Here is a 44,399-nt window from a genome sequence, read left to right on the forward strand (position 1 = left end):
CACCCTGCCAGTTCTCATCGTGCTTCCCCCCGACGATGTCTACTTCATGGAGGAGGTGACGCGGCTGAGCTTGGGCTTCCTCGACGCTGGCGAACTGCTCGAGCTCGATTCGGGAACCCACTGGGTCGCCCAGGAGCAGCCGGAGCGAATCGGCGAGATTCTCGCCGGGTTCTTCGGTCGCTCTCGCTAGCCCACCCGGGTTCGAGTCCCGCTCCAAGCGCTAGGCGTCCGCTTCCCGAAAGTCCGCCGGGATCGGACAGTTTCGGCAGACCCGGTCGTCGCAGAGCCGGCAGAGCGTGCGGCGTTCCAGGTCCGTCGTGTCCATGGACGCCAGCATCTTGTGCAGGAGCGACGCGAGGGTCTCCTGCTCGGTACTCGTTAGCGGCGCCAGCAGCGGCCGGATCGCCGCGAGGCGCCCCTTGAGGATCTCCTCCCGCCGCGCGCGGCCTCGCTTCGTGACGTAGAGCGCCACCTCGCGCTTGTCGCGCCCGTCGCGACGCTCGACCAACCCGTCTGCGACCAGCCGGTCGACGAGCCGCACGGTCCCGGAATGGGTGAGGCGCAGAATCTGTCGCAGTTGATCGTTGGACGGCCCCAGGTCGTAGCCGATGACGACCAGTGCGGCGGGAGTCTCGCCGGCGTGGTTCAGGATCTCGCGAGCGCCGTCCTCGATCCGATTGGCCAGGGCGAGCCCCACGACGCCCAACAGGTTCGCGGTGCGGTTGACCATGGGACGAAGGTACGGGCGGTGTGCTCGATTATCGACTTGAAATATATGTGCGCGACGCACATAATGGGAGAAAGTCGAACGGAGAGCACACAGGACCCGATTCGAGCGGCCCCCATCCCCCCTCGACTCACCCGCGCCCGCCAGAGGAGAAGCCACGATGCTCGACCAACTGAGAACCAGCGCCGACGACTGGGACGCGAACAGCCCCCCCGAGCTCGAGTTCCTGTTCGAAGCGCGGGTCAAGCTCCACCTCCCGCCGCTGGACGTGGGGGCCATGCCCGATGGCCAGCGCACGATCTTTCTGATCCAGGGCGGCACCTTCGAGGGGCCGCTCCTGCGTGGACGCGTCGTACCGGATGCTGGCGCGGATTGGATCCGGATCCGCCCGGACGGCGCCGGGTTGCTGGACGTGCGTTTCTGTCTCGAAACGCACGACAACGCGCTGCTCTATCTGCATTGGCAGGGGCGCTACTGGGCGGCGCCCGAGGATGCCGAGTACGCGCTGGATGTCGAGAAGCCGGACGATCCGGCCGGTGCCTGGCGCTACTACTTCCGGGCGGCACCGCTGTTCGAAACCGGCGATCCGCGCTACGCGTGGCTCAACGACATCATTGCCGTCACGAAGTCGCGAACCGGCGACGGCGGCCCGATCCACCGCGTCTTCGCCGTGAAGTGAGGGGAACGCGGGTGCTCAGCGATGGCGCGAGCGCAGCGAGGCGAGGAGGCCGGTCGCGAGCGCTCCGCAGGCGAAGAGTGCGGCGCGTGTCGGCTCCGGCACGAACACGAGGGTCAACCTCGTGATGAAGTAGCCGTCGGGGATTCCCAGGCTTCCTCGCGCGATCCGGGTCGCCGACACGAGCTGTACGGCTCCGGCGCCGTTCGCCGTGCGACTGTCGAAGCCCTGAGCGGTGATGTTTCCGACCGCGCCGTTCTCTGTGGAGACGTTCGAGAGTTGCACGACGCCGGTCCGCCACGCGTCGAAGATGGGTGTCACGGTGGGGAGAGGGGTGAAGGGAATGGACCCGCCCAGGCCGAGGCCGCGCGTTCCCGCGATCGTGAGAGGGTTGTCACGGAAGGTGGCGCCGCCGGGTGAGAGGAAGGTGCGGAGCCGGCCGGGGACGGCCATCGGTCCTCCGAGCACCATCATGCTCTCGGCGAAGTTCGCTGCACCGATGCCGAAGAGCTCGAGCCGAACCGCTGCGAAGCTGGGCGTGGTCGCGCTGGTGGATCCGGTGAAGCCCGTGACGCCCGTGAATCCGTTGATCTCGTTCACGGGCGTTCGCGAGGATTCCCCGGTTCCGCTTCCCACCACGGAGATCACCGGGTCTCCGAAACCCGCGAAAATGGTCTGGGACCGTTCGCCGATCGCGATCGTGCCGTCGAAGGGGAGCAGGTCGGCGGACGCCAGACTTGCTGCGAGGGTCGTTGCGAGCCATGTGAGGGACAGGGTGGGGCGCATCCAAGCATGCTACCGGCTGTCACAAAAATGTGAAGTCCGAGTCGAGTTCCGACCTGGCCCGGTGGCTCCATCTGCGAGATGCGGTTCCTCAGAGAGGCCTGATTTGACTCGGGATTGTTTCGAGGCCAAGGTGTGCGGCGCGCGCGAAAACGCAGCGGTCCGTCCCGCCTGACGCGCGGGTACGGCAACGCGTGGAGGTAGGGATGAGGCCCTCGAAGTGGAAGTCTGCTGGATGCTTGGGGTTGTTGGTCTCCATGTCTCTGTTGGGTGGTTGCGCGACTCCTCAACCCCTCTTCCTGTCGACGCCCGCGCCCGTGGATGGCTTCGACCGGTGTCACCCGGAACGATTTCAGCCGACCGCGGAGTCGCGCACCTTCGAGCTCGAGCTTCCCGTCCGCAGTGATCGCGCTCGGGAGCTCGTTCATGACCACCTCTCGCTCTACAGCCTGGGCTGGGTGCGCGAGAGTCGCGGGCGGGTCATCGCGACCCGAGGTGCGGAGGTCCAGGGCCTGGTGGGGTTCGCGCGCAGTGCGAATCCCGCCGAGGAGGATGGCCTTCCTCAGCTGATCACGACGCAGCGCGATTTCGCCACGACCATCTCGTTCGAGTTCGAGGAACGCGCGTCTTCCACGCTGGTCCGCACCGAGAGCGATCCGACCTCGTTGGCGAACGCGAGTGCAGAGCTGTCCTACGGGGAAGCGATGCTGAAACGAATCTCGTGCGCCGTCGCGCTGATGCGAGAGCTCGAGGGTGCGCCGAGTGCCGGGGCTGGCTCCGACGGCGCTGAGGTCCCGGCCGGTACCCCCGTGCTCCTCTACTTCGGTGAGACCGTGCGGTCGAACGCAGCGAAGGCGGGCGATGCGGTCACGCTTCGCGTCGCCCAGGACGTCTACGCCGATGGCAAAGTCGTCATCGAGAAGGGCGCGCGGGCCCTGGGGGCGGTCCGGACCGCCGCCGAGTCGAAGGCGTTTCGAGGCGACGGCAGCCTGGGCCTGTCGATCGACTCGGTCGAGACGGCCGACGGCGGGACCGTCTCCGTGCGCTGGAAGGTCGACGAGAGCCTGGACCGGAGCCAGGGGCGGTTCGCGGCGTCGGGTCTGTTCGGAGGCGAGGGGGGCGGCCCCGGGCTACTGGGGCTCCTCACTGCGGCCAGTATCAGTGGCGCCGAGGTAGTGATCCCCATCGCGACCCCCGTGTGGGCGACGGTCGTCGCGCCCTGATCGGAGGGCGTGTGCGTCGGTTGCCTGGCCGTCGCTAGGAAGCGCTTTGCCTTCGAAGGGTCCGGACGCCGCCGAGTCTGGCGAGCGCAAAGGCCGCGAGGACCACCGCGAACGGCGCGAGACTCGGAACCGGGGTGCCGGCGATCGGCGGGTCGGGGCAGCCGCCCGGGGTGAGTGACGCCTGCAGGCGGCTGTCGGCGGTCGCGCGACCGAGCCCCGAGGCCTGGCCGGTGACGTCGAGCCGGATCGTGTCGCCGATCCGGACCTCCACGTTGGGCTGAATGTCTTCGTCCCGGAACCAGCCGCGATCGCCGAGGGTGGTGGCGCGCTCGATCGTCTGGCTCCAAATCGTGGAAGCGCGAATCACGCGCATGATGTGCGCGGCGCCGTCGTAGGTGGTGTCGACGCCATCATCGCGGACGTAGATCTTCGAACAGAAGTAGACATCGACCGGGTCGCCGACCTGCTCGCCCGGACCGGGCTGGATCACCGCTCCGTAGTCCAGGATGAACCGCGCTCTCCGCGTGAGGTTGGAGGGGGTGAAGGCCCAGGCTCCGGCGCGGAGCAGGGTGCCCTGGTTCTCCTTCTCGTAGCCGATGATTCCATCGGCCGAGGCGAAGACGTCCATCGGCAGCGGGCAGCTCGTGCCCGAGAAGACGCCGGGGAGGATCACCCACTGGCATTGGTCGATGGAGGTCTGGAAGGTGGCCGCGGTTCCCAGCGCAGGAACGCCAAGGAACAGGAGGGCCGCCGCCATGAACGCCCTGAGGATCGATCGCATTGGGGGACTCCGGGCGCTCGCCGCCGTCGGCGCGGACGATACCGACGCGCCGTGTCTATGCGCCAGGCTCGATCGGCGGGGACCTGCGCCGACTACGCCCGAACGCGCGCTCGGCGCTGGCGCCAGGTCAAGCCGAGGAGGCCGACCCACACGAGCGAAGCCACGCCCGGTTCCGGGACCACCTGCCGGACGTCGAGCACCTCGATGTTCATCATCAGGCGCCGCGCGGTGTCGATGTCGGGGCCGGCGATGAAGCGGAAGAGGTCGTCGGGCCGGCAGACCGCCGAACTCGTGCACTGGAGCTCGGAAAGGACGGCCGCTGCCGTCCACTCGAGGTCGAGGTTGTCGGCCGTGCGCGCGTAGAAGTTGGGCGCCGTATCTGCCGCTGCGAGCAGGTCGAGCTCGGCCGTCGTCCAATCCACGAAGCCGCCCTTCAGGATGGTGAAGTCGATGACGGTCATCGGTGCGCTGGCCGGGTCCGACTCTGCGACGTCGCTCAGCCTCACCGAGAAGACATCGTCGTTGAAGTAGTCGGCAACGGAGACCGCGAGGTTCCGGCGGATCGCGGACTCGGTGCTCCGAAAATCGCTGACGCGGAGGTTCTCCAGGCTCAGCCGGACATCCGCGGCCGCGGGAAGATTCTGGGCCAAGGCGACCACGGGCCCGAGGAGTGCGCAGAGCGCGACGGCAATGGAGAGGAGGGGGCGACCGGCTCGCAGCATGCAGGGGACCTCGTGACGTGACCTTCGGGGCGCACGAGATCCCATCGCGCGTTGCGCGAGCGTTCCCGGCCCTCCGGAGTGGCGCCCCGGGCTCGAATGTGGCGGGATCTTGCGGGCCCCCCGCACCAGCGCTGAAGGGTCGACCGCCTTCCGTCGCTCGGCCGGGTGTGTCCTTCGAGGCACACGTCGGCCGCGGTGCGAGTCGGGGTGGGGCCGCCGGACGACCTCTCCATCCGGCCCCGAACGCCTCAGGCGAGCGCGTCTTCCGGGCCGACGGCGTCGAAGCCTGTCGCGGGTCGCCACCAGGAACGCGCCGACCGCGATGTCGATCGCCGCGCAGAAGGCGGGGTACCAGGCGAAGACGCCCGGGTTCACGAAGAAGAGGTCGTGGCCGAGGTCGTAGAGTCCGTGACTCGCCCAGGCGACCCCCGCCAGCACCTTCACCTGGGGGAACCCGCCGCGCCAGCACAAGAGGCCCAGCGCGACGTAGGGCAGACCGGCCAGGAACTCGAGCCCGATCGCCCGCCCGTCCGCGGCGAGGGCCCCGAAGCCCATGTAGAAGAGTGGGAGCGCGACGAGGGAGAGCGACCAGAGGAGGGCTTCGATCCGGTAGCGACGCGCCAGGGGGACGCTCACCGCGACGAACGCGAAACCGACCGCCGCGCCCACCACGTCAGGCCACACGGCGCAGCACCTCCTGCTCGAGGCCGACACCGAAGAGCTTCTCGAGACGGGCCTTCGCCCGGAACGCGCGATGCAGGAGGCGGTGCTTCCCCATCACGCCCTCCTGGAACGCGGGTCGCGTCTCGATGCGCTCGAACCAGGCGAACACCTCGGGGAAGCAGGCCTCGAAGGGATAGCCGCACTCGGTGAGCCGCATCGCCTTCATCGCCCAGAGCACGTCCGCCATGGTGAGGTCGGCGCCCGCCAGGAAGGGGCGCCCGTCGCCGAGCTGCGTATCGAGGTCGCGAAACGCGTTGTTCAAGTTCTCGAGGTGCTCGGCGTAGACCGCCTCGGGGAAGCCGCCCTTGGCGCTCTGCCGGTCGTAGCCCTCGTAGAAGTCGATCAGGTTCTCGCCGTCGTGCTGCTCGCGCAGCAGTTGCTTGAGGTTCTGTTCTTCCTTCGCGTTCAAGCGACCGAGGCTGCCGAGGCCCCAGCGGAAAGTCACGAAGCGGATCGAGCGGTGGAGTTCCTTGCCGAGCCGGGTGAGGCGGGACGCTTCTTGTGCGATCTCCGTCTCTCCCGGGGGCACGAGTGGCGCGCCTCCGAAGGCCTCGTCGAGATACCCGATGATGTCCATCGACTCCAGATGCAGCTGTCCTTCGTGAACGAGTGCGGGAACGACGAGGTCGGGGTGGATCGCGGCGTAGGCGGGGGTCATGTGATCCTTGCGAACCAGCGAAACGCGTCGGCTGACCCAGCGGCCGGGCTCGCCTCGGATCGCGCTCGGGGAACCATCGTCGAAACGAACCTCGCGGCCACGGTGGAGTCCCTTTTCACGAAGGGCGAAGCGGACCCGCTGGGCGCAGGGAGCGCCGTCGAAGTGGAAGAGGTGGAGGCCCTCGAGGGTGTCGACGAGGGGGCTGGCGGGGTGGGGGACGTGGGCCATGGGCATCCTTTCGGGAAGGGCGTGTTGCGGGCGGTGTGCCGAGCATAAATATGTACTAATGGTATAATAATGACAACCCGCGGGCGTTCTCTGTCCCGCGCACCGGAGTCCACCCACCATGCCGCGCGGTCGCCCCCGCCAGTTCGACGAAGACACAGCCCTCACCGCGGCGATGCACCTCTTCTGGGAGAAGGGGCTGTCCGCGACCTCGCTCGACGACCTCGAGGCGGCGATGGGGATGAAGCGGCCCAGCATCTATCTCGCCTTCGGTGACAAGGAGGCGCTGTACCGGACGGCCCTCGAGCGGTTCTGCGGTCAGCTCACCGCAGGGGTCGACGAGGTTCTGGAGGGCTCGCAACCCCTCCGGCCCGCGCTCGTGGCGTTCTACGACCGGGCGATCGACGTCTACACCGCCACCGAACCTTCGATGGGTTGCCTGATGGTCTGCACGGCGCCCGCCGAAGCGCTGGTGCGTCCGGAGGTGGGTTCCGACCTGGCCGCGCTCCTGGCCCGCCTGGACCGTGCCTTTGCGCGCCGCCTGCGTCGCGCGATGGAAGAGAGGGAGCTTCCCCCCGACATCGCGCCGGAACTCACCGCACAGCTGCTCCAGGCCACCCTGCAAACCGTTGCGCTGCGAGCGCGCGCCGGGGCGTCGAAGCGGTCGTTGCGAAAGCTCACCCGGCACGCGGTCGAGCGGCTGACCCGGTCGTGATCTGAGGTGTTCAGGATATCGAACAGGTGACACGTAGGGGTGTGGATTGGGTGGATGGCCTTCCGGGTCGTTCGCAGAGACATGATAGTGTGGCGCCAATCTCCAAGAACGTGCGCGCCACGTCATCGCCGAGGTCCCTCGTGAAGCTGTTGGTTTCCGTCGCATTCCTGGTTGGGGTCGGTCTGTCGGTTTTGGGGAGCTCCGCGGACTCGCGGGAGCTCGATGAGTTCAACTCGGGCGCGAGCGGTTCCGGGACCTTCTTCAGCTCGGGCTCCATGATCGGAGGCGAGCGGGATCACCGCCTGGCCACCGCGGGGACGACGGTGCAATACAGCGCACTCGGATCGAGCGGAGTCGTCTTGAACTTCGGCCCTGCTGACAACGTTCTCTACCAGATGGTCTACGACGGAGATGACGGCGATCCGACGGGCGCAGTGGCCGGTCTCGGGGGATCGGACTTGACCGACGGCGGGACGGCCGACCGTTTCGTGGTCGAGGTGGTCGATGTCGTGGGTAGCGTGAACGTCGTGGTCGCGGCGGGAGAACAGACGAACCCGGTGGCTTCGGGGTTGATCACGGTCAGCGCCCCGGGTCGCTATGAGTTTCTATTCGACGACGTCGTCGGTGGCACTGGAGTCGATCTCACGAACGTGGGGGTGGTGCTGCTCGTTCTCTCGGGTCTGGATGCCTTGGAGACGATCACCATCGATCGATTCGCGACGGAAGGCGCCCCTCCAATCGACAGCTTTCTCGAGGAGTTCCCGTTGGTGATGGGTGGGAGCACCATCCAAGACACGGCGGACGCCGTGGGCGGTCAGCGGGACATCTGTGACTTCGGTGGGGCGCCCAACGCTCAGTATCTGGTGGAAAGGGGGGGCTTCGAGGTACTCCCGCCGCCGAACTCGGTGACGCTCGACCTCCAGTACGATCGTGACGACGACGTCTGTGCGTTGACACCTCAGCTGCAGATCGATCCGACGGGTGGTGGCGTGCGAGACCAGGTGGTCTTCGAGGTGGGGGCGGCGAGCCTGGGGGTCCTTTCGGCGCGCTTCCGGCTGGGTCCAGCGTCCGACGAATGGGTGGATACGCCGAGCCTAGTGATCACGGGGCCAGGAAAGTACCGCGTGCCCTTCGCCGATCTGACGCGCGGGGCGGGAATTCCCTCCGGAAATCTGGATTTCAGCGATCTCCGGTGGGTCCGAGGAAGAGTGACTGTCGCTGCATCGGGGTTCATCGATCTCGACGCGATCAAGATCGAACCCGCCCCTCCGCTCGACGACTTTACGGTGTCGGCCGTCGTCTCTGACTTCTCGATCCTCGATGACCCGTTCGTCGAGGGCGGCGAGCGCGATTTTTCGAGCCTCCCGGTTGGGTGGGACGTCGAGATCGCCGAGGGAATGCTGCAGCTCGCGAACAACGCGGGTGCGACCGGCGGGGTCACGGTCACCTACGACGGCGATGATGGAACGACGTCAACCAGCTTTGGGCTCGACGTCGACGTCACGCGCAATGGCGCCCACGACCGTTTCGGCGTGACCGTGCAATCGGTGGTCGGAAACCCAACGGTGAACGTCCTCCTCTGGGACGATCAGCTCGTCTCTGGTTCTGCTGGGGCGCCTTGTCCGAATCCCGGAGTCTGCGAGATCGCGTTCTCTGGCTATCCGTCGGCGCTGGATCTGGAGACTGTGGCGCAGATGAGCCTCAACGTCGTCTTGCCACCCGGGGCTTCGATCTCCCTCGGCGAGCTCGGCACCGTGCTGCCGGAGCCTACGGGCGCATTGCCGCTGTCAAGCGGTCTCGCTGCGCTGTGGGCGAGTCCGCGACGCCGAGGCGGGAGGAAGGCGTAGCGGCGCGGCGCCTCGGCGTGCGAGGAGCTATCGGGTCGCCGCGAGTCTGCGGAACACGCGAGCGCCCTCCGCGTCGCTCGGGTAGATCAACTCGACCCGCAGTTCGCTCAGGGTGACCTCGCGGGCCGTCTCGAAGCGAAGGGCGGCACTGTAGGTCGAGACGACGTCTGCTCCGATGCGGATGCGGGGCATGATCAGGGGGGCTTCGTCCCGCGGATCGAATGCGGGGCGCGGAACGTCTTCGAGCCAGGCGAACGCGCGATCGACGAGTTCCACCAGGCGAGGATCGCCAGAGCGCTCGGCACCGCGGCGCCGTCGCTCCGCGTTGACCCAGGCAATCTCTTCCCAGTTCTCGATGGCCGCCCTGCCAGGGGGTCCATAGAACTGGTCGATCAACTCCTCGGGTGTGCGTTCCAGCGCCCCCGGGAGCAAGCGTTCGTAAGTGGCATTGCACAGGCGTACGCGGCCGGTCTCTTCGATCACGGCGGCCGGGTAGGGCGCGTGGCCTTCGACCAGCGTTCGCAGGTCATCGAGGATCGGGAGGATCGAGGCGTCGTCGAGCGGTCGTTCGGCGTAGGCGCGAGGCAGCCCGGCGGATGCGAGCAGGTCGTTGCACTCGCGGACCGAGAGTCTCAGGGATTCGGCGATCCGCAGGATGACGTCGCGGCCGGGGCGCGAACGGCCAGTCTCGATGAACGAGACATGGCGCGGTGTGGTGCCGGCCCGCGTGGCGAGCTCGAGCTGGCTGACGCCGCGGGCGCGACGCCAATGGCGGAGCTGGGTGCCGAAGTCGCTCGGAGTCGCGGTCCGGCTCGGCATCCCGCCAAGCTAGCGCAGGGGCGTGTCCGCGACGCTTCCCGGATAGGGAAAGGGCGCCGCTTCCCTGCCCGGGAATCGTGCGGACGCGGCGCGTCGGGAACGATCTTCGAGCGCACCGCGCTTCGAAGAAGGAGTACCCGGATGGTCGAGCAGCCCCAGGATCTGATCACCGACGAGACGGTCTCGACCTTTCTCGCCGGCCCCCCGGCCGAGATGGCGGACTTCGCGTTTCTGCTCGGGGAGTGGGAGCACGAAGCGATCCGCTACGACGCCCAGGGAAGCGTGCAGCGAACCCATCGCGGGCGCTGGCGCGCACGCACCATCGCCTCGGGGCGCATCGTGCTGGACGAGGTGATCTCTCTGCGTGCGGACGGAACGGAGATCGCCAGCATGGCCACGCTGCGGACCTTCTGTCCGACCCCCTCCCGTTGGGAGATGACGTTCTTGACCGCACACCAGCCCGCGCTTCCCATCTCGTTCGGCGGGGCGCGCGTTGGCGACGAGCTTCACCTCGAGGTGCGGGTGGCAGGTGCGCCGGAGGCACCGTGCCTCGCGAAGGTTCGCTTCTTCGACATCCAGCCCGACCGGTTTCGCTGGGAGCAATCGATGCGCAGCGGCGAAGACGCGTACGAAAAGTCGGTGGAGATCTCGGCATCGCGCACGTCTGAGGTCTGGCGCCTCCCAGGCTGAGTTCCAGGTCGGCTCGAGGCAAGCAGCGTCGCCGTGCCGGAGGCCGGGGCGGCTCAGATGTCGGCACCGCGGAAGGCGGGGGACCGGGCCCGGAACGCGGCAGCTCGGGGAGAACCCACCGGCCCGGCCGCGCTGCGAACGGCCTCCACCAGATCGGCGGCCGAGAACGGCTTCGAAACGAAACGGTAGTCGGCCGGGATGTCGCGGCGGGCCATCACGTCGTCGCGATCGAATCCGCTCATCAGTACGATCGGGAGCGTCGGGGTTCGCTGACGCAGCGCTTCGGCCACCTCGCAGCCGTTCTGCTCGGGCATGGTGAGATCGAGCAAGGCCGCGTCGATGACCGGCTCGCTGCTCGCGAGCTCGAGCGCGATGCGTCCGCTGCTCGCTTCGAGCACACGGAAGCCCGCGCGTTCGAGGAGACGGCGCGCGACCCTGCGGACGCTGGGTTCGTCGTCGACCAGGAGGACGGTGCCCGTTGCGCTGGGGATCGCGCGCGTAGCGGTCGCGGGCGCCTCGGCCAGACCTGGGGTGTAGGGCAACAGGAAGCGAACGCGCGTGCCTCGTCCGGGGGCCGTGGAGACGGCCAGGGCGGCATGGTGCCGTTCGGCGATGCCCTCCACCGCCGCCAGGCCGAGCCCGCTGCCCCCTTGTTTCGTGCTGAAGAAGGGCTCGAAGATCTGGCCCTGGATGACGTCGTCCATCCCAGGGCCGTTGTCTCGCACCTCGAGGTACGCGTAGTCGCCGGGCGCGTGAGCGCTCCCGAAGCGCATGGCTTGGAGCGCGCCATCGTTCACGGGTTCGATGCCCCAGTCGACGTCGATCGTTCCCCCTCCGCTCCGGCAGGCATCGACGGCGTTCTGCACGAGGTTGATCAGCACCTGATCGAGCTGGGCGCCGTCGGCCTCGACCGTCAGTGCGTGCGGGGTGCCCCGTTCGCGGATCTGGACGCCAGTCGGAAGCGACGAGCGGAGCACGCGCGCCACTTCACGGACACGGGTTCCGAGGTCGATCCGCGCCACCTCGGGTTCGGCCTGGCCCGCGTATGCCAACAGCTGGTGCGTCAGGCGGGACGCATGTTCGGTGGCCGCGCGCGCGTCCTCCAGCGTCGCTCCGACCGATGCGGGGAGGTCGGTCTCGTGGGTGGCGAGCTCGAGGTTGCCGCCGATGGCGGTGAGGAGGTTGTTGAAGTCGTGCGCGATGCCGCCGGCCATGAGCCCCAGCGATTCGCGCCGCTGGGCCGCTTGCATGGCTTGCTGCATGGCGAGCCGCTGCTCGTTGGCCGCGGTGGCCTCGCGGAGAGCCTGAGCGGCAGCTTGTTCCCGCTCTTCCGCGCGGCGTCGGAGCGCGTTCTGCCGCATCACCGAGTTTCGCCGCGTCACGAACACGGCGACACTGGCGAGGAGCCCGGTCCCGAAGCGCACCGTCCACTCGCTCCAGGCCCCTTCGAGCGGCCAGAGGAGGGCCAGGGGAGCGAGCCAAGCGGTGGCGAGTACGGCGAGCGCCCCCATGAACCAGCCGGGGCGCAAGAAGCCATACCCTGCGGCGAACGCCGCAAGGGTCATGTACACGCCGTGACTCGGGTCTCCGAGGATCCAGAGTTCGCGCGCGTTCACGAGTGAGACGAGCGCGACCAGGCACAGCAACCAAGGGTGAGCGGCTCGTTCGGAGACGCCCTGGTGGGCTTGCACGCGCCAGCACACGAGCAGCACGAGCGCCGCGATCCCGTGCGCGACCTGCTGTTCGCCCGCGTACTCCTCGGGGCGCCCGAGCCAGGGTCCCACCAGGGCGACGGTCAGGTAGAGCGAGCCGAGTGCCAGGAACGCGGGAGCGACCAGTTCGGCCGCGACCTGATCGAGGATACGCAGATCGCGGTCTACGCCAGTCGCCTCTTCGCGATCGCGATGCATGGGCGACAGTCTAGGGGGAGCACCTGGTGGGTGCGCAAGATGGGGCGGGTCCGAGTGGGGCGGTTCCGTCCCACCCGCAGTGGATGGGCTCGGGCCACTGGGGAACGGGCGAGCTCTGCGCTCACGCCGCGACGCGTCGCGCGAAGCCGTGGATGTCGCGGACCGTGGCCGCGTAGACGTCGGGCATCGCAGCTGGCGCGAGGCAGTCGCCCGCGTGGCAGGTGCCGTTGACGGTCCGGCCCACGGCGGGAACGCCGGCGGCGACCAGCTTGCGGTAGTAGACGAGGCCTTCGTCGCGCAAGGGGTCGAGCTCGTTCACCGAGATGGTGTGGGGGGGCAGCCCCTGCAGGTCGCGTGGCGTGGCGTGGTAGGGCCAGGCGAGAGGGTTCGTGGCGTTCTTGCCGTCCGGGTCGTAGACCTTCGCGAGCGCGCCCATCGTCGTGCAGCTCAGGAAGTAGCCGTCGTTCTCGACGAGGGAAGGGAGTTCCGGCGGCGGCTGTCCGTAGCCTCCGAAGATGTAGGGGCATTGGGCGTAGATGCCGGCGATCTGGTCGATCCAGCCCTCGCGGTTCGCCTTGAGCCCCGTCGCGATCGAGAGATTGCCGCCTCCGGATTCGCCGGACACCACAAGGTGCGAGATGCCGAGTTCCGCGCGGTGCTCGTGCACCCACTGAACAGCGCTCGCGCAGTCGTTCAAGCCAGCGGGGAAGGGGTGGTCACCGAGCGAACCCCCGCCGTTGCGGAACTCGACGCCGACCACGACCAGCCCCGTGGATGCGAGCTCGTCTCGCCAGCGCGCAGCATAGGCGCTCTCAGCGGTGAGGATCACCATGCCGCCGCCGTGGATATGCACGACGCAGGGCAGGGGGCCGGCGGCGTTCGCGGGCCGATGCACGTAGAGCGGGATCGAATGGTCGTCGACACCGCGGATCGTCTCGGTCTCGACCGATACGCCGGTGATGTCGGGTACGTCTCCGAGCAGAGCGCTGAACGACTGCATGTGTTGGGGCTCGGCTGCCCGGCAATACTCGAGCAGCTCTGGGTAGGACGAGTCTGCGCTCACCGGTACCGGCGGCGGTTCGCCGCCAATGCCGACTTGCGCCAACGCAGCCAACATGCGCGGGTCGGCCCGCGGGTCGTTCTCGAGTAGGAGGTTCGGGTCGCCGAGACGACCGGGCAGAGCAGGGCGCGAAGACGTCATGGCTTCGTCGTACACCGGAACCGGCCCGCGTGGCAAGCGTTGCGAAACGCTGGACGGGGAGGGTACCTAGCGGGCGACGCCACCCAGCACGACGCCGACCAGCGCATCGAGCTGTGGCTTGCGCTCGATCGTGACGATCGGGCGATCGGCCAGCTGGCTGCGCAGCAGGCCGAGCAGGATCGCCTGCAAGCTGTGGGCGGTGGCCGTCACGTCGAGATCCGCGCGGAGCTCGCCGCGCGCGATGCCCTGCCGCAGGATGCGCGCCAGGGTACGACGGGTGGTTTCGAGAGCGGCCTGGGTGGCGCCGGCGTCGGTGGCGAGGTCCGATTGCGCGGCCTCGGAGATCACGACCTGGGCCGCGGTGACGCGCCAGCTGTCGGCGAGGCCTTCGCGAAGCCAGCGTTCGATCGCGCCGCAGGCCGTCTCGCAGGAAGCGACGCTGTCTTCGAGCCACGCTCGCCAATCGTCGATCATGTAGGCGTGCAGAGCCGTGAGCAGCGCCCCTTTGCTCGGAAACTGCTTGTAGAGCCCGGCGCGTGAGATCCCGGCCTGCTCGGCGATCGACACCATGCGCGCGTGCGCGTACCCCTCCTTTGCGAAACAGGCGGCGGCCGTGCGCAGAATCGTCTCGCGCGAAGAGCCCGGCTCGACGCCGGCGGTCGATGTCACCGGTGCGCGTCTCACGTGCGCAGCGGTCGGCGCTGGATCATCTGAAACTCGAACCCGCGACTGATCCGCGCGATCTGGACTTCCGGCGGTTCCTGCCAGGGGTCGCTCTGCGGGTCGATCACGACCTCCCAGGCGAAGCGTGCGTCGCCGGCGTCGATGGCGTGCACCTGGGCCCGCGGATTCACCATCCCGGCGATCGCCTGCAACGCCGGATGCGGTTCCGCGGAAAGGCTTCCGAACGGGGAATGAGCGTCGGCTTCTTCGAGGGCTGGGCAATCCCGGATCGAGACGCGGGCCCGATCGTTCGCGACCACTTCGACCCGAAAGTCCAGGTAGGTGCGCGGCTGGAAATGCGGATGGAGTTGAAAGATGGTGGCGACCGTCGCGATGTCGTCCTTCGGCGGGAGGAGGCGCTTCAGGCGGTGCGCGGCCATACCTGCCGCGCCCGTCCAGGCCTTTCGACCGAGGTCGCGTGCCGCCTCCTCGCCGTGGCGCTGTTCCACGTTGAGAAGCAGGGACCGGCTGAGCAGGTGGGCCTGGACTGCAGCTTCCTGGCAGACGATCAGCAGGGCGCGGTGCGAGAGGTCCTCGAGCTGGAATCCCGGGTCGAAGGCACCGCTGTAGTCCGGGAGTCCGCCGGGCTCGCGTTCGGTGTCGGGAAGCGCGATGGGGACCGCTGCGATCCGGGTCTCCCGCATGCGCGGCAGGTTGGGATGCTGCTCGTAGGGCGTCGGGTCCTGGTCGTCGATGAACACGGTCCAGTGGCAGTGGGGCCAGCGCGGTCCGGGATGCGCGACGCGTGGCGGCCGGTACACCGGGCGCATCTTCATCAAGGGGTGCGTGGCGGCGGCGGTCGCGTCGAAGGTGGGGTCCTCGATGTCGTGACACATGGTCTTGACGCGCTTGTCGCCGAAGGGCTCCACGTCCATCAAGGCACCACAGTGCGCGAGCCAGAACGCGCCGGACTGCGGGGAGTCGACCCGAAACTGGAAGTCCATGAATTGATGGGGGGAGCCGATCTCGAGCTGGAGCCCCTTGAAGACGGTCGTGACGTCGTCGCCCTCGAACCCCAAGGCCCGCTGCATGCGCTGCGAATAGATCGGGCTGGCGCCCATCCACTCGTCGATCGAGAGCTGGGTCTGTGCGGCCTCCCCGACGAGTCGGGTCGCGAGGGGGAGGGCGACCCGGTCCTGCAGGTGGCCGATCAACAGGTACTCGCGACCGAGGTGACAGAGCTCCTGGCGGGACAGGTCGGCGAGCGCGTGGTGGGGCGCGTAGGGCACGGGTCCTCCAGGAGGCGCTGCGGTGGCGCGCCGGAGGACGGCAAGGTAGACGAAAATCGTTGATTCTGTCTACTTCGGGGCGAGGCGCAGCCAGCGGGGGGACGGCGGGACGCGTCCATTCCGAGCGGCGGACTCGGGAGCAGGAGCCGCGTGGGACTCCTGCTCCCGGGGACTCGTGGCCGCTAGGCCGTCTGGACCTCGCCTTCCTTGATCTGCACGTAGGTGCCATCGAAGAGGGTGAGGTCGAAGCCTTCGAAGGCCTCGTTGAAGGTGCGGCTGTAGTCGGCCAGCACGCCCAGCGCCTGGCGCTCGCCGATGAAGTTGCCGCGGCCGTCGCTGCGGTAGTGCATCCCGGCGCCGTCGCGGGCGTGGGTGATGTTGGTGACGAGCTTGTTGAGCTCGCCGCCCACCGTCAGCGGGGGGCCCGAGTAGGGCTCCAGGGAGGTCCCGTCCCGACTCGGCATGACCGGATTCGGGATCACGAAGTCCTCGTTGAAGACGCCCTTCAGGATCGTGGCGGCAGCGGCCACGAAGGTCGAGTGACCGCCCGGATACGCCGGGTGGGCCGGCGAACCTTCCGGGTAGCCCATCGGGAGGAGTCCGTCGTTCCGGGTGTGGCCGGTGTCGTTGGCCGCGATGATCCGCGCGAGCCCATCCGAGTCCATGATCTCCTGGTGCACGCCGTAGTCGCGCAGGCCCCGGAGCTGGACGTTGATGCGCGCCGCGAAGGCCTCCGGGCGCAGTCGTCGGTGGGCGAGCCACTTCTGGTACCAGGCGCCGGTGAGACCGAGCCGCGGGCCGTGCGTCACGAGGTGCGTGATGTCGGCCGGGCCGAAGTTGACGAAGCCCTGCTGCGTCGTCGACATCGACCGCAGGTACGGGTTGTTGACCGAAAGCGCGTCGTCGCCGTAGCCCAGCAGGATCATCGCGGCGTAGAGCCCCGACTGTACCGGGAAGTCGACGTGGACGAACTCCGCGAGGGCCCGCATCGTCGACAGGTACGTCTTGGCACCGCCGAAGGTGGTGCCGACGCGGGGTGCTGCGCCGCGCTGGATGCGCTTGTACTCGTAGAAGTCCTTCATGAAGTCGTTGGCGCTGCCCGCGACCGGGGCGTCGTAGCGACCGTCGACCTCGAGCCGCCCGAAGAAGAACGGCTGCAGGAGGAACTGGCTCACGAAGGGGCCGACCTCGGCGCCCGGCAGCGTCCCGCGGAAGAGCGTGGCCGGCGTCACCGGACTCCCGTCCGCCGTGAAGATGTCGGACCGCGAGAAGGCGTTGAGGTCCGCGGCCGCGGCAGCGATCGTCGGATCGCTCTCGTAGTCCGCGAACGGAATGTCGCGGGTCAGCGCGTACCAGTAGAGCTCACCCATCTCGGCCGCGGTCTCGGCGCTCGTGAACGTGGGAGCCGGGAGCATCCGCATGTCGTTGCCGTCGATGCCAAACATCTCGTAGGCGTAGGCCGCCTGCGGGCTGACGAGTCGAATGCGGTTCGGGTCGTTCGGTCGCCCGACGCGGATCTGCTCGAAGTGGCCGGGATACCCGGATTCGAGCGCGCGCAGGAACGAGCGGTAGCTGGCGCGACCCACCTCGCCCATGCTGTTGTGGCGCAGCGTCTTCGAGAAGCTGGCGCGGTAGTCGTGATAGAGACCCTCGTCACCATTGACCGGCTGCACGTCCGGGCCGTTGTCGAGGATCTTGTACGCGTCCGCGGCGTCGAGGCGCAGCTGGAACGCCTTTTCGCGCCGCACCGCGCGGCTATCGCCGAAGACCGGGTGGGTTCCGTAGGTGTAGGCCTCCGCTCGGCCGGGCAGCATGGTCGCCGTGCCGGCGGCAGCGGCGATGCCAGCCCCCACCCGCACGAAATCGCGACGGCTCAGGCCCTCTTCGAGCCCCCCGTCCAGGTCCAGATCGATCGCGTCTTCGAGCGTCCGCTTGTCTCGCGCCACGTGAGCTCCTTCGAGCGAAGACGCAGTTCTCCCGATGCGTCTCGCCGGTCGTGAATGGTGTGGATCTCCCTCTGAGGGCCGGGAGCGGTGAGCTGGGCCCACCGCTTCGCTGGTGAGTGAGTGGTGATCGGCCCGGAATTCGTGACAGCGGAATTTTCGAGCGAAACGGCCCCTCGTCGCGTTTCATCGACCGCTGCGCGGGCGTTGCGCCTGCGTTTCCGCTCGGCGGAGCGGGCCGAGGCTCGGCGACCGGCGGCGCCGAGAGCGGCCAGGGAGATGCGGCGACGCATCAGGTGCCGGCAACTAGGGCATCAATCCGGGCGTGCCCACGGCCGATACGGAGGGAACCCCTCGGAGGACCGGTCGGCCGGTGTACGTCCTGCTCAGCGGAGCGAAATGCAACCTCGGCGACTTCTGGATCGTCGAGCGGGCCGTCGCGCTCTTGCGCGCACTGCGCCCCGACCGCGCACTCGAGGTGGTGCCGGGTTGGGAGCCCCTGGATGAGAAATCCGAGGCGCTCCAGTCCGCGCGCGCAGTCCTGATTCCGGGCGGACCAGGCTACCAGCCGGGCTTCCATCCCGAGGTCTACCCGCTGGTGCCCGACCTGCAGCGCCTGCCGTGCCCGGTCGTTCCGATCGGGGTTGGTTGGAAAGGGCGCGGTGGCCGGGATCGCGACGTCGCGGCCGTTCGTTTCTCCGACGCCTCCCTGGCGGCACTGCGGTGGATGGACGAACGGACCGAAGCGCTCGGGTGTCGCGACCCGCTGACCGAGCAGCTGCTCCACCGCCACGGCTTCGCGAACGTGGAGATGGTGGGCTGCCCGGTGTGGTACGACCTCGCGCATCTCGGCGAGAGCGTGGATGGCGAGGCTCCAATCGAGCGCATCGTCTTCACGCCGCCCGAATCGCCGCTCCTGGCGGATCAGGCGGTGGCGGTGGCAGAACGCGTGGCACGCCTCTGGCCCGATGCCGAGCGGATCGCGGCCTTCCACCGCGGACTCGCCACGACCGGGCCGTGGATCGGGGAGGCGGACATCGCGCATCACACGGGGCTATCGCAGCGGCTGGCGTCCCTCGGCTATCGATCGATCGACGTGACCGGGTCGCCGGAGAAGGCGCGCTTCTACGCCGACTGCTCCCTCCACGTGGGCTACCGGCTCCATGCCCACCTCGACTTCGCGAGCCGCCGACAGCGCACGCTGCTGCTCGAAGAGGACGGACGCGGGGCGGGCGCTTCATTGGGGCTCGCGCTCGAGGGGATTCCCGCGTTCCTCCCGCGTACCTGGTGGCGGCGCGTTCACCGGGCCGATCCGGGCGTGCCCGATCGGATCGAGGCCCGGCTGCACCGCGAACGCGATACCGGGTTCGCTGCGTATACCACCTTGGGGCCGACCCTCGATGTGCACTTCGAGACGATGCGCCGTTTCCTGCTGCGGCTGCCCTGAGCCCGGAACCCCGGGCTTCGGGTGAGATTCGCGCGGCGCGGTCAGATCGAGAGCATCAGGTCGACCTCGGCCAGCTGCACTACGCGTCCGCGCTGGTTCACCAGCTGCAGTCCGTAGGTGAGGACACCGCGGACGGGTTGGCTGCGCGTCTTGCGCAGGCGCTCGGGCCGGAAGCGCACCTCGAGGGTGTCGCCCCAGTAGATCGGGGCGACGCTGCGCCAGCGGTCGCCGAGGTGCCCCGCGGTCATCTCGCCGCCGGCCATGGGCAGGCGCAAGAATTCGCGCAGCCAGCTCCCGAACGCGAGGCAGAAGGCCAGCATGGGGGGCACGGTGCGGGCCCCGAAGCGGCTGGTCGCGGCGAAGGGCGCGTCGAGGTAGAGGGGGTGGAGGTCGCCGCTGAAGTTGCAGAACCCGACCACGTCGCTCTCGGTGATCGTGCGCACGCGGGCCCGGCCGCGCGGACCGTGGGCGAAGACGGCCTCGGCCCCGAGGCGGGTGTCGCCGTCGAGAGGCGGCGCGGCCTCGACGCGCCAGGGGGCAGGAGCGACCGGCGGGTCCTCGCGTGACACCAGGAGGTGTCCGCGCGTCACCTGGCGTCCATCCTGGGTCGCCACTTCGAAGCCCGTGGGCGTCCCGGACCGGGGATCGGCCAATCCGTCCGCCGCGATCGGGTCGGCGGTGCAGAAGTGCAGGGTGTCGTCGAAATGGACGACGTCCTCGAAGCGAACCGCCAACGCCGACGGCACCGCGTCGGCTGCGTCGCAGCCCAGCGCTGCGGGCCGGTAGAGGGTGAGCGCGCCGAGGGCCCAGCTCGCGCTCAAGAGCCCGTGCGCGAAGCCGCGTCCGGCCGGCGTCTGGGCCCCGAGGTGGTGGTCGAGATGGATGCGCGCGTAGTCGCCGGTCAGCGCGGCGAACTGAGCCACCGCGTCTCGGGTCACTGTGCGCTGCCCGAAGGCGTCGTCGGGCGGCGCTTCCGCCTGGGGAGGAGTCAACGCGTCAGCCTTCGTCCGCCGGCTTCCACCCCTGCTCGCGCCAACCGCATTCCTGGGTTCGCGCGTCGGTCCGCTGGCACTCCCATACATGGTTCGTCTCGAGAGACGAGCACTGCCGCATCGACACGCTGATCGCGACCGCGAGCAGGGCCAGGGCGAGGAGGGGAAGCAGGAAACGGACCACGGAGACCTTGGGGAGCGCGCCGGAGTGGGCGCCGGGGGATCCCCAGGGTACGCCAAGCCCGCGCCCGGCTGGGCCCCGAGTGAGACGGGCTCTCTTGTCGGGCGCCGCCTGGCGATCTCAAGCCCTGGGGGCGTCGGGCCGTTCCGCAGAAGGAAGGAGGCGCAGATGGGCGAAACCACCCGGTGGAGGGGGCTCGAGGGCAGCCGCGCGGCGGGGTTCTGGGCGCTCTGGTTCCTGTCGAGCTGCGCCTTCGCCTCCGCGATGGCCGAGGTCTACAACTACGCCTCGATCTGGGGCGGCCGCGGCGACGTCTTCTTCGACTACTTCATCCCGATTCCGGTCGCGACCGGAACCCTGCACTGGCCGTCTCTCCTGATCGCCGGCGCGTTGGCGGCGGGGACCGTGGGCGCGACGGCGCGCGGCTTCCGAACCCGGCTCCTTCTCCTCGGCGCGGTGTTCGGGGTCGGGGTCGCGATGCTCGGCGGCCCGGATCGACCCATCGAGTACCTCTGGGCGATCATCAGTCCGCGCATGACCCGCATCTACTCGCTGAACCACAACCCACTTGCGCTCTTCGTGATCAGCGATGCGGTTCTCGCCATGATCTTCAGCTTCACGGTGTGTCGCTGGTTCGTGCCGGCTCGCGTTCGCGCCGGGGCGACCACGCCGACGGTGCCTCCTGCGTAGGGACGCATCCTCGCTGCCCGCTGCGTGAGCAGCGTGCAGATGCGCCGGCGGCCGATCGTGCCGCCTCGGGGCGGGTTGCGCCGATGCGAGCACGCCTCCCCTGGCATGAACCCTGCACTCCATAGGTGCGAAGCCCACCGAGAAGCGAGGGGGGAGGGAGCCATGGGTCGAGTCTGTGCTTGGTGTCGAACGGCGCTACGGGGAGTGACGCACTCTCACGAGGCCGTCAGTCACGCGCTCTGCGCCGGTTGCCTGGACGACTTGCGCGCGGCATTGCCGCTCTCGGGGGTGCGCTTGGACGAGTCGGGGCCGGCCGGTCTCGGCGAACTCGGATCCGACCCGGGTCTCGTGCGCATCGAGTCCGGCACCTCGTAGATCTCGATGTAGACCTCGCCCCGCACGCGGCGGTGCTGGGCCAGCGCGTCACCGGCGATGAGTTCTCTTGCCGAGTTCTCACGGAAATCCATCGCGGCGACGAGGCGCCAGTGCGGTCGCCGCGCGAAGTACCAGCGGAAGAGATCCTTGTGGGACTCCTGGCGCTGCAGCCAGGAGTTGCGGATGCCGCGACCGATCCACACCACGTAGCGAGGCGGATGCGATTCGGCCTCGGCGATGAAATCGCGTTGCATCTGCTGGGCGTAGGCATGCTCTTCCATCAACGGGTAGGCGTACATGAACCCGGTCGACGCCCGGCGCTGGGCATAGAAGTAGAGCTGAGGCTCGGAGCCCAGCACGAGGATCCGGTCCTCGGGTTCCGAGTGCTCGCGTAGGAAGTCCGCAATGCCGAGGGATTCCGCGAACGGGTTCCCGGTGCCATAGGTCGTCCGCACCACGGCTTCCGGGGACAGGGTGAACAGGTAGGCGTGCTGTCCCCAGACGGCATGGGCGAGGGCAGCGACCCCGAGCCCGACGGCCGCCAGGCGCGGCCAGGGCGCGGGGCGCGGGAACCGGTGGACGACGGCTTGTAGCGCCATTCCGGCTGCCAACGCGACGGCGGGGAGCACCAACACGAAGTAGTGGGGGCGGAACAAGAAGCCCGGGGCGATCGCGATCGCCGAGAACACGGCGAAGCTCGCGAGGCGCGGCCAGGCGGTGCGCTGGGTGCGGTCGAGGAGAGGGGCCACGCTCCAGCCCGCGATCGCGAGCGCCACGATGCCAGGGGCCGCCCGGAGGATCGGCGTCGCACTGAACTGCAGATATCCCAGGCCGGTTTCGAACGGTACCCGTGACGCGTAGGCCTGCGCGTAGGAGAAGGTCCAGAACCAGAAGGCGTCGGCAGCGCCGGCCCACGCGTAGCTGGCGAGCGTCAACAGATAGGGCACGACGCTGCCCGCGCCGTACGCCAGGAGTAAGCGGAAGCCAGGGGCGAGGCCGACGCGCGCGATGTGGAGACCGATCCACACCCCACCCAGCGCCAGGAAGGCAACGCCGTGCTGCTTCACCAGGAAGCCGGTCCCGGTCAGGAGTCCGGCGCCGACGATCCAGCGCAGGTCGTTGCGGTCCAGTCCGTGCACCAGCGCGCAGAGGCCCGCGATCGCCCAGGGCAGCACGAAGTGTTCGGCATTGGCGAACAAGCCTTGCACGGGCTGCAGCAGGGAGAGCACCGCGAAGCAGGCGGCGGCGCCGAGGCCCGCGATGGGGCCCGAGAGCTGTCGGCCCAACCAGAAGAGGGCGCCGATCACGGCGGCATTCGCGATCAGCAGTCCGGCGTGGATGGCCGAGACGCTCTCTCCGAAGACCCCGAAGATGCCCGCGTAGGTGGCGTAGATCCCGGGCAGTTTCATGTTGTAGAACGCGACGTACGGGAGCTGTCCATCGAGCAGGAGTTGAGCTCCGTAGGCGTACTCGCCCTCGTCCCGTTCGAGGGGAACGGACAGCAGTCGCCAGCGCGTAGCGGCGGCGGCCAGCAGGATCCCCAACAGGCCGAGGCGCTCCCCCAGGCGACTGGGTCCGGCCCGAGTCGGTGCTGCGGGCGGAGCCGTCGGGGGTGTTGCCGGGCTGCTGGCCGGGCTCTGGGAGTCGTCGCCCACCCAGGGATCTTCGAGGGATTCGGCGCGCTTCGCCAGCGGCGCGCGGCCGGCGCGGCGCACTAGGATCGCGGGCGGAGGCCCCGGTGGAGCGCACGCCCGAGCCCGAGCTGATGGAGGACCTGGATCAAGCCGCTGCCTATGCGGCGGCGGATTTCGCGTCCGTGAACGCCGATTTCGTGGCCCGCTTTCGCTCGCTCGCTCCCGGCCTCACGGCGGGCCGCGTGATCGATCTGGGCTGCGGGCCCGGCGACATCCTGGAGCGCTTGTGCACGGCCCTCCCGGGGCTGGAAGCCGTGGGCCTGGATGGGTCTGCGGCCATGCTCGCCCACGCCCATCGCGCGTTCGAGGCTGCGGGCCTCGCGGAGCGGGTGCGTTGGGTCGAAGGACGGCTGCCCGAGGCGCTTCCGGCCGAGCGCTTCGATGCCGTCCTCTCGAACAGTCTGCTCCATCATCTCCCCGATCCAGCCGTCCTGTGGGATGCCGTCGGGGCGTTGGCGGCGAGCGGCGCGTGGGTGCAGGTCGTCGATCTCCTGCGTCCCACGGCCGCCAGCGACGTGGATCGTCTGGTCGAGACCTATGCCGCCGACGAACCGCCGGTCTTGCAGCGGGATTTCCACGCCTCGCTTCATGCCGCCTTTTCGGTGGACGAGGTCTGGGCGCAGCTCCAGCGGGCCGGTTTCGCTGGGGACCTGGCACTCGAGGTCATCAGCGATCGACACTGGGCCGTGACCGGTCGACTGTCCTAGGCGCGGGTGCGGCGCTTCGCGCGTCGCTCCGCCAAACTGGGCCCATGCCCGCGGCCGCGAAGCGTCGTTGCGATTGGTGCGGCGACGATCCGCTCTATCGCGCGTACCACGACGAAGAGTGGGGCGTACCGGTGCACGAGGACCGGACGCTCTTCGAGTTTCTCCTGCTCGAAGGGGCGCAGGCCGGGCTCTCGTGGATCACGATCCTTCGCAAGCGGGAGGGCTACCGGAAGGCCTTCGCGGACTTCGACCCGGTGAAGGTCGCGCGCTTCCGTCCCGAACGGCTGGCGCGTTTGCTCGAGAACCCCGACATCGTGCGCAACCGCCTGAAGGTGCACGGTGCGGTCAAGAACGCGCGGGCCTTTCTCGCGGTGCAGAAGGAGTTCGGCAGTTTCGACGCCTACCTGTGGTCGTTCGTCGACGGCGTGCCGGTCCAGAACCGCTGGCGCAAGAACGGCCAGGTGCCGGCGCGCACGCCCCTGTCCGACGCGATCAGCAAGGACCTGAAGCGCCGCGGTTTCACCTTCGTCGGGTCGACGATCGTCTACGCCTACCTGCAGGCCGTCGGCGTCCTGAACGACCACCTCACGGGCTGCTTCCGCCACGCCCCCTTGGCCCGCAAGCGCTAGGGGCTAGGCCGCGTCGACCCGCATCGGGTGGGCCTCGCGGTTGACGACCTCGTCCCAGTGTTCGAGCAGCCACGCGTAGGTGGTGCGAACGCCGTCCTCGAGGGAGACCCGATGGCGCCAGCCCAGGCCGTGGAGTTTGCTCACGTCGAGCCGCTTCCGGGGCATGCCGTCGGGCTTGCTCGTGTCGAAGCGCAGGTCGGCCTCGGGGTGGACCGTATCCCGAAGCATCTCGGCGAGCGCCCGGATCTCGATGTCCTCACCCGTGCCGATGTTCACGTGCTCCTCGTCCTCGTAGTCGCGCATCAACACGAGGCAGGCGTCGGCGAGGTCGTCGACGTGCATGAACTCGCGCCGCGGCGTGCCGCTGCCCCAGATCGTGACCTCCCGGTCGCCGCGCAGCTTCGCTTCGTGAAAGCGTCGCATCAGGGCGGGCAGGACGTGGGCCGCCTCGAGGTCGAAGTTGTCGCCGGGCCCGTAGAGATTCGTGGGCATGCCCGAGATGAAGTTGCAGCCGTACTGCTTCTTGTAGGCCGAGCAGAGCTTGATCCCCGCGATCTTCGCGATCGCGTAGGCCTCGTTCGTGGGTTCGAGGGGGCCGGCGAGGAGGTTGCCCTCGTCGATGGGCTGGGGCGATTCCCGGGGATAGATGCAGGAGCTTCCCAGGTAGAGCAGCTTCTTCACCGAGAAGAGATGCGCGGCGTGCACGACGGTCGCGTGAATCATCAAGTTGTCGTAGATGAAGTTCGCGGGTCGCTTCGAGTTCGGCAGGATGCCGCCGACCGTACCGGCCACGAGGTAGACGTACTCGGGGCGGTTGGCGCGGAACCAGTAGTTCACGGCGGCCTGGTCGCGGAGGTCGAGCTGGTCGCGGGTGGCCCTGAGTACGCGCGTGAAGCCTTCGGCTTCGAGGCGGCGCATGATCGCAGATCCCACCAGGCCGCGGTGTCCCGCCACGAACACCGGCGCATCGAGCGGCAGCGGCTCCCCCATGGCCCAGAACGTAGTCGAGTCGCCCGGCGTCGCCCATGTGGGACGCGACGGCGAGGCCGCGTCGTGGCGCGCTAGCCCTCGCTTCCGACACCGCTGCAAGCGCCGCCGATCCGATCGAACTCGGCGGGCGAGAGCCAGCCGGGCCAGCTCGCCAGCGTGCGGTAGGTCTCGCAGCGCTCGTTCTGGGATTCGAAACGCGGGTCGCCTTCCATCCGCGCGAGCACTGATTGGCTGCTGACCGTCGCGCGAGACACGCGAATGCCTCCGTCCTGCGCGGTGTCGAGCACGAGGTAGCGACCGTCGCCCCAGTCGGGCCACTCCGGCAATTCCCCCTGGCGGCCCTGACCCGGATCGCCGGTCGCCGCGAACTGGGTCCAGTACGAGGTCATCGCCGCGGACAGTGCTTCCGCCTGGGGACGTCGCTCGTCCGAGAAGATGTACTGGGTGAAGTCACCGAGGCTCAGGCGGCCGAACACGAAGGGCACTTCCATGGCACGCGCTGCGCCGACGATGGTCCCGATGTCGAGCCACGCGAGGTCGGGCTGCTCGTCCCAGTCGAAGCGGTAGCCATAGACGCTCGCCCCTTGAGCCGCGCGCATCGTGGTCGCGGGTTCGTCGACGCCGCGCGCCTTCCACATGAGCGAGAGGTACTCGGCGTCGCGCAGGTAGCGCGCCTCGTCCCCCGAGCCGAAGGGCAGGCCGAGCAGCTGCCAGACACTCGCCGAGCTGTAGAGCAGGAACAGGTTGTGTTCGTCTCGGTTGCCCCCGATCAAGATGGGGACCTGGTGGTAGTTGCCCGCCGCGAGCACGCGCAGCGGGTCGGCCTTCGGTAGCACGTGGCCGTCGCGGAAGAGCTGGGGGTGGTCGTAGATGCGCCCCTGGGTCTCGCCGCGGTACGCCTCGAGCAGCTGGGCCGTTGTGGCGCTCCGCAGGACCTCGCGGGTCTGGGCGTCACTCAAGGCGCGCACCCGCTTCCGCGCATCTTCCTCGTTGCTCGCATTGCCGGCGAGCACGAGCAGCTGCGCCACGACTTCCGAGGAGCTCCGCCGGTGGCCCGGCTTGGGGTCGTCCACCAGGTTGCGCGCGGTGTCGAGGGGAGTCGTGTGGAGACTGCCACTCTGCAGGATCGCGCGATGGAAGAGTCCCTCGGCACGGGGCGAGAGCAGCAGGGAGTAGATGTTGGTGGCCCCGCTCGACTCGCCGAAGATGGTGACGCGGTCCGGGTCGCCCCCGAAGTTCGCGATGTTCGCCTGGACCCAATCGAGCGCCGCGATGATGTCGAGGGTGCCGAAGTTTCCGGAGCGGTCGTCGGTGCTGGAACCGCTCTCGTGCAGCGCCGGGTGCGAGAACCAGCCCAGGGCGCCAAGTCGGTACTGCAGCGTCACGACGACCACGTCGCGGCTCAGCGCGAGCGTGCCGCCGTCGTGGGTCGCGGCCGAGCCGATCGTGTTGTTGCCACCGTGGATCCACACCATGACGGGCAGGCGCGCGGCGCCTTGGGGGACCGCTTCCGCACCGAAGTGGGGCGCGTAGACGTTCAGGCTGAGGCAGTCCTCGTTGCCGGTGACTTCGCCCGTACCCGACGCCGCGCTCGTCACGCCCACGGGGCGCGCGAACTGGGCGCAGGCGGGGCCGTGCGCGAGCGCGGCCCGGACTTTCGTCCAACGCTCGGGCGGGCGCGGGGCGCGCCACCGCAGGGCGTCCGTCGGCGGCGAGGCATACGGGATCCCGAGCCACGCGTGGGCGCCGCGCAGCGGCGAGAAGCCGACGACCTCGCCCTGGTCGATCACCCGCAGCGAAGACAGGTCGAGCCCGAGCGTGGGCTGATACTCGACCTTCGTTCCTTCCCGCGTGGCCCAGAAACCAAGGACCGCGAGAGCGAGGATTACGACTGCTGCGAAATCACCACGCATGCTTCAGGGGGACTCGAGAAAACGTCGGGGGCTCGTTGGGGTCGGGCGCTGGGCTGTGCGCGGACCCGCGGGGAGGTTCCCAGCGGCGAGACGCGGCCACGACGGGGAGGGTCGGAGACCGGAAGCCGGGAACCCAATAGAGAGATAGGAACGAAACGCGAACAGAATACCCCGTGGGCCCAAGGGCGGTAAAGGATCCGAGCCCGTGCAGCCAGGTAGGTCCCCGTTCGGGGGGTCCTCGTTTCAGGGGGTTGGCCGAGACCGGCAGCGGAGTGGCAAGTGAGCGGCAGCCGAGCGCGCGACGCACGGATCGATGCGGGTGCGCATCGCAGGGAAGGGTTCGCGTGCATGCGGTGATCCGCGGGTTCGGTCAGTCGGACTTTCCGATTCGCGGATGTCGCGCGATCCCCTGCGCAGAAAGGGTATTCTGGATCGCGAGCCCTCCGGGGCCGGGATGACGGATCGGCTTGACCAGAGCGGTGGCCGGAATCTAGTTTGCACAGCCGCACCGCAAGGGGAGAGCGATGATCACCCGTCTTCTCCGGGGACGGATCCCGAACGCCCGGTCGATTCTTACGGTCCGCCGCGATCCGTCCCGCCGTCCGTCCGTCACTGCGAGCCGCGTACCCGCTGCTTGGCTCGTGGCCGTGTCGGTGTGTTTGTTCGCGGCTCCGGCAGCCACACAAGACGCGGAGCGGCGTGACGCCTCTTCGCTGGCGGTGTCCCCGGTGCTGGTCGAGTCCACGCGGGTGCGAACGCGCGCCAATGGCGAGGGCGTCGAAGCCCAGAAGCAGATCGACGCGCTCGCAGAAGAAGCCGACGAGTTGCTTGCCCGATACAACACCGCCGTCGAGCAGCTGGCTTCATTGCGCGAGTACAACGATCGCATGCAGTCCTTCGTCGACGACCAGGACGCCCAGGTCGCGAAGCTGCGCGGCGAGCTCGAGCAGGTCGACGCCGTCGGCCGCAGCGTGACGCCGCTGATGCTGCGCATGATCGCGGCGCTCGAATCGTTCGTGGCACTCGATGTCCCATTCCTGATCCGGGAGCGCACCGAGCGGATCGAGCGGTTGCGCCGCATGATGGTGCGCGCCGACGTGACGCTGTCGGAGAAGTACCGGCGGATCATGGAGGCCTACCAGATCGAGACGGAGTACGGCCGGACGATCGAGGCCTACCGCGGACCGCTGTCCCCGAACGGTCACGGTGCCACCGTCGACTTCCTGCGCTTCGGCCGCATCGCGCTCCTCTACCTGAGCCTCGATGGCGAAGAGGTCGGAATGTGGGACGCGCAAGCCCGAGACTGGCGCCCGCTCGACCCGTCGTACCGCACTGACATCCGCAACGGTCTGCGCGTCGCGCGCAAGCAGATCGCGCCCGATCTGATCTCGTTGCCGCTCGTCCAACCCGGGCCGGGCGGTCCGAAGGTTGGTGGCTGATGCAGAGGTGGCGCATCCAGCATCCCGCCTGGCTGACTCTCGCCGTCGTGATGGCGTGCTCGGTCGCGTTCGCGCAGGAGGCCGACGAGCCGGCAGAGGCGGCCGTGGACACGGCCACTGCGGGAAACGATCCCGGGTCTGCGGAGGCTGGGACGGCCGCCGAGGCCGAAGAGAAGGCCGCGCCGGAAGAAGACCGGGGTCCGCTCGACGAGGGGCTGTCCGATCGCGTGAAGGCGCGCGTCGCCCGCGAGTCGCAGGAAGACCGTGAGCGAAGGACCGTCTTCCAGCAGCAGCGAGACGAGCTCGCGGGCAACGTGAAACGCCTCGAGGGGCAGGTGCGCGCTGCCGAAGCGCGGGGCGTGTCGCTCGACGAGCGCTATGCCGCCAACGAGATCGAGATCGAGACCCTCGGAGAGCGACTCACCGAACGCCTCGGGCAGATGGGCGAACTCTTCGGCGTCGTACGCCTGGTGTCGACGGATCTGAGCGCCGGGACCTGGCAGTCGCTGACGAGTCTGGGGCTCGAGGCGCGCAACAAGACCCTCGATCGCCTCGGTCGGAGTTCGGACCTGCCTTCGACGCAGGACCTCGAGCGGCTGTGGTACGCGCTTCAGCTCGAGCTCACCGAACAGGCGAAGGTCTCTGCCTACGAAGTGCCGGTGATCCTCGAAGAGGACAAGAAGGAAAAGAAGGTGCTCCGCACCGAGAACCGGCAGGTGATTCGCGCCGGTCCCTTCACGGCGATCTCCGACGGCGACTACGTCCAGTGGGCGCCCGAGCATCAGATGGTGCGGACCCTCGCACGCCCTCCGCCGCCCCAGTACGCGAACACCGCGGAGCGCTTCGGTCGCGCTCCCGGTGAGATCGGTCGCCTGGCGGTGGATCCGAGCCGCGGAGCGCTCCTCGTCGCGCTGACGGCCACGCCGAGCCTTTGGGAGCGCGTCCAGCAGGGCGGTGCCGTCGGCTACACGATCATCGGTCTCGGGATCGCTGCGTTCCTGCTCGGGGTGGTTCGCCTGGTGGTGCTCACGCTCACTCAACGACGCATCGACGCCCAGCGCAAGCGCTCCGAGTCGAGCCAGGAGAACCCGCTCGGTCGGGTGCTCGGCGTCTACGAGGAGTACCACGATGCGGATCCCGAGTTTCTCGAGCTGAAGCTCGACGAGGCGCTGCTGCGGGAACGCAGCGGCGTCGAGCGGTTTCTATGGCTGGTGCAGACAGTCTCCATCGTTGCCCCGCTCCTCGGGCTGCTGGGCACGGTCACGGGCATGATCCAGACCTTCCAGGCCATCACGCTGTTCGGTGCCGGCGACCCGAAGATCATGGCGGGTGGTATCTCCGAGGCGCTGATCACCACCACGCTGGGGCTGGTGACGGCCATTCCGCTGGTGTTGCTCTACGCGCTGATCTCGAACCGCGCGAAGAGCATCAATGACCAGTTGGACGAATACGGCGCGGGGTTGGTGGCCGACCGGCTCGAGCGAGGGCTCGAATGACCCGGTACGTGTTCTCGACCGCGATGGCGCTGCTCGTCACGTTTGCGCTCTTCTGGACGATGCAGGCTTTGATCACCGTTGGCTACAAGCTCCTCGATGGCGGGGAGCAGCTCAGCGTCGAGTTCGTGCGGCTGCGTCGGGACACCACGCCGCAGGCCACGAAGCGTCCACCGCCGAAACGGGAGAAGCCGAAGCAAGCGCCGCCGCCGCCCCAGATCCGCGCCTCGCGGTCGAACCTGGACCCGGGCGAAGGGGTTGCTCAGATTGCGCCCGACATCGACGCCTCGGCCGGCGTCGAGGCGGCGATTGCGGGCGGCGGCAGCGACCGCGGCGCCGTGCCTCTGGTGCAGCCCGAGCCCGAGTATCCGATCGCGCTCGAGCAGCGCGGGATCACGGGCTGGGTGACCGTCGAGTTCTGGGTGACGAAGACCGGCTCGGTTCGCGACCCGGTGATCATCGCCGCGCGTCCGAAGCGGGTGTTCAACCAGGCGGCACTCAAGGGCGTCCGACGCTGGAAGTACAACCCGAAGATCGTGAACGGCGAGCCCATCGAGACGAAGGAGCGGTTCACCTTGGAGTTCCGACCGTGAGGCGGCTCTTCGCCGGAGTGTGTGTCGTGCTCGCGATGGGTCTCGCGCTACCCGCCATCGCCCAGGAGGCGGAAGGGGAAGGCGACGAGCCGCAGAAGCGTCGCGGTTGGCGACGCCAGGCCGAGCCCGAAGACGGTGCCCAGCAAAAGGCGCTGCGCCCCCACCCGAAGGTCTACGAGCGCCACGCGAAGGCCCTCGAGCTCATCTTCGAGGAGAAGTGGGACGAAGCTCAGGCTCAGCTCGACAAGCTGTTTCTGCGTCGGTACAGCGCCTATGACGTCGCGACGGTCCAGGCCGACTACGGCTTGATCGCGAACGGCCGTGGCGATCGTCCCGAGGCCCGACGGCGCTTTCAGCTGGCGATCGACGCGGGCGGGTTCCCGCCCAGCAACGCGGCGGACATGCGCTTCAAGATCGCGGGCCTGTGGATGCAGGACGAGGAATGGTCGAAGGCGGCCGAGACTCTGGAAGCCTGGTTCGACGAGACGCCCGACGAGCCCAACGCGAGTTCCTACTACCTGTTGGGTCTCTGCTACTACCAGGACCGCGCCTACGAGAAAGCGCTCGAACCGGTCGAGACCGCGGCGACGCTCACCGACGAGCCGAAGGAGGCGTGGCTGCAGCTGCTCCTGGCGCTTCACCTGATCGAGAAGCGCTACGAGGCCGCGATTCCTGTGCTGCAGGCGCTGGTGTCCGAGTACCCGAAGCAGAGCTACTGGAAGAGCCTGTCGACGGTACACGGTGCGCTCGGTAGCTACGAGAAGGCGCTCGTACCCCTGCAGCTCGCCTATGAGGACGGTCAGGTGGAGGCCGGACCCGATCTGCTTCGCATGGCGCAGCTGATGATGTTCGTCGGGCTGCCTTATCGCGCGGCCGAGGCGCTGCAGACCGCTCTCGATGCGGGCGCGGTAGAGGGCGACGAAGAGGCTCTCACCATGCTCGGCAACAGCTGGATTGCGGCGCGCGAGTACAAGTCGGCGATCCCGCCGCTCAATCGCGCCGCCAGTCTCGCCGAGAACGGCGAGCTCTACGTGCGCCTCGCTCAGGTCCACGTCCAGCGCGAGGAATACGAGCCCGCGGCGGAGGCGCTCGGTCGCGCCCTCGACAAGGGCGGCTTGCGCAGTCCGGGCGACGCCCAGCTGTTGCTCGGCATCGTGAACTACAGCCGCAAGCGCCCGGCACTGGCGGAGCGTTCCTTCCAGCGCGCCGCGGGGCACAAGGAAACCCGCGGTGAGGCGGAAGTCTGGTTGCAGCACCTCGCGCAGGAGCGGGCCCAGGCCGAAGCCGCGGCCGCGGCCGCAGCCGCAGCCGCGGAAGCCGCCGCCGAAGCGGCGGCGCGGGGCGAGGCCTAGCGCGCCGGGCGAACCCGGGGCGGCACGATGCCCTGGGTGAGCCAGGGAACCTCCGCGCGCACCAGGAAGGGCGTTCGAGCGAGCGCGCTGCGCCGGGCTTCGGATGTCTCGAGGATCGCGAAGGCGCGGGCGGTTTCCGTGAGGCCTCGCAGCAGGCGATCGCGCTCTTGTTCGGGCGGGGCCGCGTCCAGGACGCGGAGTGCATCCTGGGGACGCTCCATCCGCAGCAGCGTCCACGCGAGCCGACGGCGAATACCGAGGCGGTCCGGGTGCGCGCGGAGTAGGGGCTCGTCGATCGCGAGGGCTTCGCGGTAGGCACCGAGCGTGGTGTAGAGCGCCGCGGTGCGCTGACGATCCGCCAGTCGGTTGCTGCCGCGCAGCGGCTGGAACGCGCGTGGCACCACGCCGTGGGCGACGCTCCATTCCGGGGCGTTTGCGAGCAGCTGGGACACGACGAGCCCGCGCTCGCGGTCGAAGGGGATGCCGCGCGAGGCGTAGTAGCGCGCGACGCGCGCGAAGTTCTCCGCGTTGCGGGGGACGTTGCGCAGGTACACCGCGCTCTGCAGGTTTCGGAACACCAGGCGCCAGCCGGGCGTTCCCTCGAGGTGTCCTGCCGTGTAGGCCCAGGGACGGTGGGGGTTCCCGGTCTCGGGGAGTCGGATTCCCAGGAAGACATCGATCTGGAGCCGGTCGAGGAGCGCGGGGAAACTATCCCCGGGTTCCGCCCCCTGGCGCGCGTCGATCGCGGCCAGCGCGGTGACGGTTTCCTTGGGCATGTTGAGGGAGCCGTTGATCAGCGTCTTCAGCTGCGGTGCGAGCCAGTAGCCGGCGAACCCACCCTGGAAGTAGTCGGTGTAGAGATGCCCCTCGAGCTCGGTGTCCGCGAGCCACCAGAGCGCATGGGTCGCGTACTTCTGGAGTGCGTAGGGCGTTGCATAGCCGCTCCACGTCTGGGGCAACCCGCGCGTGACGAGCGGCCAGTCGCCCCGCTGGAAGAACGCGGCGACCAGGAGCAGCAGCGTGCCCGCGATCGCGAGCCCGCCGGCGCTGCGACGCAGCAAAGCACGCAGCGCCGGTCGTTCGGCACGCACGAGCCACAGTACGATCAGGCTGCCCAGCCAGAGGAAGCGCGACGCGAAGAGCAGGAGCGCGCCCGAGAGCGCGGCGGACGATGCGAGAGCGCCTTCCTGTCCCGAGATGCGATCGAGGCGGCGCAGAAGTCGCACCACGACCGCGAGCGTCGCAATCAACAGCGCCCATACGAGGGTCCACGCCAGGGGAGTCGGGGGGACCCCGGTGGTGGGGAAGGCGAAGAGCGAGACCGGCGACCACTCGTCGAGGACGACGCCGAGGTCGGTGGTCTCCCCGCCAGCGGCGAAGTAGGCGAGGTAGGCGTCGGCGCCCGAGGGATTCGCGAGACCCGCCGCCAGCATGCCGACGAGCGCGACCGCGAGCGCGACTGCCCGTGTCCAGCCCTCGCTCCGTGCGCGTTCCGACAGCCAGTGCGCGCAGAGTACGCCTCCGAGTGCCGCGGCGACGAGCAGCGGCCCGAGCAGAAACGCGGCGTGGAGCTGTGCCCAGAGACCGACGATGGCTACGGCCGCGAGGACCCGACCGGGACCGGGGGCTTTGCGGGGAACGATGAGCAAGGCGACGACGGCGAACGCGGCGAGGAGGGTGAACAGATGCGGGCGCAGCTGTACGAGCCGGTAGGTCGAGAGCAGCCAGAAGATCACCACGCCGCCGCTCGCCGCCGCGGCGCTGCCCGCCGCGCGCCGCAGCAGTCCCCACAACATGCCCGACGCGGCGAGGACGAGCGCCACGTGCAACGCGCGCAGACCCTGGAAGCCCGTCAGCTCGAGGAGGCGCGCGAAGCCCGCGTCGGCGAGCCAGGCGGCCGTGTGTGGGGGGCCTGCTGGCGAGTCGAGCAGTGGGTCCTCTGCGAGGTGAGGGCCTTCGCTCGCAAACGCCTGTCCGAGTCCGAGATGCCACCAAAGGTCGTCGGTGAAGATCGGCTGGCCCGCCGCCACCAACACGGCGGCGCCCGTGAGCCACGCGATCCCGTGGATCCCCCACCTCGCCCAGGCGGCCCCCGACGCCGTTGCGCTCATGGGGCGGAGTGTGCCCGGTGTCGGGGGATTCGCCGACCCCGTGCGACGCCCGAGCCCGGCGCTACTCGCCGACCCAGCGGAAGCGCACCCCCACGCCCGCGCGGTAGGCCCAGCGTTCGTGCTCGATGGTGAAGGTGGCCGATTCGCCGAACTCGTTCGAGACGAAGAGCGTTTCGCGCAAGCTTCCGGCGAAGCGATACAGACGCCCGGAGACGAAGACACTCATGACGATCGAGCTGGCGCGGGCGGTATCGGCCTCGAGCTCGAGGCCGGGCCCGAAGCCGTAGTAGCGGACCTTGCGCTTTGCCGAGAGCGAGATGAATCGGAAGTCGTTCAGTGTGGTCGTGGGCTCGATCAGCTGAACCGCACGGTTGACCACGCCACTCACCTCGACTTCCTGACGGATGAACTCGAAGGAGGGCTTGACGCGCAGGCGTCGATCGAAGGCGTCGATGGTGAACGCCAGGCCCGCTCCGCCGGACCAGAGCAGCCGATCCAACTGTGTGCGCGCGCGCGAGCCCTGGCCACGAATCGCGACCTCGAAGATGCGCTGATCGAAGGCCGGCAGGATCGGGGGCGCGAAGGCGCCCGGTGAACCGCCGCCGGCCAGGTTGCGCTCGAAGCCGAAGGTGGCCGCCAGGTCGATGTGGGCGAATACCCGGGGCATCAGGAAGCGCTCGGTCAAGCGCGGCGTCATCAGCTCGAAGGAGCCGCCGACCATCGTCGTGACGTTCGTGTCGGAACCGTCCCCGTTCTGGGCGATCGTGGTGCCGAAGTTCCGAGGGACGTCGGAGTTCGGACAGACGTCCCCGTTGAAGATGTCCGGGAACGGTGGATTCCGATCCAGAAAGCAACCCGCCGGGAACGGCGGTCCGGCGATCTCGGTCGAGTCGATCCGACCCTCGGCTTCCTGGCGAATGATGTCGAAGTAGGCGGAGAACGACGGCACCCAGAGTTCGGATTCGTCGCGCTGCTCGGTCGCCGACGCAAGATTCGGTGCCGACAGCAGGAGTACGCCGAGCAGGAAGCACATCCACCAGCGATGGCGGTGGGAAAGCGAGTAGCTCGGAGTGGACGGACGCGGAGCTTGCGCCCGAGTGCGCGCACCGGGTGCGGGGGGAGACGGAACTAAGCGCATCGAATCATTCTGACGAGACGAGTCCGACGCGGCAAGGAAACCCAAAAAAGGTCTCCGGCCTTCGGACCGGTTTGACGCCGCCTCCCGCATCAGAGATGATGCGTTCTCTCGCGGGATGTGGCAAGGCAAGCTTCCTTGATGAATTCGATTGTTCCGGCGCGACAGCTGCGCCCTGATGTACCCCGGTCCTGGGCCGTCTTTCTCGCGAGCCTGTTGCTGATTTCAGCGACGGCCTCGTCGCCCATCGCCGCTGAGGAGGATGAGCGGGACGCGACGATCCTCTTGGCGCAGGCCGATGCGTCGGTCGATGACGAGGTCGAAGACGATGATTCGTCCGGGCCGCCCGAAGGCGTGCAGATCATGCGCGTGCGGGGCCGCGGTATCGACGCCATCGAGACCGAGGTCCCCTCTTCGCTGACCCAGTTCAACGCGGCGGACATCGAAGCGCTCGGCGCGCAGAACATCTCGGATCTCTCTCGGGTCACGCCGAACGTCAACATCATCCAGCCCGGCGCCACCCAGTCGATCTTCTTCATCCGCGGCGTCGGCCTGTCGGACTTCAGCGCGAACGCGACCGGCGCGGTCGCGGTGTTCCAGGACCGCGTCGCCATCAATGCGGCGGCGATCCAGACCGGTCAGCTCTACGACATCGGCGACATCCAGGCACTGCGAGGCCCACAGGGTACGGGCGCATACCGCAACGCCTCGGCGGGCGCGATCGCGGTGACCTCGCGGCGCCCGACGGGTTCCTACGCGGCGAACCTGCGCGCCACCTTCGGTCGCCGTGCCGCGGACGGCGGCAAGGGGGCACTTCACGCCTTCCTGCAGGACTACGAAGGCGCGATCGAGATGCCGATCGTCGAGGACTGGTTCTCCGGGCGGTTCGCCTTCCGCCTGCGCGATTCGGACCCGTACAAGACGAACGGTTGCGGCAATGCGCCTCCCTTCGGTTCGCGCCTGGCGCGGAACCCTCCCGCGGTTCTCCCAGCAGATGCTTCGATCTGCGGCGAGCTCTCCCAGGACCTGATTCCGAATCCGAACCCGGGCGCGGGAGTGCTTGGCATCTCCTTGATTCCTGTGGGCCTCAACCGCCGCGTCCAGTTCGAGCACAACTGGGCTGCGCGGGGGACATGGGCCATCACGCCGCCGGAGATGGAGACGAAGATCTTCTTCAACCTCCACGGCAGCCGGCTCAACCAGGACAACGTCTACGGCCAGGCGATCGGGTTCGGGCGTATTCAGGGCTTCCCAGGCGGCGACCGCGTGTTCGGTGGCATCACGGATGACGGCTATCAGGATCGCGACCTGATTCCCCAGATCGAAGCCGTCTGCGATCGCAACGCCGCGCTCGCCTGTCAGAACCCCTTCGCCCAGGCGCTGCTCGAGACCAGCCTGACCCAGCGGCCCCTCGACGCCCGTCCGTTCCGCGGCGACTACAACCGCGACGGGCGCGTGACCCGAGATGCCTATGGCGGGTTCTTCGAGATCGAGAGCAAGATCGCCGACCTCGATGTGAGCCTGCTGACCTCGTGGGATCAGTACCGACGTTTCACCCGCGGCGACAACGACTTTACGCCCGAGATCTTCTTCGAGATCGACGAAGACGACAAAGCCTGGCAGACCTATCAAGAGGTGAAGGTCGGCGGTGAGCTCGCGCGCGAGCCCTTCGAGTGGGAGATCGGCGGCTTCTATCTCCAGGAAAGCCTCGACGTGCTGGCCAACACCGCCGCAGGGATCGACGCCGGGACCATCCGCGACTACAGCCAGCGCATCTGGAGCACGGGCGTCTGGGGAAGCTTCGCGTGGGACTTCCTGGACGAGCTGACCCTCGAGGGCGGCGTGCGCTTCAACTACGAGCGCAAGACCTTCCGCTTCGACCGGTCCCTGGCCTTCGGCGGCGGCATCCGTCCCCAGGACGCGATCGACCAGGAAGAGGTCTGGCAGACGCCGACTGGCAAGATTCAGCTTCGCTACCACCTCTACGAGAACGCCAGCATCTACGCCCAGTACAACCGGGGCTTCAAGGCGGGCCACTTCAACGCGTTGAATACCGGCGAAACCCAGGACCCGGCGGAAGACGAGTTCGTCGACGCCTGGGAAGTCGGTTTCAGCGGGCGCTTCCTCGATCAGCGTCTCCAGATGTCAGGCGCCTTCTTCTACTACCGGTACCAGGACTACCAGCTCTTCCTCTTCTCGAACGCCGCGAACGGCGGACCGGTCCTCGAGATCGTCAACGCGAGTCAGGCCGAGAACTTCGGCGCCGAGCTCGAGATGCGCTTGAAGCCGCTCGAAGGTTGGGCGCCGCGCATCATCGAAGGGCTCGAGATCACGGGCAACGCGAGCTGGCTGCACGGCGAGTTCATCGACTTCCAGATCCAGCGCGAGGCGCGGTTGGCCGGTTTCGTGGTTTCGTTCGTGCAGGACTTCTCGGGCGATCAGCTGCAGAACGCGCCCGAGTGGAAGGTGTCCGGCAACGCGAGCTGGGAATTCGACCTGGGGAAGTACGGCTACCTGATTCCCTTCTATCAGTTCAGCTACCAGGACGACATCTTCTACGGCGTCAACGAGGGTGAGGGCAATATCGACTTCGACGGCACCAGCCTGTTGCCGCGTCACGCCATCGGTCAGAAAGCGTTTTGGCTGCACGACCTGCGACTCACCTACCGCACGCCCGGCGGCTCGATCGAAGTGGCCGGCTGGGTGCGCAACGTGACCGACGAGGTCTACAAGAACTTCGCCTTCGACGCGAGCGTCGTGTCCCGCGTGATCATCAACTTCGTGGGCGAGCCGCGTACGATCGGCGTCGACGTCACCGTCAACTTCTAGCCCGCTCTCGCGGCGGTCCGATCGGCGGGGCTAGGGCAGCGAGTACCCGAGCGCTCGCAGCTGGTTGAGTTGAATCTCGTCGAGCTCGAGAGTCGGCGCGTCGTCCTTCCAGGGCGGCTCGCGCTCGAGATAGCGCTCGGCTTCGTCGCGGAGGCGCGCCGTCACTTCCGGGTTCTCTTCCGCCACGTTCTGGAGCTCGCGGCGGTCCTGGTCGGCGTCGAAGAGCTCCTCCACGGTATTGCCCTTCGGACCCCGCACCATCACGTAGCGGAAGCCCTTCTCCGAAACGGACACCGTGGGCGAGATCGTGTCGACGCGTTGGCCCCAGGTCTGGTCGAGGTGGGCGACCGCGACGGTCTCGTCGGCGGGCGGCGTCTCCGAGCGCAGCTCGGCGAGCATCTCGGGCACGCGCGACCGACCGTCCGTGTCTTCCAGGGCGGGCAGCCCGAGCATGTCGAGGATCGTCGGCCAGATGTCGACGTTCTCGGTGCGCTGCTTCACGACCAGGCCCGGCTGGAGGCGGAAGGGGAGGCCGAAGATCAAGGGCACCTCGGTGGTCTCGGGGTACACGGTACGCGCGTGTCCCTCGAAGCCGCGCTCGCCGAAGGCCTCACCGTGGTCGGAGCCGATCACGATCAGCGTCTTGTCCAGCTGTCCCGCCTCGTAGAGGTGCCCGAAGAGCTGGTCGAGGATGTAGTTCACCCGCAGGATCGAGTTGTCGTAGATGTCGGCATTGCCGGTACCGAACTTCGCCGAATCCGAGTCGTAGACGAACTCGTGGAGGTCCATGAGGTGCAGGTACAGGAACCAGCGCTCCCGCCCGTACGCCCGCAGGAACTCGACCGCGCCTTCGACGACGTCCACGTCGGTGCCGCCGTGGGTGACGGTGGGGTTCTCGCGGCGAACGTCGCTGGCCACGGGCTTGAAGTTGGGCCGGGTGTAGATCTCGAAGCCCTGGTCGAAGCCGAAGTAGCCTTCCACCCAGCCGTTGCGCCAGATGCCGGCCGTCCGGAAGCCGGCCTCGCGGAAGATCTCGGCGGGCATCTTCGCCTGCTCGGGAATGGTGTGGTCGAAGCGCGTGACACCGGCCCGGGTGGGGTGGTAGCCGGTCCACAGCGACGCCATCGAACACTTCGTCCAAGACGATTGCGAGAGGTGGCGATCGAAGCGGACGCCCTGGTACGCGATCGCGTCGAAGAAGGGCGAGGTCGGGCGGGTATAGCCATAGGTGCGCAGACGGTCGGCGCGCAGGGTGTCGACCAGGATGAAGAGGACGTTGACGTCGTCCCGCTCGCGCAGGGCCTCGAAGGCCTCGACGCCTCCGATCGGGCGCGGGTCCTCGGGAACGTCTTCGCCCCAGGGGTTCGCGAAGTAGAGCGCGAACGCGACGACTGCCGCGATCAACCAGGGGCCGGGCCCACGAACGAAACGACCAAGTGCGTTGGATTCCATGGACGCGCAATCTAGCGAAGCCCGAGCGCCGCGCGGCCCTCTGGCGCGCCGATTCGCGCGGTGCAGATCCCTGATTTTGGGGCGCTTTGAGGCCGAGGCGAGCGGGGAGGGCGGTTATACTCCGCGCCCGTGCCGTACCAACACCTGCTTCGAACTCGATGGATCCTTCTCCTGCTCGCCTGCGTGCTGGGCGTCGTCGCATGCGAGCCCGCCGACCCGCTGCCCGGCTTGATCGCGCGGCAGGAGCAGGGCGACTACGCGGGAACGATCGAGCCGCTGAGGGCGCTGCTCGAGGAGCGCCCCGACGATCCCGAGGTCCAGTACCACTACGGCATCTCCTTGCTCACCACCGGCCAGCAGTCGCTCGCCATCTGGCCCTTGCGTCGCTCGATGGAGAACGAGGCGTGGCTCAGCAAGGCGGCCCTGCCGCTGGCCGCCTCGTTCATCGGGACCGGGGCCTACGACGACGCGATCGAGACCACCAACCAGGTGCTCGAGGCCGAGCCCGACAATGTGAACGCACTGTTGGTGCGGGCCGACGCGCAGATCCGCTCGCGCCGCTTCTATGAAGAGGCGCTGGCCGACGTCGAGAAGATCCTCGAGATCGATCCGGACAACACCCTCGCCCTGGTTCCACGAGCGGTGGCCCTGCTGGCGCTCGAGCGCACCGAAGAGGCGGGCGACGCCCTGGCCGTGCTCGAGGAGTCCTACCGCGACGACAGCCTCGGTCTCCACGGCAACTCGGGGATGTGCGCGGCGCGGGCGACCTTTGCGAAAGAAAAAGGGGAGCTCGCGAAGGCCGACGAGATCTTTGCGGACTGCCTCGAGCGCTTTCCCTCCGATGGCATCGTGATCAAGGAAGCGAGCGCCTTCTACGACTCCCAGGGCCGCCCCGAGCGCACCCAGGAAGTGCTGGAAGAGGCACTCGAAGCCGATCCGAGCCTGATGGCGCTCCGCTCGAACCTGGCGATCCGCCTGCGCGCGGAGGGGAAGACCGACGAGGCGATCGAGCTGCTGCGCGAGGGCACGAACGTGCCGGTTCCCGACAAGGCGGCCGAGGCCTGGGCCGCGATCGCGGCCTTCCATGTGGAGCAGGAGGATTACGCCGCCGCGGTCTCGGACCTCGAGAACGCGCGCCGACTCGACCGCAGCGAGAACAAGACCCTCGAGCTCACCTACGCAGACGTGCTGGCGCTGGCGGGGCAATTCGACGAGGCCCTCCGCGTGGCCGACGGCTTCGACATTCCCGCGTACCAGTCGATGGTGCGGGGTCGGGTGGCGCTGGAGCGCGATCAGCCCGCCGAGGCCCTGCGGTACTACTACGAAGGGGTACGGCTCTGGCCCGACAACCCGATCGCTCGCTACTACGCCGCGATCGCCGCCGAGCGTGTCGGCGACTTCGCGCGGGCGGTCGAGGACTACCGCTACGCGATGCGGATCGACGCGAAGGCCACGGACGCTCACCTGCGGCTGGCGCGTCTGCATCGCGCTGCCGGGCGCTACGACCTGGCGCTGTCCGCGGTGGCGTTCCAGAGCGGCGGACGCGAGGCCGAGTTCGAGTCCGGCCTCTTCGAGCTCGAGACTCTCGGGCAGATGGGACGCCTCGAGAACCTGCCCCAGCTCGAGAAGCGACACGGCGAGAGCGAGCACTGGGGCGCGATGGTCGCCGCCCTCGCCGACGGCGTCGCGCAGACCGAGGGCCCCGAGGCCGCGATCGCACTGATCGAAGCCCGCGAAGACGTGCAGCTCGCTTCGCCGACCCACGTGGCCGCGCTGGATGCGCTGTCGCGCCACCTGATCGACGCGGGCAAGGCTGACGAGTCGCTGAAGCGGGTCGAGGCCGCACTGGCCGCGAACCCGGGCGATGCGCACCTGAAGGCGCTGCAGGGGCGCTCGCTGCGCGCGGCGGGGCGACCGGAGAGCGCGGTGCGCGAAGCCTTCGAGGCCGCGCTGGCGAGCGATTCCGAGGACGCGGTCGCGCTGCGCGGTCTGGCCGAGCTCGATGCGGCAGGCGGCAACGTCGAAGGCGCGATGGCGCGCTACGACGCGTTGATCGCGGCGCATCGCGATGATCTCGAGGCGCCGGTCGTCGCTGCGCGCTTGCTCGCAGAGGCGGGCCGCACCGAGGACGCCGAGGCAACCCTGAAGCGGTTGCTCGACAAGCACCCCTACGTCCACGAGGCCGCATCGCGGCTGGCGGCGCTGCGCGTGGCGCGCGGCGCGGAACCCACCAAGACCCTCGAACTCGCGCGTCGCGCGGTGTTCTTCGGCGGTGGCGCCGAAGCCGAGGCCTTCCTGGCGACGCTCGTCGAGGCCGAGCCGAGCGAGTCGCCCGAAGCGGGCTGACCGCGATCTAGGGCGTGTAGTCCGTCGGCGGCTTTTTGAAGCGGTCCTGGCGCAGCATGTAGCTGCGCTTGCGCACGCCTTCCGGCAGCTCGATCGTCTCCAGATGCGCGTGGGCGGCGTCGTAGTCCCGCTCGAGCCAGGCGCGGGCGATGATCGTCACCGTGCGCTCCCGCAGCGGCACGTCGCTGAAGGACTTCACGTACTCGATGGTGGTCGCCGGGTCGCGGCCGCTGATGGCCTTCGCATACACCGAGAGCGCGGGCTCGGCCCAGCGTTCGACCGGGCGCTCTTCGGCCCAGGCCAGTGCGGCCGTCACGTCGTTGCGAAACCAATCGCGGTAGGCCTCCATCACGCCATCGTCGCGATCCTTGCCGGCGGGCAGCGTTTCGAGCCAACCGAGCGCCGCCAGCGGATCCTGTCGCGCCCAGCGTGTTCCTACGCGGCGCGCGAGCCCGCTGGGGCGGGCATCGCCTTCAGTGATCCGCGGCGCCGCGAGCTTCGCTGCGTGTGCGGGATCGAGGACGGCAAGGGAGCTGTGCACGCGCGGAATCATGACGCGCCGGAAGCGCGGATCGGGTAGGGCGTCCGCCCAGGCAACGGCCTTCTCGCCGCCGAGTGCAGCGACGCGCCGTCGCGCCAGGACTTCGGCACGGGTCTGCTGGGTCACCTGATCCGTGAGGCCCTGGATGTGCTCCTCGAGCCCGGGCTGCCCCGACTCGTCCCAGCCGACCAGGGCGGCGGTGACGGCGTTGTCGCGCTGGACGTCGAAGCGCAGGGCCTCGGCGTGGCGGATGGCGGCTTCCGGATCTCGCTGGGCCCAGCTGCGGAACACCGCCGCCGACACGGCCCCGCTCATCGCCCGCCAGTCGGTCTGGGTCCATTGGAAGGCGGCTTCCGGATCAGCGGCCGCCCACCAGGCGGCCATGGCGACGACCTCCGGGTCGCCCGCTTCCAGGCTCGACCCGGCGTACGCCTCGAAGACCGCGTTGCGCTCGGCCACCGGCGTCTCGACCAGGAAGCTCGCGAAGCGGGCCTGTCGGCGGAGCGGGTCGGGCTCGGCGAGGAGCGCCGCGGCGCGGGCCGCCGGATCGCTCGGCAGAGCGTCGGCCGCGCGGGCTTCGGTCGGGTCTTCGGGTGCGCCGCAGGCGGTACAGAGGGCCAGCGCGGCGAGCGAAATCGAGAGAGAGAAGCGTCGCATGGGCGGCAGTCTACGCATGGGCGATCGATCGGCAATCGAATCGTTTCGCCTGAGGCGATATCGCGCCAACCCCGCAGCTTCAAAGCATTTCTGCGAGTTTCCCTGCGAAAAGAACGCGATTTCCCGAAATGGGAAGAGTTTTTCCCATCCCCAGCGATCGGTCATGTCAACATGCCCAAAAAACCGAGGGAATTCAGGTACATGAATTCCCTTGACCTTGGCATGGGGATTGCTGCCTAATAACCCCATCGGTTCGCGCGCTCCCTTCGAGGTTCGGAGGGGCATTCCAAATCCGAGGAGACAAAATGAGACTCAGTCGACTTGCGCTGATTGGCGTATCCGCCATCAGCCTGTTAGTTGCCGGCTCGGTCCAGGCGCAGACGTATATCATCAGCGCCAAGGCCGGTTCGGCGACGGGTGGCTTCATCGACTTGCCCGCAGTGGGCGCGTCGCCCTGCCCGTCGATCACCCAGGGCTTCCGCATCGGAACGATGGTTCCGCAGACGGCTACGCCGCCCATCACGGGCATGACGCCCGCCAACACCCAGAGCGCGATTGCGTTCCCGGGCGGCTGCATGCGCGGCAACCCGGCGGTGCAGACCGTGATGGCCACGGGCACGATGGCCGGCGCCCAGTTCACCGTGCCCACGAGCGTGATCAGCGCTCCGGCGACCATGGTGAACAACGTGCCGGTGCCGCTGGTGCCGAACCTCCAGCAGCTCGCCACGAGCTTCAACTTCGCGGGCCCGATGTCGGTGCCCTTCGAGGCCCAGAACCAGACGATGGCGACGGGCAACAACACGGGCGTGTGGCGCCGCATGCGCGCCGGCGCTTGGACGACCCAGACGGGTCGCGCCGGGTCCAACTTCACCTGGTGCATGGGTTCGCCGCCGAACCCGCTGTGCACGAACATCACGGGTGCGGGCGCGGCTTCGCCGGGCATCATCAAGAACACCGCGGGCGTGAACGCCTTCGGTGGCACGATGGGCCTGGTGCTGACGACGGGCACTAACACCTCGTCCCTCGCGGTGCTGGGCCTGCCCGGTCTGCCGGGCGGTGTTGGCCTGCAGGTGATCGTGGGCATGGGCTCGCGCGCAGCGGGTCGTGGCTATGCCGCGTACGACACGGACATGCTGGCTTCGGGTCCGATCTTCCTGATGTACACCCTGACCATGACGGGCCCGTTCGGCCTGGTGGGCATGGTGTCGACCCCGATCCCGAACATGCTGCCCGCGGGC

The 44,399-nt window shown here is 68.6% G+C and carries 36 protein-coding genes; 17 read left to right on the plus strand and 19 right to left on the minus strand.

The features are described 5' to 3' along the window. A partial coding sequence (locus tag AAF430_25125) for a hypothetical protein (GenBank protein MEM7413539.1) occupies positions 1-190 on the plus strand: 190 nt, incomplete at its 5' end. Between the two features lie 30 nt (positions 191-220). Here the strand turns inward: AAF430_25125 and AAF430_25130 are convergent. After that, the gene (locus AAF430_25130) at positions 221-730 is read right to left on the minus strand and encodes a MarR family transcriptional regulator (protein MEM7413540.1); all 510 of its coding nucleotides are present in this window, start codon (positions 728-730) and stop codon (positions 221-223) included. A gap of 157 nt (positions 731-887) precedes the next feature. Here AAF430_25130 and AAF430_25135 point away from each other — a divergent pair, with 157 nt between their 5' ends. Continuing rightward, positions 888-1,406 (plus strand): DUF3237 domain-containing protein, encoded by a 519-nt coding sequence (locus tag AAF430_25135; protein ID MEM7413541.1) that lies wholly within the window; start codon positions 888-890, stop codon positions 1,404-1,406. A gap of 15 nt (positions 1,407-1,421) precedes the next feature. Here the strand turns inward: AAF430_25135 and AAF430_25140 are convergent, their stop codons facing one another. Next, positions 1,422-2,189: a hypothetical protein gene (locus AAF430_25140; GenBank protein ID MEM7413542.1), complete on the minus strand. Its 768-nt coding sequence runs from the start codon at positions 2,187-2,189 to the stop codon at positions 1,422-1,424. A gap of 245 nt (positions 2,190-2,434) precedes the next feature. Here AAF430_25140 and AAF430_25145 point away from each other — a divergent pair, with 245 nt between their 5' ends. Further along, positions 2,435-3,409, plus strand: a complete 975-nt coding sequence (locus AAF430_25145) for a hypothetical protein (protein MEM7413543.1) — start codon at positions 2,435-2,437, stop codon at positions 3,407-3,409. Positions 3,410-3,443: 34 nt separating this feature from the next. Here the strand turns inward: AAF430_25145 and AAF430_25150 are convergent, their stop codons facing one another. The 3 genes from AAF430_25150 to AAF430_25160 all read right to left on the minus strand — a co-directional run bounded on the left by AAF430_25150 (position 3,444) and on the right by AAF430_25160 (position 6,521). Continuing rightward, positions 3,444-4,166 carry a hypothetical protein gene (locus AAF430_25150; GenBank protein MEM7413544.1) on the minus strand — a complete coding sequence of 241 codons (723 nt, stop codon included), beginning with the start codon at positions 4,164-4,166 and terminating at the stop codon, positions 3,444-3,446. A gap of 116 nt (positions 4,167-4,282) precedes the next feature. After that, positions 4,283-5,596 (minus strand): hypothetical protein, encoded by a 1,314-nt coding sequence (locus AAF430_25155; GenBank protein MEM7413545.1) that lies wholly within the window; start codon positions 5,594-5,596, stop codon positions 4,283-4,285. Continuing rightward, a complete protein-coding gene (locus AAF430_25160) occupies positions 5,586-6,521 on the minus strand; it encodes a glutathione S-transferase family protein (GenBank protein MEM7413546.1) in 936 nt (311 codons plus the stop codon). The genes AAF430_25155 and AAF430_25160 overlap by 11 nt, the downstream gene beginning before the upstream one ends. Positions 6,522-6,639: 118 nt before the next feature. Between AAF430_25160 and AAF430_25165 the strand changes: the two genes are divergently transcribed. Together AAF430_25165 and AAF430_25170 are read left to right on the plus strand one after the other, a co-directional pair. Further along, positions 6,640-7,233, plus strand: coding sequence for a TetR/AcrR family transcriptional regulator (locus tag AAF430_25165; GenBank protein ID MEM7413547.1), 594 nt, complete (start codon positions 6,640-6,642; stop codon positions 7,231-7,233). Positions 7,234-7,373: 140 nt separating this feature from the next. After that, positions 7,374-9,080, plus strand: coding sequence for a hypothetical protein (locus AAF430_25170; GenBank protein MEM7413548.1), 1,707 nt, complete (start codon positions 7,374-7,376; stop codon positions 9,078-9,080). A 27-nt stretch (positions 9,081-9,107) separates the two neighbouring features. Here the strand turns inward: AAF430_25170 and AAF430_25175 are convergent, their stop codons facing one another. Continuing rightward, entirely contained in the window at positions 9,108-9,899 is a 792-nt protein-coding gene (locus tag AAF430_25175) for a helix-turn-helix domain-containing protein (GenBank protein MEM7413549.1), read from the minus strand. Positions 9,900-10,040: 141 nt separating this feature from the next. Here AAF430_25175 and AAF430_25180 point away from each other — a divergent pair, with 141 nt between their 5' ends. Beyond that, complete coding sequence (locus AAF430_25180; GenBank protein MEM7413550.1) at positions 10,041-10,589, plus strand: hypothetical protein; 549 nt, start codon at positions 10,041-10,043, stop codon at positions 10,587-10,589. A 53-nt stretch (positions 10,590-10,642) separates the two neighbouring features. On the opposite strand, the gene AAF430_25185 is transcribed toward AAF430_25180, so the two are convergent. From AAF430_25185 to AAF430_25205, 5 genes are all read right to left on the minus strand, one after another. After that, positions 10,643-12,499, minus strand: coding sequence for a response regulator (locus AAF430_25185; protein ID MEM7413551.1), 1,857 nt, complete (start codon positions 12,497-12,499; stop codon positions 10,643-10,645). Between the two features lie 121 nt (positions 12,500-12,620). Further along, positions 12,621-13,700 carry an alpha/beta hydrolase fold domain-containing protein gene (locus AAF430_25190; protein ID MEM7413552.1) on the minus strand — a complete coding sequence of 360 codons (1,080 nt, stop codon included), beginning with the start codon at positions 13,698-13,700 and terminating at the stop codon, positions 12,621-12,623. A 66-nt stretch (positions 13,701-13,766) separates the two neighbouring features. After that, on the minus strand, positions 13,767-14,369 hold the full coding sequence (locus tag AAF430_25195; GenBank protein MEM7413553.1) for a TetR/AcrR family transcriptional regulator: 603 nt from the start codon (positions 14,367-14,369) through the stop codon (positions 13,767-13,769). 11 nt (positions 14,370-14,380) lie between these two features. Next, positions 14,381-15,652, minus strand: a complete 1,272-nt coding sequence (locus AAF430_25200) for a hypothetical protein (GenBank protein MEM7413554.1) — start codon at positions 15,650-15,652, stop codon at positions 14,381-14,383. Between the two features lie 182 nt (positions 15,653-15,834). Then, the gene (locus AAF430_25205; protein ID MEM7413555.1) at positions 15,835-17,598 is read right to left on the minus strand and encodes a twin-arginine translocation signal domain-containing protein; all 1,764 of its coding nucleotides are present in this window, start codon (positions 17,596-17,598) and stop codon (positions 15,835-15,837) included. A gap of 370 nt (positions 17,599-17,968) precedes the next feature. Here AAF430_25205 and AAF430_25210 point away from each other — a divergent pair, with 370 nt between their 5' ends. Further along, positions 17,969-19,042, plus strand: a complete 1,074-nt coding sequence (locus AAF430_25210) for a polysaccharide pyruvyl transferase family protein (protein MEM7413556.1) — start codon at positions 17,969-17,971, stop codon at positions 19,040-19,042. Positions 19,043-19,083: 41 nt separating this feature from the next. Here AAF430_25210 and AAF430_25215 read toward each other — a convergent pair whose 3' ends face one another. Continuing rightward, positions 19,084-20,034: a MaoC/PaaZ C-terminal domain-containing protein gene (locus AAF430_25215; protein MEM7413557.1), complete on the minus strand. Its 951-nt coding sequence runs from the start codon at positions 20,032-20,034 to the stop codon at positions 19,084-19,086. A 349-nt stretch (positions 20,035-20,383) separates the two neighbouring features. Between AAF430_25215 and AAF430_25220 the strand changes: the two genes are divergently transcribed. After that, positions 20,384-20,905 (plus strand): hypothetical protein, encoded by a 522-nt coding sequence (locus AAF430_25220; protein ID MEM7413558.1) that lies wholly within the window; start codon positions 20,384-20,386, stop codon positions 20,903-20,905. 230 nt (positions 20,906-21,135) lie between these two features. Here AAF430_25220 and AAF430_25225 read toward each other — a convergent pair whose 3' ends face one another. Next, entirely contained in the window at positions 21,136-22,995 is a 1,860-nt protein-coding gene (locus tag AAF430_25225; GenBank protein ID MEM7413559.1) for a glycosyltransferase family 39 protein, read from the minus strand. A 23-nt stretch (positions 22,996-23,018) separates the two neighbouring features. Between AAF430_25225 and AAF430_25230 the strand changes: the two genes are divergently transcribed. Both AAF430_25230 and AAF430_25235 read left to right on the plus strand, forming a co-directional pair. Beyond that, positions 23,019-23,681, plus strand: a complete 663-nt coding sequence (locus tag AAF430_25230; protein MEM7413560.1) for a class I SAM-dependent methyltransferase — start codon at positions 23,019-23,021, stop codon at positions 23,679-23,681. A gap of 44 nt (positions 23,682-23,725) precedes the next feature. Then, positions 23,726-24,310, plus strand: a complete 585-nt coding sequence (locus AAF430_25235; GenBank protein ID MEM7413561.1) for a DNA-3-methyladenine glycosylase I — start codon at positions 23,726-23,728, stop codon at positions 24,308-24,310. 3 nt (positions 24,311-24,313) lie between these two features. Here AAF430_25235 and AAF430_25240 read toward each other — a convergent pair whose 3' ends face one another. Further along, a complete protein-coding gene (locus AAF430_25240; GenBank protein ID MEM7413562.1) occupies positions 24,314-25,300 on the minus strand; it encodes a GDP-L-fucose synthase in 987 nt (328 codons plus the stop codon). Between the two features lie 71 nt (positions 25,301-25,371). Beyond that, the gene (locus AAF430_25245) at positions 25,372-27,213 is read right to left on the minus strand and encodes a carboxylesterase family protein (GenBank protein MEM7413563.1); all 1,842 of its coding nucleotides are present in this window, start codon (positions 27,211-27,213) and stop codon (positions 25,372-25,374) included. Positions 27,214-27,854: 641 nt separating this feature from the next. On the opposite strand from AAF430_25245, the gene AAF430_25250 reads away from it, so the two are divergent. From AAF430_25250 to AAF430_25265, 4 genes are read left to right on the plus strand one after another with little or no spacing between them, the layout of a single operon-like run. After that, positions 27,855-28,652, plus strand: a complete 798-nt coding sequence (locus AAF430_25250) for a DUF3450 domain-containing protein (protein ID MEM7413564.1) — start codon at positions 27,855-27,857, stop codon at positions 28,650-28,652. After that, positions 28,652-30,148 carry a MotA/TolQ/ExbB proton channel family protein gene (locus AAF430_25255; GenBank protein ID MEM7413565.1) on the plus strand — a complete coding sequence of 499 codons (1,497 nt, stop codon included), beginning with the start codon at positions 28,652-28,654 and terminating at the stop codon, positions 30,146-30,148. Before AAF430_25250 ends, AAF430_25255 begins: the two co-directional genes overlap by 1 nt. Further along, positions 30,145-30,738: an energy transducer TonB gene (locus AAF430_25260; GenBank protein ID MEM7413566.1), complete on the plus strand. Its 594-nt coding sequence runs from the start codon at positions 30,145-30,147 to the stop codon at positions 30,736-30,738. Before AAF430_25255 ends, AAF430_25260 begins: the two co-directional genes overlap by 4 nt. After that, positions 30,735-32,090, plus strand: coding sequence for a tetratricopeptide repeat protein (locus AAF430_25265; GenBank protein MEM7413567.1), 1,356 nt, complete (start codon positions 30,735-30,737; stop codon positions 32,088-32,090). The genes AAF430_25260 and AAF430_25265 overlap by 4 nt, the downstream gene beginning before the upstream one ends. Here the strand turns inward: AAF430_25265 and AAF430_25270 are convergent. Together AAF430_25270 and AAF430_25275 are read right to left on the minus strand one after the other, a co-directional pair. After that, positions 32,087-34,201 (minus strand): tetratricopeptide repeat protein, encoded by a 2,115-nt coding sequence (locus tag AAF430_25270; GenBank protein MEM7413568.1) that lies wholly within the window; start codon positions 34,199-34,201, stop codon positions 32,087-32,089. The two genes, AAF430_25265 and AAF430_25270, sit on opposite strands and share 4 nt — an antisense overlap. Positions 34,202-34,262: 61 nt before the next feature. Then, positions 34,263-35,234 carry a hypothetical protein gene (locus AAF430_25275; protein MEM7413569.1) on the minus strand — a complete coding sequence of 324 codons (972 nt, stop codon included), beginning with the start codon at positions 35,232-35,234 and terminating at the stop codon, positions 34,263-34,265. A gap of 243 nt (positions 35,235-35,477) precedes the next feature. On the opposite strand from AAF430_25275, the gene AAF430_25280 reads away from it, so the two are divergent. After that, on the plus strand, positions 35,478-38,165 hold the full coding sequence (locus AAF430_25280) for a TonB-dependent receptor (protein MEM7413570.1): 2,688 nt from the start codon (positions 35,478-35,480) through the stop codon (positions 38,163-38,165). 30 nt (positions 38,166-38,195) lie between these two features. Here the strand turns inward: AAF430_25280 and AAF430_25285 are convergent, their stop codons facing one another. Beyond that, on the minus strand, positions 38,196-39,617 hold the full coding sequence (locus AAF430_25285; protein ID MEM7413571.1) for a sulfatase: 1,422 nt from the start codon (positions 39,615-39,617) through the stop codon (positions 38,196-38,198). Positions 39,618-39,746: 129 nt separating this feature from the next. Here AAF430_25285 and AAF430_25290 point away from each other — a divergent pair, with 129 nt between their 5' ends. Then, positions 39,747-41,963 (plus strand): tetratricopeptide repeat protein, encoded by a 2,217-nt coding sequence (locus AAF430_25290; protein ID MEM7413572.1) that lies wholly within the window; start codon positions 39,747-39,749, stop codon positions 41,961-41,963. A 7-nt stretch (positions 41,964-41,970) separates the two neighbouring features. On the opposite strand, the gene AAF430_25295 is transcribed toward AAF430_25290, so the two are convergent. Beyond that, positions 41,971-43,161, minus strand: a complete 1,191-nt coding sequence (locus AAF430_25295; GenBank protein MEM7413573.1) for a hypothetical protein — start codon at positions 43,159-43,161, stop codon at positions 41,971-41,973. A gap of 305 nt (positions 43,162-43,466) precedes the next feature. On the opposite strand from AAF430_25295, the gene AAF430_25300 reads away from it, so the two are divergent. Continuing rightward, positions 43,467-44,399 (plus strand): hypothetical protein (locus AAF430_25300; protein MEM7413574.1); only part of this gene is annotated, 933 nt, incomplete at its 3' end.

It is taken from the genome of Myxococcota bacterium, assembly GCA_039030075.1.
GTDB lineage: Bacteria > Myxococcota_A > UBA9160 > UBA9160 > SMWR01 > JAHEJV01.

Excerpts from the sequence above, each read along its gene's own strand:
- AAF430_25160 (MEM7413546.1), bottom strand. The coding sequence starts at position 6,521 with ATGGCCCACGTCCCCCACCCCGCCAGCCCCCTCGTCGACACCCTCGAG.
- AAF430_25235 (MEM7413561.1), top strand. The coding sequence starts at position 23,726 with ATGCCCGCGGCCGCGAAGCGTCGTTGCGATTGGTGCGGCGACGATCCG.
- AAF430_25150 (MEM7413544.1), bottom strand. The coding sequence starts at position 4,166 with ATGGCGGCGGCCCTCCTGTTCCTTGGCGTTCCTGCGCTGGGAACCGCG.
- AAF430_25270 (MEM7413568.1), bottom strand. The coding sequence starts at position 34,201 with ATGAGCGCAACGGCGTCGGGGGCCGCCTGGGCGAGGTGGGGGATCCAC.
- AAF430_25240 (MEM7413562.1), bottom strand. The coding sequence starts at position 25,300 with ATGGGGGAGCCGCTGCCGCTCGATGCGCCGGTGTTCGTGGCGGGACAC.
- AAF430_25180 (MEM7413550.1), top strand. The coding sequence starts at position 10,041 with ATGGTCGAGCAGCCCCAGGATCTGATCACCGACGAGACGGTCTCGACC.
- AAF430_25140 (MEM7413542.1), bottom strand. The coding sequence starts at position 2,189 with ATGCGCCCCACCCTGTCCCTCACATGGCTCGCAACGACCCTCGCAGCA.
- AAF430_25280 (MEM7413570.1), top strand. The coding sequence starts at position 35,478 with ATGAATTCGATTGTTCCGGCGCGACAGCTGCGCCCTGATGTACCCCGG.
- AAF430_25135 (MEM7413541.1), top strand. The coding sequence starts at position 888 with ATGCTCGACCAACTGAGAACCAGCGCCGACGACTGGGACGCGAACAGC.
- AAF430_25255 (MEM7413565.1), top strand. The coding sequence starts at position 28,652 with ATGCAGAGGTGGCGCATCCAGCATCCCGCCTGGCTGACTCTCGCCGTC.
- AAF430_25260 (MEM7413566.1), top strand. The coding sequence starts at position 30,145 with ATGACCCGGTACGTGTTCTCGACCGCGATGGCGCTGCTCGTCACGTTT.
- AAF430_25285 (MEM7413571.1), bottom strand. The coding sequence starts at position 39,617 with ATGGAATCCAACGCACTTGGTCGTTTCGTTCGTGGGCCCGGCCCCTGG.
- AAF430_25190 (MEM7413552.1), bottom strand. The coding sequence starts at position 13,700 with ATGACGTCTTCGCGCCCTGCTCTGCCCGGTCGTCTCGGCGACCCGAAC.
- AAF430_25185 (MEM7413551.1), bottom strand. The coding sequence starts at position 12,499 with ATGCATCGCGATCGCGAAGAGGCGACTGGCGTAGACCGCGATCTGCGT.
- AAF430_25275 (MEM7413569.1), bottom strand. The coding sequence starts at position 35,234 with ATGTGCTTCCTGCTCGGCGTACTCCTGCTGTCGGCACCGAATCTTGCG.
- AAF430_25165 (MEM7413547.1), top strand. The coding sequence starts at position 6,640 with ATGCCGCGCGGTCGCCCCCGCCAGTTCGACGAAGACACAGCCCTCACC.
- AAF430_25220 (MEM7413558.1), top strand. The coding sequence starts at position 20,384 with ATGGGCGAAACCACCCGGTGGAGGGGGCTCGAGGGCAGCCGCGCGGCG.
- AAF430_25295 (MEM7413573.1), bottom strand. The coding sequence starts at position 43,161 with ATGCGACGCTTCTCTCTCTCGATTTCGCTCGCCGCGCTGGCCCTCTGT.
- AAF430_25130 (MEM7413540.1), bottom strand. The coding sequence starts at position 730 with ATGGTCAACCGCACCGCGAACCTGTTGGGCGTCGTGGGGCTCGCCCTG.
- AAF430_25245 (MEM7413563.1), bottom strand. The coding sequence starts at position 27,213 with ATGCGTGGTGATTTCGCAGCAGTCGTAATCCTCGCTCTCGCGGTCCTT.
- AAF430_25175 (MEM7413549.1), bottom strand. The coding sequence starts at position 9,899 with ATGCCGAGCCGGACCGCGACTCCGAGCGACTTCGGCACCCAGCTCCGC.